This window comes from Kitasatospora sp. NPDC094015 (genome assembly GCF_040304075.1).
Taxonomy (GTDB): domain Bacteria; phylum Actinomycetota; class Actinomycetes; order Streptomycetales; family Streptomycetaceae; genus Kitasatospora.
On record NZ_JBEOUL010000036.1, the window covers coordinates 1 to 55567 of the forward strand.

Genomic DNA, 55567 nt, shown 5'->3' on the forward strand with positions numbered 1-55567 from the left:
GAACCCGGAAGCTAAGCCTCATAGCGCCGATGGTACTGCAGGGGGGACCCTGTGGGAGAGTAGGACGCCGCCGAACAATCTTTCAGAGAAGCCCCCCACCCGCCAGGGTGGGGGGCTTTCTTGTTGTATGGTCAATGCCGCACAAGTAGTCGTGAGCACCAGGAGGCCCCCCGGTGGAGGTCCAGGAGACGCAGGTCCAGACGGACCGCATCCTCACCATTCCCAACCTGCTCAGCATGGGCCGGCTGGTGGGAGTCCCGGTCTTCCTGTGGCTGATCCTCTGGCCGGTGTTCGGCGGTCCGAACAACGACGGCTGGGCGATCGCGCTGCTCATGGCGAGCGGGGTGAGCGACTACCTGGACGGGAAGCTGGCCCGTCGCTGGGGCCAGATCAGCCGGCTGGGGCAGATCCTCGACCCGGCCGCGGACCGGCTGTACGTGCTGTCCACGCTGATCGGGCTGACCTGGCGGGAGATCCTGCCCTGGTGGGTGACCGCGCTCCTGCTGGCGCGCGAGGTGTTCATCGGATCCCTGCTGCCGATCCTCTCCCGGCACGGGTACGGACCGCTGCAGGTGAGCTTCCTCGGCAAGGCGGCCACCTTCAACCTGATGTACGCCTTCCCGCTGCTGCTGCTCGGCGCCGGCTCGAGCTGGATCTCCACGGCGGCCGAGGTGGTCAGCTGGGCCTTCATCTGGTGGGGCACCGTGCTGTACTGGTGGGCGGGCATTCTCTACGCGGTGCAGGCCCGGCAGATCGTGAAGGCGGCGCGGGCGGCGGCCTGAGCGGGGCCCGGACGGGGGCGGCCGAGAGGTTTCACACGGTCGCCTCGGTGCGTCGGACGGTTTGATCCGGGTAGACAAGCTCTTGAACGGTTTGATGGATCCACAGGGTTCACCACCGAGAAGGAGGACGCACCCGCAATGAAAGCCGTTGTGATGGCAGGCGGAGAGGGCACCCGCCTCCGCCCGATGACTTCGAGCATGCCGAAGCCGCTGCTCCCGGTCGCCAATCGACCGATCATGGAGCACGTTCTACGGTTGCTCAGGAAGCACGGCCTCTCGGACACCGTCGTCACCGTCCAGTTCCTGGCCTCCCTGGTCAAGAACTACTTCGGTGACGGCGAAGACCTGGGTATGCACCTCACCTATGCCAACGAGGAAACCCCGCTCGGCACGGCGGGAAGCGTCAAGAACGCGGAGGACGCGCTCAAGGACGACTCCTTCCTGGTGATCTCAGGGGATGCGCTCACCGATTTTGATCTTTCCGAGTTGATCGCCTTTCACCGTGAGAAGGGCGCGATCGTCACCGTATGCCTGACGCGCGTGCCCAACCCCTTGGAATTCGGTATCACGATCACTGACGACGAGGGCCGGGTCGAGCGCTTCCTGGAGAAGCCGACCTGGGGCCAGGTGTTCTCGGACACCGTGAACACCGGTATCTATGTGATGGAGCCAGAGGTCTTCGACTACGTCGCGGCCGGCGAGTCGGTGGACTGGTCGAGCGACGTCTTCCCCCAGCTGCTCAAGGAGGGCAAGCCGGTCTTCGGTTATGTCGCCGAGGGCTACTGGGAGGACGTGGGCACCCACGAGAGCTATGTGAAGGCCCAGGCGGACGTGCTGGAGGGCAAGGTCCAGGTCGAGCTGGACGGCTTCGAGATCTCCCCCGGGGTGTGGATCGCCGAGGGCGCCGAGGTCGACCCGGAGGCCGTGCTCCGCGGCCCCCTCTACATCGGTGACTACGCCAAGGTGGAGGCCGGCGTCGAGCTGCGCGAGCACACGGTGCTCGGCAGCAACGTGGTCGTCAAGCGCGGTGCGTTCCTGCACAAGGCGGTGGTCCACGACAACGTCTACATCGGCCCGCAGTCCAACCTGCGCGGCTGTGTGGTCGGCAAGAACACCGATGTGATGCGGGCCGCGCGGATCGACGACGGGGCGGTGATCGGTGACGAGTGCCTGATCGGCGAAGAGTCGAACATCGCCGCCAACATCCGGGTCTACCCGTTCAAGACCATCGAGGCCGGCGCCTTCGTCAACACCTCGGTGATCTGGGAGTCGCGCGGCCAGGAGCACCTGTTCGGGGTGCGCGGCGTGTCCGGCGTGCTCAATGTCGAGATCACCCCGGAGCTGGCGGTCCGGCTGGCCGGGGCGTACGCGACCACGCTGAAGAAGGGTGCGACCGTCACCATCGCGCGTGACCACTCGCGTGGTGCGCGAGCGCTCAAGCGGGCGATGATCTCGGCCCTGCAGACCAGCGCCATCGACGTCCGCGACCTGGAGAACGTGCCGATGCCGGTGGCCCGGCAGCACACGGCGCGGGGCAGTGCGGGCGGCGTGTTCCTGCGGACCACCCCCGGCGTGGCGGACTCGCTGGACATCCTGTTCTTCGACGAGCGGGGCGCCGACCTGTCGCAGGCGGGGCAGCGCAAGCTCGACCGGGTGTACTCCCGGCAGGAGTTCCGGCGCGCGTTCCCCGGTGAGATCGGCGACCTGCTGCACCCGGCCAGCGTCTTCGACTCGTACGCCAGCAACCTGCTGCGGGCGGTCGACACCACCGGGGTCCGGGAGGCCGGGCTCAAGGTCGTGGTGGACGCGGCGCACGGCAGTGCCGGTCTGGTGCTGCCGAGCATCCTCGGCCGGCTCGGGGTCGAGGCCCTGACGGTGGCCGGCGGCCTCGACGAGTCCAGGCCCACCGAGGACCCCGAGGAGCGGCGGGCCGGGCTGGCCCGGCTGGGTGAGCTGGTGGCGTCCTCGCGGGCGGCCTTCGGCGTGCGCTTCGACCCGGTCGGCGAGCGGGTCTCCTTCGTGGACGAGCTCGGTCGGGTCATCGACGACGACCGGGCGCTGCTGGTCCTGCTGGACCTGGTGGCCGCGGAGCGGCGCAGTGGCCAGGTGGCCCTGCCGGTGACCACGACCCGGATCGCCGAGCAGGTCGCGGCGTACCACGGGACGCAGGTGATCTGGACCTCCACGTCGCCGGACGACCTGGCCAAGGCTGCCGCCGCCGAGGGCACGGTGTTCGGCGGTGACGGCCGCGGCGGGTTCGTGGTGCCGGAGTTCAGCGGGGTGCTGGACGGCGCCGCGGCCTTCGTCCGGCTGGTCGGCCTGGTGGCACGGACCCAGCTCACGCTGAGCCAGATCGACGCCCGGATCCCGCAGGCGCACATCCAGCGCCGGGACGTCGCGACGCCGTGGGCCGCCAAGGGCATGGTCATGCGCTCGGTGGTCGAGGCAGCCGGCAGCCGGCGGCTGGACACCACGGACGGCGTCCGGGTGGTCGAGCCGGACGGCCGCTGGACGCTGGTCCTGCCGGACCCGGCCGAGGCCGTGACCCACCTGTGGGCCGAGGGCCCCGACGACCAGGCCGCCCAGCAGCTGCTGGACGAGTGGGGTGCGGTGGTGGACTCCGCCGGGCGGTAGCGCCCGGCGGGCGGCGGGGTGGGACGGTCACCGTCCCACCCCGCCGTGCTGTCCGCATTGTCACGATCCGACCAGCAATGCGAGTCCGGTCCACGGGGGCAGGTCGTAGGCCGGGTGGGGGACATGGGACGATGTCCCGCATGCCAGCAACGCCGACGCCGAGTGACCGGGACGGACGCTTCGCGCGCCCGGACGCCTCGATGTCCCTGCTGACCACCGTGATGGACCACAGCCTGGACGACGGCTACGCCGAGGCGGCCCGGGCCCGGGGGATGGAGGGGCGCAGCCGCCTGCCCTCCTCGCTGCGCGGCCGGCTGACCCTGGCGCTGGGCCTGGCCCTCGCGGCGACCGTGGTCACGGTGGGCGCGGTCACCTCGCACGAGGCCGAGCCGACGCTCGCCAAGGAGCGGGACGCGCTGGTGCACCGGATCAAGGACGCGACCGGTTCGGCGGACCGGCTCCAGCGCCAGGTGGGGGACCTGCGGGACAAGGTCGCCACCACCCAGCAGGACGCCCTGCGGGCCGGTGGCGACGGCGGGGCGGCCGCGCTGGCGGCCGGGACGGGGGCGGGGGAGGTCCGCGGCCCGGGGGTGAAGCTGGTGATCGAGGACGCCGGCACCACCGGGAGCGGCGGCAACATCAGCAACCCGCGCGAGGCCGAGAGCTTCCGCAACTCGGGCCGGCTCAAGGACCACGACCTCCAGCTGGTGGTGAACGGTCTGTGGCTGAGCGGCGCGGAGGCGGTCTCGGTCAACGGGCAGCGGCTCACCGCCCTGTCCGCGATCAGGGCGGCGGGTGACGCGATCCTGGTCGACAACCGGCCGCTGGTGCCGCCGTACACCGTGCTGGCGGTCGGGGACGGCAAGCGGCTGGCGCAGTCCTTCCAGGACGGCGAGGCCGGGCGCTACCTGCGGATCATCCAGGACAGCTACGGGATCAAGTCGAGCCTGTCGGTGCAGAAGGAGCTCGAGCTGCCCGCGGCGGCGGGCATCACGCTGCGGTTCGCCCGGCCCGACACGCCCGAGACCGCCTCGCCGTCCGCGTCCGCCTCCCCGTCGGCCCCGGCCTCGCCGTCGCCCTCCGCCTCCCCGAGCCCGCCCCCGGCATCGGCCTCGCACTCCCCGTCGGCGGCGCGGTCGACCCGCGCCGCCAAGCCGTCCGGTTCCAAGAGCGCCACCGCATCGTCCACCGCAGGGACAGGAGTTCCAACACCGTGATTGCCGTACTGGGTCTCGTGATCGGCGTGGTCGTCGGCCTGTTCGTCCAGCCCGAGGTCCCCGACGCCGTGGTGCCCTACCTGCCGATCGCGGTGGTGGCGGCGCTCGACGCCGTGTTCGGCGGCGTGCGCGCGATGCTGGACGGGATCTTCAACGACAAGGTGTTCGTGGTCTCCTTCCTCTCGAACGTGGTGGTCGCGGCGCTGATCGTCTTCCTGGGCGACCAGCTCGGGGTCGGATCGCAGCTGTCCACCGGCGTGGTGGTGGTGCTCGGGATCCGGATCTTCTCCAACGCGGCGGCCATCCGCCGGCACGTGTTCAGGGCGTAGGGAGCGCAGGCGTGGACAACGACGACGACAAGCGCGACCTGCGGCAGCCCGAACCGCCGGACCGGCCCGAGGAGCGCGACCGGCCCGAGGAGCGGGCGGCCGACCTGGCGCAGCCCGTCCCGGAGCCGGCGGCCGGGCCGACCGCCGCCGAGAGCGGCCCGGAACCCGACCCCGATCCGGAACCGGCGCCCGCGTCCGTACCGGTGCCCGCACCCAAGGCCGCGGCCGTCGCGGAGCCCGCCGAGCGGGCGGCCGAGGAGCCGGCCGGGCCGGAGCAGCCGGAGGACGGGTCCCAGGAGCCGGTTGACGGCCGGCGCCGGCTGCGGGCCGCGATGTGGCCGCTGCGGATCTCCCGTGGCCAGCTGGTGGTGGCGGTGCTGCTGTTCTCGCTCGGGCTGGCGCTGGCGATCCAGGTCCGCTCGACCAACGACCACGACCAGCTGCGCGGCGCCCGGCAGGAGGATCTGGTCCGGATCCTCGACGAACTGGACAGCCGCCAGCAGCGTCTCCAGCAGGAGAAGACGCAGCTGGAGCAGTCGATGGCCCAGTTGGAGAACAGCTCCAACCAGGCCAAGGAGGCGCAGGAGCAGACCCGGAAGAAGAGCGCCGAGCTCGGTGTTCTGGCGGGTACGGTTCCGGCGACCGGGCCGGGGATCGTCCTGACCATCGATGATCCCCAAGGGCAGGTGAAGGCGGATATGCTGCTGGACACCCTGCAGGAACTCCGAGCGGCGGGGGCGGAGGCGATTCAGATCAACGATGTTCGAGTGGTGGCGGGTACCTACTTCACCGACGCGTCGTCCGGTGGCGTGCAGATCGACGGCAAGGACGTCGCGCAGCCGTTCCGGTTCACCGTGGTCGGCAACCCGCAGGACCTGACCCCTGCCCTGAACATCCCGGGTGGGGTGGTGCGGACGCTGGAGAACCACCAGGCGCGCGCGACCATCACCCAGCAGCAGAAGGTCGTCGTCGACGCGCTGGCGGCTCCCAAGCAGCTGCAGTACGGCAAGCCGGCGGCGAAGTGACGGAGCGGAATCCGGACGCGCCGTCAACTCCCGTCAGGACCCGGTGGCGGACGACCGTGGACGGTCGGTCACACTGGGACACAACACCTGCTCGGCACCAGCCCGACCCCGGGCGTACCGCGTGCCCGAGCCTCTCACCCTGCCCCGCGGGCGGGTCTGTCACACACAAGGGGATTCGCCCGTGAGTTTCTTCGCAAAGCTCTTCGGCCGCAGCAACCGTCGCGACGTGGCCGTCGAGGCGCCCACGGCGCGGCACCGCCGCGACGAGGAATCCGGCGTGCCGGGCATGAGGCCCGCGCCGGACGCGGACCAGTACGCCCAGCAGCAGCGTCCGCTGTACCGCGACGACAACGCGACCCAGGGCGCCGGCATCCCCACCGAAGGCTTCGGCGCGTCGTACGGCGCGTCGGTTGATTCCTCGGGCGCGCCGCGCATAGGTTTCCCGACAGGACCCTCAACCTCTGGTGGAGGGTTTGCCCCGGACCCCTACGCCGGGCACGTCCAGCCGGGTGTGCCGCGCCAGGAGGCTGTGAACATGGCCGGCTCCACCCCGTGTCCCCGTTGCGGCAACCAGAACCCGGTCACGGCCCGGTTCTGCTCCAACTGCGGCACGCCGCTGCGGGCCGGGGTGCACCAGGAGGGGGCGGCCGAGACCACCTCGACCATCACCATCTCCGGCCTGGAGTCCTACGACCCCAACGCGACCGGCACCGGCGCCACCCCGGCGCTGTCGCCCGAGGTGCTGGCCGCCATCGACGCGCTGCCGCCGGGCTCCGCGCTGCTGATCGTCCAGCGCGGCCCGAACTCGGGCAGCCGCTTCCTGCTGGACTCGGACGTCACCGAGGCCGGCCGTCACCCGCAGGGCGACATCTTCCTGGACGACGTGACGGTCTCGCGCCGGCACGTGGAGTTCCGCCGCCGCCAGGACGGTGGCTTCACGGTGGCCGACGTGGGCAGCCTGAACGGCACCTACGTCAACCGCGAGCGGATCGACGAGGTCGCGCTGAACAACGGCGACGAGGTCCAGATCGGCAAGTACCGGCTGGTGTTCTTCGCCAGCCACTACCGGGGGTACTGACCACGACATCGGCTGGAGCCCGAGTGACCGCTAACACTCCCACCTTCCTCGGGTCCTCGCCCGTGCCCGCCTCGCGGCGCGCGGGCGAGGCACGGCGGCGGGGCGACGAACTGCTGAGCATCGGCGCCGTGCTGGCCTTCCTCCGGGACGACTTCCCCGAGGTCACCATCTCCAAGATCCGCTTCCTGGAGGCGGAGGGGCTGGTGGAGCCGCAGCGGACCCCCTCGGGCTACCGGAAGTTCAGCCCGGCCGACGTCGAGCGGCTGGCGTACGTGCTGCGCATGCAGCGCGACCACTACCTGCCGCTGCGGGTGATCCGCGAGCACCTGGACGCGATCGAACGGGGTGAGCAGCCACCCGCGCTGCCCGCCCCCGAGCACCGGCCGGGGCCGATGGACGAGGCCGACCGCGAGCTGCTCGCGGCCGGTTCCCCGTCGCCCGGGGTCCGGCTCGGCCGGGCCGAGCTGCTGGCCGCCGCCGAGGCGGGCGAGGGCGAGCTGGCCGAGTGGGAGGCGTACGGGCTGGTGTCGGCGGGCCCGGACGGCGGTTTCGACGGCGACACGCTGCAGATCGCCCGGCTGGTGGCGGAGCTGGGCCGGTACGGGCTGCAGCCGCGGCACCTGCGCGCCGTGAAGGCGGCCGCCGACCGCGAGGTGGCCCTGGTCGACCAGGTGGTCGCCCCGCTGCGGCGGCACCGCAACCCGCAGACCCGGGCCCACGCCGAGGCCACCGCGCGCGAGCTGGCGACCCTCTCGGTGCGGCTGCACGCGGCGATGGTGCAGGCCGGACTGCGTCCGAAACCGTAGGGTCACGGGCCGCGGCGGGCGGTGATCGGCCGGGTGGCGGCCGGAATCGGGTGGGCCGGACCGGCTGCGCTTTCATATCGGCCGTGTGGGCCATAGGGTTGCCAGTGTGAATGAGCTCGACGTCGTGGGTGTCCGGGTGGAGATGCCGTCCAACCAGCCGATCGTGCTGCTGCGGGAGGTCGGGGGCGATCGGTATCTGCCGATCTGGATCGGTCCGGGCGAGGCGACCGCGATCGCCTTCGCCCAGCAGGGCATGACGCCGGTGCGGCCGCTGACGCACGACCTGTTCAAGGACGTGCTGGACGCGCTGGGCCACCAGCTCACCGAAGTGCGGATCAACGACCTCCGCGAGGGCGTCTTCTACGCCGAACTGGTCTTCGCCGGCGGGGTGGAGGTGAGCGCCCGGCCGTCCGACGCGATAGCGCTGGCGCTGCGCACCGGTACGCCGATCTACGGGAGCGAGGAGGTGCTGGCGGAGGCCGGCATCTCGATCCCGGACGAGCAGGAGGACGAGGTCGAGAAGTTCCGCGAGTTCCTGGACCAGGTCTCGCCGGAGGACTTCGGCGGTCAGCAGTAGTCCCGCGGCCCGGCCCGATAGTTGACGGGTTCTTTATCCCCGGTCGGTGGCGTCCGCAAGTCGCGATGGGCGAAGTGTCTCCATCTTCCCGCTCCTGGGCCGGTCAAAACCACTCGGTGGAGTGACATTGGCGGTGAGCCCCGGCGTGGCGATCGTTGACGCGTCACTGGCGACTGCTTACCGTCAGGGATGGCTCCGCTTGGTTGGGCCACCCGGGGCCCTCGGGCCCGCAGCAGCAGTGGACGGAGGTTGGCATGAGCGGCACCGGCGATGACCTGGCTGCCGGGGGCCTGTGCGCCGTGCACCTCCCGCGCAGCGGTCGCAGTCTGCTCGCGCCCCCGTGGGGTGCCGAGGCGGCGGTCGAGACCCTGGAGCCGGAGCTGCCCAGGGTCGGGCGGTTCCCGGCCGTGCAGGCCGGCCAGCCCGCGATCGAGCGGCTCGCGCCGACCTCCGCGTTGCTCGGCTACCGCGGCCCGACGGCGTGCGCGGCCGCCGGGATCACCTACCGGCAGCTGGACTACTGGGCGCGGACGGGGCTGCTGGAGCCGAGCGTGCGTTCCGCGTACCCGGCCGGTGCCCAGCGGCTGTACAGCTTCCGCGACATCCTGATGCTCAAGATCGTCAAGCGCTTGCTGGACGCCGGGGTGTCCTTGCAGAACATCCGGGTCGCGGTGAACCACCTGCGGTCCGCCGAGCCGGCCGACTTCGCCGGGCTGACGCTGATGTGCGACGGCGCCACGGTCTACGAGTGCACCTCCCCGCAGCAGGTGGTCGACCTGCTCGGCGGGGGGCAGGGCATGTTCGGCATCGCGGTCGGCGCGGTCGGCCGCGAGCTGGAGGCCACGCTCGGCCGGCTGCACGGGGAGCGCACCGACACCGGCGAGACCATGGTCGGCCACGACCCGGCCGACGAGCTGGCGCAGCGGCGCAACCGCGCGGGCTGACCCGCCGCCGAAGGACCGGGGCCCGGACGGGGAACCGTCCGGGCCCCGCGCTGCGTGGGGGCGAGTGGGTCGATCAAGGTCAGGGGGAGTGGCGATGGCACGCCGGACACGTCGGGGGCGCCGGATTCCGGGGCTGGGCAGCCGGCGCGGGCAGCGCCGCTGGTACCAGGCGGTGGTCCTGCTGACCTGCCTCGGGCTGGCCCCGAGCGGTTGGCTCTGGCTGGACGAGAGCGACCGGGTCGGCACGGTGGCGAGCGCGCCCGCCGCGCCGGTCGCCGTGGTCTTCGGCGCGGGCCTGTTCGACGGCGAGCCCTCGCCCTACCTGGCGCACCGGCTGGACGCGGCGCTGGCGCTCTATCAGCAGCACAAGGTGCAGGCGATCCTGGTGACCGGCGACAACAGCAGCGCCGGCTACGACGAGCCGGACGCGATGCGGCACTACCTGATCCAGCGCGGGGTGCCGGAGGTCCGGGTGGTGGGCGACTACGCGGGTTTCGACACCTGGGACTCCTGCGCGCGGGCCCGTCAGGTCTTCGGGGTCGACCGGGCGGTGCTGATCAGTCAGTCCTTCCACGTCCGCCGGGCCCTGGCGCTGTGCGAGGCGGCGGGGATCGACTCGTACGCCGTCGGGGTCGACGAGCCGCAGGACGTGACCTGGTACTACGGGGGGCTGCGGGAGATCCCGGGCGCGGGGAAGGCGCTGCTGAACGCCTGGTGGCGGCCCGACCCGCAGTTCCTCGGGCCGCACGAGGCCGGGGTCGGCCGGGCGCTGGCCGACGCGGCCGCGCACTGAGCGCGGGCACCGGACGCGCCCGGGCGCGGGGGCGGCCCCGCCGTTCGATCGGAATGTCAGAGCCCTGCGGGATGATCGGGTCGTGCGTACGGTGCCGAGCATCATCCATCTCGACATGGACGCCTTCTTCGCCGCGGTGGAGCAGGCGGCCAAGCCGAGCCTGCGCGGCAAGGCCGTGGTGGTGGGCGGGCTGGGCGGCCGGGGGGTGGTGTCCACCGCCTCGTACGAGGCGCGGAAGTTCGGCGTGCACTCGGCGATGCCGATGGCCCAGGCCCGCCGGCTCTGTCCGAACGCGGCGTTCCTGACCGGCCGGTTCGAGGCCTACCGGTGGGCCAGCGAGATCGTGATGGGCCTGCTGCGGGAGCGCTCGCCGCTGGTGGAGCCGCTCAGCCTGGACGAGGCCTTCGTGGACCTGGAGGCGGGGCCGTACGGGCCCGCGCTGGCGCAGGCCGGGCCGGTGGAGGGCGCGCGGCTGGTGCTGGCGCTGGCGGAGGACCTGCGGGCCGACATCCTGGAGCGGACCGGTCTGACCGCCTCGGTGGGGGCGGCCGGGTCCAAGCTGATGGCCAAGATCGCCTCCGAGCGGGCCAAGCCGGACGGCCTGGTGCTGGTGGAGATCGGGTCGGAGCAGGCGGTGCTCAGCCCGATGCCGGTGCGGGCGCTGCCCGGGATCGGGCCGGCGACCGAGCAGGCGCTGCGGCGGGTGGGGCTGACCACGGTGGCCGACCTGGCGGCCGCGGGGCAGGAGGAGCTGGTGCAGCTGCTCGGGCGGGCGCACGGCGCGGGGGTCCACCAGATGGCGATAGGCGTCGACGAGCGGGCGGTGGTGCCGGACCGGGACGCCAAGTCCGTCTCGGTCGAGGACACCTTCGAGGTCGACCTGGCCGACCGGGACCGGATCATGCACGAGATCGACGTGCTGGCGGCCCGCTGCGTGCGCCGGCTGCGGGCGGCGGGGCGCTCGGGCCGCACGGTGGTGCTCAAGGTCCGGCGCTTCGACTTCTCCACGCTGACCAGGTCGGAGACGCTGCGCGGACCGACCGACGACGAGGAGGTGATCGCCTCCACGGCCCGCCGGCTGGCCCTGCAGGTGGACACCACCGGCGGGGTGCGGCTGCTCGGGGTCGGCGTCTCGCAGCTGGCGGACTACACCCAGGAGGACCTCTTCGCGCAGGCCGTCCGGGAGGCCGCGGCGCACGAGGCGCACGAGGCGGCCGAGGCGGCGCAGGAGTCGGAGGGCTCGGCGGTGCCGCAGGAGGGGGAGCCCGCCCCGGAGCGGCCCACGCCGGCGTTCGAACCGGAGCAGGAGCCGGCGCCGCGGCGCTGGTGGCCGGGGCAGGACGTGACGCACGAGGAGTACGGGCCGGGCTGGGTGCAGGGCAGCGGGGTCGGGCGGGTGACGGTCCGCTTCGAGACGCCGGACAGCCCGCCGGGCCGGGTCCGCACCTTCGCGATCGAGGATCCGCTGTTGCAAGCCTCGGGCGCGCTGCCGCTGCGGTGACGGCTGCGGGTACGACGACGGCGGGTACGACAACGGCCCCGCACCCGTCCCAGGTGCGGAGCCGTCTGCCGGGCCGGGCCCGGGTGGTCGCGATGCCCTCGTCGACCCCCGTGCCCGATCTCCTCGCGTCCCGTCCCGGCCGCGAGGAAGGACGCCTCGTCAGGCGTCGGTCTTGGCCAGCTCGGGGCTGGTGGCGGCCGCCTCGACGGGCGTGGTGGCCGACTTGACGGTGCGGATCGCGAACGGCACGACGGCGGCGACCAGGCAGACCACGGCTGCCGTCCAGAAGGCGTGCTTGTAGGCGTCCAGGGTGGGCAGCAGCACCGGGATCGGCAGGCCCTTGATGGTGTCGCCGGTCAGGATGGCGCCCATCACGGCGGTGCCGACGGCGCCACCGACGGTGCGCAGCACCGCGTTCATGCCGTTGGCGATGCCGCTCTGCTCGACCGGGACGGCGCCGTTGATGTACGCCGGCATGGCCGCGTAGGCGAGGCCGACACCGAGGCCGAAGACGGCGGAGGCGGTGTAGATGTCGCCCTCGGCGCTGTGCCGCAGGGCCAGGTAGGCCATCGAGACCGCGCCGAGCACGCCACCGAGGACCAGCGGCAGCCGCGGGCCGCGGCGGGCGATCAGCAGCGCGCCGACCGGGGCGGCGACCATCGAGCCGACCGCGGAGGGGAGCAGCATGACGCCGGCGTGCAGCACGGTGGCGGTGAAGCCGTAGTGGGTGAGCTTCTCCGGGGTCTGGGCGAAGTTGCTGATGACCAGGAAGGAGCCGTACATCCCGAAGCCGATCAGCAGGCCGGAGATGTTGGTGAAGGCGACGGCCGGGCGGGACATCATCTTCATGTCGACCAGCGGGTGGCTGACCTTGGTCTCGATGATGATCCAGACCAGCGCGACCACGGCGGCGACGGCGAACAGGCCGAGGGTCTTGTTGGAGGTCCAGCCCCAGTTGTTGCCCTGGCTGACGGCGACCAGCAGCGCGGACAGCCAGCCGGCGAGGGTGAGTGCGCCCAGCGGGTCGGCGCCGCCCTCCTTGTCGGTCACCGGGTCCTTGGGCACCCGCAGGGCGACCAGGGCGACCGCGATCAGGCCGAAGATCAGGCCCATCCAGAAGATGGACTTGTAGCTCCAGTGCTCCAGCAGCAGGCCGGTGGCGACCAGGCCGAGGCCGCTGCCGACGCCCATCGAGGCGCTGATCATCGCGACGCCGCCGGTGACCTTCTCCCGGGGGAGTTCGTCGCGGACGATGCTGATGGCCAGCGGCAGCACGCCACCGCCGGCGCCCTGCAGGACGCGGGCGACGACCAGCCAGGTGAAGGAGTGGGTGCCGACCGCGAGGGCGGAGCCGGCCACCAGGCCGGCCAGCGAGACCAGCAGCATCGGCTTGCGGCCGCGCAGGTCGCCGAACCGGCCGAGCAGCGGGGTGAGGACGGCGGCCGAGAGCAGGTTGGCCGTCATCAGCCAGGTGATGTTCGAGCCGGAGACGTTCAGTTCCTTGGCCAGCGAGGGCAGGATCGGGACGACTGCGGTCTGCACCACGCTGAACGCCAGCATGGCCAGCACGAGGGCGGGGAGCACCCGGGCACTGGTCGGCTTGTCGGCCGTGATGGCGGGCTGTGATGCCTCACTCACGGTTCTTCCTCCGGTTCTGGCTTCCCGAAGCGCGCTGCTTCAGGCACGAGATAGTGAATCGAATGAAGTAACCATGCCGCTGAATAGTTCAGTGTGTCAAATATCGAGTGGTGAAGCTTCGGTAAAGCCGAAGTCCCGCCCCCGGCGGACGCGGGGACGGGACTTCGAACGGCCTGCGACGAGCGGACGGTGACGGTGGCTCAGGACGGCCGCAGCGGCTCGGGGCGGTGGGCGTCCGGCATCGAACCGGAGGCCGGCGCCGACCGCTGGGCCTGGCCGGTCGGCGGGGTGTCCGCGGCGGCCGGGGCGGTGCTGTCGTGGATCTCCACCTGCTCGCGGCGCAGCTCCTCGCGGACCACGGCCTCCTCGGTGTAGCGCTCCACCACCAGGCGCACCCGCTCGATCGGCGCCAGGTACTTGCGCACCACCGGACGCTCCTCCCGCAGGGTGACCTCCTCGACGCCCTCGGCGATCTCCTGCTCGGTCAGCGCGGCCCGCTCTGCATCGGTGACCGGCACCCGCTCCACCCGGACCCGCTCGCGGACCACCGGGACCTTGCGCTCCACCGGCTCGCTGGTCACGTACTTGCGCAGCCGCGCGGTGCCCAGGACGTGCCACTCGGTGGTGATGTCGAGGCGCTCCTCCCGGCAGGTGACCTCCACCGGGTCGCCCGGCGAGCTAGGCGCCGCGGTGGTCGGGCGCTCCTGCTCGGGCCGGCCCTGCTCGGGCCGCAGCTGCTCCGGCCGCTTCTGCTCGGGCTGCTTCTCCTCGGGCATCCGGGTGTCGGGCGCGGACCTCGGCGGCGCCGTGTGCAGTGCCGTGGCCATCGGGCTGCCGTGCACCGTGGGCGCCTCGGCCGGCGCCGACATCGGTACGGCCATCGGCACGGCGGTCGGCGGGCCCGAGCCGAAGGAGGGCGGGGCGCTCAGGTTCGAGGATGCCGAGGACGTCGAGGACGTCGAGGACGTCGAGGACTCCGGCGGGGCCATCGTGGCCGGACCGGAGGAGACCTTGCCGAAGTCCATGTCCTTGCTGCGGTCGCCCGCCGCCACCGTGGCCGCCGCGGCGGCCGAACCGTTGGAGGCGGAGACCGGCTGGGTCGGACCGCCGGCGTCCAGCCCGTAGTAGCGGTAGAGCTGGAGCTCCTGCGCGGGCGAGAGGTGCTGGCCCACCCCGAAGTCCGGGGACTCCTTGATCAGTGACTTGTCGTAGGGCACCCGGAGCTCGTCGCCGGCGAACTCGCTGGTGGTCAGGGGGACGAAGGCGTCCCGGCCGAAGATCCCGGTCCGCACCGCGGCCCACTCCGGCTCGCCGGTGGCGTCGTCGAGGTACACCTCGTCCACCGTGCCGATCTTGTCACCGTTCCGGTCGACCGCCTTGTGTCCGATCAGGTCGCGCGGATCGATATCGGTCTGCACGCTGTCCTCCGTCCAACTGCTCCTGCGAATGGCCGTCAAGGGGGCGGTCGAAGGAGCTGGCCGTCCGCCACTTCACACGAAAAGCCATCAATCGGACGTGGGCGACCCGGGCGCCGCCGTCCGGGGCACGGCGGCGCCCGGCCCGTCCGACCTGGCCCGTGATCCGCGGGAACCGCGCTGGTACCCTGGGCGGCGACCGCCGAGCCCGCTCGGGAGAGTCCCTGAGCCCGCCGAAGCCGGGCGTCAGGGCGCCGAAGGAGCAACTCCTCCCCGGAATCTCTCAGGCACCCGTACCGTGTGGGACAGGTCACTCTGGAAAGCAGGGCAGGATCGCCGGCGCGGGAGCCGGCGGCACCACCCTCACCGACGGTGCAAGCCGGCGGGCGGCCCCCGGGCCTCCCGTGCGGGCGAAGCTCTCAGGTCCCGATGACAGAGGGGGAGGCCTGTCGGGTTCGTGCGCTCATGGCCGCCGCTGCTGCGCAGCGGCGAACGCCGGTCGGCGTCCGCACCCCAGCCGGTCATCGACCAGGAGGCTTCGACCCCCATGAACGCCCAGCCGACCAACGGTCGCCGCAGCGACGCCACCCTCACCGAGCTCGAGCAGGCAAGCCCCTTCGAGAACCGCCACATCGGGCCCGACGACGCCGCCCGGGCGAAGATGCTGGCCCACGTGGGCTACGGCTCGCTGGACGAGCTGTCCGACGCCGCCGTCCCGGACGCCATCAAGAGCCTGACCGCGCTCGGCCTGCCGGCCGGCCGCAGCGAGGCCGAGGTGCTCGCCGAGCTGCGCGCCCTGGCCGCCCGCAACCAGGTGTTCACCTCGATGATCGGCCTGGGCTACTACGGCACCTTCACCCCGCCGGTGATCCTGCGCAACGTGCTGGAGAACCCGGCCTGGTACACCGCCTACACGCCGTACCAGCCGGAGATCTCGCAGGGCCGGCTGGAGGCGCTGCTCAACTTCCAGACCCTGGTCTCCGACCTGACCGGCCTGGACACCTCCGGCTCCTCGCTGCTCGACGAGGGCACCGCCGCCGCCGAGGCGATGGCGCTGGCCCGCCGGGTCACCAAGGTCAAGGGCGGGGTCTTCCTGATCGACGCCGACACCCTGCCGCAGACCACCGCGGTGATCGAGACCCGCGCCGTGCCGACCGGTGTCGAGGTGGTCGTCGCCGATCTGTCCGAGGGCATCCCGGCCGAGATCGCCGAGCGCGGCGTCTTCGGCGTGCTGCTCCAGTACCCGGGCGCCTCCGGCGCGGTCCGCGACCTGGCCCCGCTGATCGAGCAGGCGCACGGCCTCGGGGCGGTCGTCGCGGTCGCCGCCGACCTGCTGGCGCTGACCCTGCTGAAGTCGCCGGGCGAGCTCGGCGCCGACATCGCCTGCGGCACCTCGCAGCGGTTCGGCGTGCCGATGGGCTTCGGCGGCCCGCACGCCGGCTACCTGGCCGTGCGCGCCCAGTACGCCCGGAACCTGCCCGGCCGCCTGGTCGGCGTCTCGGTCGACGTGGACGGCAACCGGGCCTACCGCCTGGCGCTGCAGACCCGCGAGCAGCACATCCGCCGCGAGAAGGCCACCAGCAACATCTGCACCGCCCAGGTGCTGCTCGCCGTGATGGCCTCGATGTACGCGGTCTACCACGGCCCCGACGGCCTGGCCGACATCGCCCGCCGCACCCACCGCTACGCGGCCGCGCTCGCCGACGGCCTGCGGGCCGGCGGCGTCGAGCTCGCCCACGGCGCGTTCTTCGACACCGTGACCGCCCGCGTCCCCGGGCGCGCCGACGAGGTGGTGGCCGCCGCGGCCGAGGCCGGGATCAACCTGTTCCGGGTCGACGCCGACACCCTCTCGATCTCCTGCGACGAGACCACCACCCGCGAGCACCTGGCGGGCGTCTGGGCCGCCTTCGGCCTGAAGGACGTCCAGGTGGCCGAGGCCGCCGACACGCTGCCCGCCGGCCTGCTGCGCGAGGACGAGTACCTGACCCACCCGGTCTTCCACAGCCACCGCTCGGAGACCGCCATGCTGCGCTACCTGCGCCGCCTGTCGGACCGGGACTACGCGCTGGACCGCGGCATGATCCCGCTCGGCTCCTGCACCATGAAGCTCAACGCCACCACCGAGATGGAGCCGGTGACCTGGCCCGAGTTCGGCCAGCTGCACCCGTTCGCCCCGGTCGAGCAGGTCGGCGGCTTCCTTGCCCTGATCCGCGAGCTGGAGCAGCAGCTGGTCGAGGTGACCGGCTACGACGCCGTCTCGATCCAGCCGAACGCCGGCTCCCAGGGCGAGCTGGCCGGCCTGCTCGCCGTCCGCGCGTACCACCTGGCCAACGGCGACGCCCAGCGCGACGTCTGCCTGATCCCCTCCTCCGCGCACGGCACCAACGCCGCCTCGGCCGTGATGGCCGGCATGCGGGTGGTCGTGGTCAAGACCCTGGTCGACGGCGACGTGGACGTCGAGGACCTCAAGGCCAAGATCGAGCAGCACCGCGACCAGCTCTCGGTGCTGATGGTCACCTACCCGTCCACCCACGGCGTGTACGAGACCGAGATCACCCAGATCTGCGCCCTGGTGCACGAGGCCGGCGGCCAGGTGTACGTCGACGGCGCCAACCTCAACGCGCTGGTCGGCCTCGCCAAGCCGGGCAAGTTCGGCGCGGACGTCTCGCACCTGAACCTGCACAAGACCTTCTGCATCCCGCACGGCGGCGGCGGCCCCGGCGTCGGCCCGGTCGCGGTGCGCGCGCACCTCGCGCCGTACCTGCCCAACCACCCGTTGCAGAGCGAGGCCGGCCCGGCCACCGGTGTCGGCCCGATCTCGGCCGCCCCGTGGGGCTCGGCCGCGATCCTGCCGATCTCCTGGGCGTACGTCCGGCTGATGGGCGGCGAGGGCCTCAAGCGCGCCACCCAGGTCGCGGTGCTGAACGCCAACTACATCGCCAAGCGGCTGGCCCCGCACTTCCCGGTGCTCTACACCGGCCCCGGCGGCCTGGTCGCGCACGAGTGCATCATCGACCTGCGTCCGCTCACCAAGGAGACGGGGGTGAGCGTGGACGACATCGCCAAGCGTCTGATCGACTACGGCTTCCACGCCCCGACCATGTCCTTCCCGGTGGCCGGCACGCTGATGATCGAGCCCACCGAGTCCGAGGACCTGCACGAGATCGACCGGTTCTGCGCCGCGATGATCGAGATCCGGGCGGAGATCGAGAAGGTCGGCTCCGGCGTCTGGCCGGCCGAGGACAACCCGCTGCGCAACGCCCCGCACACCGCCGCCACCATGGCGGGCGAGTGGGAGCACGCCTACAGCCGTCAGGAGGCCGTCTTCCCGGCCGGCGTCAACCCGGCCGACAAGTACTGGCCGCCGGTGAGCCGGATCGACGGGGCCTACGGCGACCGCAACCTGGTCTGCTCCTGCCCGCCGCTGGACGACTACGGCGTCTGAGCCCGGTGAACCGAGGGCCCCGGAGGAGCGATCCTCCGGGGCCCTCGGCGTGGTCGGTCCGGTCGGGACCGGGCGGGGTCAGCGCGCGGCGAGCGCCAGCGGGCGGTGCGGCGCGATCACCCGGCCGTCCGGCAGCAGCTCGCCGGTGTCCTCGAACTGCAGGACGCCGTTGCACAGCAGGCTCCACCCCTGGTCCGGGTGGAGCGCCACGGGGACGGCCGCCTCGCGGTCGGGGGAGTCGGCGGTAGGACACTCAGGTCGGTGCTGGCACATCGTTGTACCCTCGCTTCGCTCGCGATCCACACCCGCCGCACGGCCACCCCCCTGGGCGCCGCCCTGCCGGCGGATCCTGCCGGCCGGCTCAGGTGTGAACCGGCTCCGCACCGGGTAGGACAGCTGGTCCTCCGTGCTGGTTCCCAGTGTCGGCATCCGACCGCCCTCGCGCAGCCTTTTCGTGACTCACGCCACACGTCGGGGCCGGAGACCACCCTACCGGCCCTCCCGCGACGTCCTGGAACGCCGGACGGGCCATCCGTGACTGACTCGAATCGGTCAGCCGGCGATGGCCCGTCCGGGTGGTGCCGGGTCGCTGCCCGGCGAAGCGGTCAGGAACCGCCCAGCAGCGCGGGCGCGGGCGCGGCGACGGGGGAGTGGTCGAGGGCCGCCAGCAGCTCGGCCGCCGGGTAGACCCGGTGCGCGGTGACGCCGACCGGGGCCGGGGCGAGCGGGATGATCAGATCCTCGGAGGCGGTCGGGCCGTGCAGCCACAGCGCGGTCGCGTAGTGCCCCGGCATCGAGAGCAGCCTCGGCTGCTGCCGGGAGTGCGCCGCCTGGGCCAGCTGCCAGGCCTGTCGCAGGGCCCGCAGCGTGGAGTCCAGGTACGGCCCCGCGGTGAAGTGCGAGAAGGCGTGCCCGGCAGGGGTTTCGACCACCTCGGCCGAGGCCGCGAACTCGCCGGCCCCGTTCTTGATCAGGAACCGCCACCCGGTGCGCCTGGCCTCGGTGGGACTGGCGCCGGGGCGCTCCAGCACGTACACCGCGAGGGGGTGCGCGGGCTGCAGCGGGCCGGGGCCGTGCCGCAGGACGGAGGCCGCCGGTTGGCGGAGTCCGGCCTCCGAGTCGAGCGCGGCCAGCACCGCGCGCAGTGCGCCGGGCGGGGGCTGAGGGGTCTGCATGGTCATGGTGAGTCGCCTCTCCGTGCGAGATCGGCGTGCGAGTGCGGCATACCGGCATGGCGTCGATGTGGCGGGGCCTGGCCATGTCCGGTTGGGCATGATCGCGGTGCGTGCGCGGGCCCGCCGTCGACCAGCCGGTGTCGGCTGAGGGGTCGAGTGGCGGGCGACCGGGCCGGGGCGCAGTGCGAATTCTACTCGAACAGGTGCGCAGGGTGACCTTCTTATCACGTTCGGTGGTGCCGTGCAAGTCGAGGTGTCTCTGAAAGAGGGTCAGAAATCTTGTCCCGGTGAGGTGTTCGAATCGACGGGCTATCGATCTTCCGGATGGGCATATTGCTTGCACCGTCGACCGAGGGGTAGGGGAGAGCACCCATGGGCGAGAAGGTCGTGGCGACCCGCGCGGAGCTGTCCGACCGGCAGCTCTACCGCCGGAAGCTGCAGTCCTGTCTGGACGTGCTGGAACGGATGCTGCGGGAGCAGCGGTTCGACCGCCCCAGGGCGATGATGGGCCTGGAGATCGAGCTCAACCTGGTGGACGAGCAGGGCCTGCCGGTGCTCGGGAACACCCGGGTGCTGCAGTCGATCGCCTCCGCCGACTTCCAGACCGAGCTCGGCCAGTTCAACGTCGAGGTGAACATCGCGCCCCGGCGGCTGGGCGGCCACGTGCTGGAGGACCTGCGCGAGGAGGTCGACACCGGCCTGCGCTACGCCGACCGCAAGGCGGCCGAGGTCGGTGCCCGGATCGCCATGGTGGGCATCCTGCCGACCCTCGACCTGGACCACACCGGGCTGGAGGCGATGTCGCACAACGACCGGTACACCCTGCTCAGCGACCAGATCCTGGCCGCCCGCGGGGAGGACATCGCGCTGGACATCGAGGGCGTCGAGCACCTGGCCGTGGAGTCGGTCTCGATGGTGGCCGAGGCCGCCGCCACCTCGCTCCAGCTGCACCTCCAGGTCACCCCGGAGCGGTTCGCCTCGGTCTGGAACGCGGCGCAGGCGATCTCCTCGGTGCAGCTGGCGCTGGGCGCCAACTCGCCGTTCCTGTTCGGGCGGGAGCTCTGGCGCGAAACGCGCCCCGTGCTGTTCCAGCAGGCCTGTGACACCCGTTCGGCCGAGCTCAAGGCGCAGGGCGTGCGCCCCATAACCTGGTTCGGCGAGCGCTGGGTGTCCTCGGTGCTCGACCTGTTCGCCGAGAACCTGCGCTACTTCCCGGCCCTGCTGCCGATCTGCGACGACGAGGACCCGGTCAAGGTGCTCGCCTCCGGCGGCGTGCCCAAGCTGGCCGAGATGCGGCTGCACAACGGCACCATCTACCGCTGGAACCGGCCGGTGTACGACATCGCGGACGGGGTGGCGCACCTGCGGGTGGAGAACCGCTGCCTGCCCGCCGGGCCGACGGTCGCCGACACCCTGGCCAACGCCGCGTTCTACTACGGGCTGGTCCGGGTGCTGGCCGAGCAGCCCCGGCCGGTCTGGACCAGGCTGCCGTTCGCCCAGGCCGACGAGAACTTCCACACCGCCGCCCGGTACGGCATCGACGCCGTGCTGCACTGGCCGGGCCGGGGCCGCTCCGGCCGGGGCCCGGCCCCGGTGGCCGCCACCGACCTGGTGCTCAACGAGCTGCTCCCGCTGGCGTACCAGGGGCTCGACGAGTGGGGCATCGAGCCGGCCGACCGGGACCGTTACCTCGGCATCATCGAGCAGCGCTGCCTGCGCCGCACCAACGGAGCGGCCTGGCAGGCCGCCACCGTGCACCGGCTGCGCGAGCAGTTCGGGATGGACCCGCAGGCGGCGATCGCCACCATGACCCGGCGCTACCTGGAACACATGCGGGCCGGGGAGCCGGTGCACACCTGGCCGGTGGGGTGAGCGGGTGCACCTGGCCGGTGGGGTGAGCCGGGCGGTCTCCGCGCCACCGGCGCCACCCCCACCGGCGCCACCCGCACCGGCTTCTCATCCGGCTGTGGAAGGATGACCGGCCCGGAGGCCGCCACGGCCGCCGGGCCCCCGGAGCAACGGCCGCGGGGCAGGGCACCGCGCGCTGGAGACCAGGTGACGTCCGCTTCGACCGAGTCCGACCCGGCGGGAGCGCCGGCGATCGGCTCCCGCCGCCTGCTGGCCGTGGAACTGCTGATCGTCCTCGGCCTCTCGCTCGGCGCGAGCGGCCTGTCGGCCGCGATCAGCTTCGTCGGCTCGCTCACCGAGGCGGGGGCGCTCGGCCAGCAGGTCGCGGTGCTGAACGGGTCGCGGGCCCCCGGCCGGCCCTGGCTCGACCTGGCCTGGCAGCTCTACTACATCGCCCGCGGTTTGATGCCGGTGGTGCTGGTCGGCTACCTGCTGGTCCGCGAGGGCACCTCGCTGCGGGTGCTCGGCTTCGACCTCACCCGCAAACTCTCCGACCTGCGCCGCGGCGCGGCGGTGGCGGCCGTGATCGGCGGCACCGGCCTGGCCCTGTACCTGGCGGCGCAGGCGGCGGACGTCAACCTCACGGTGGCGCCCTCCGGCCTGCCGGACGTCTGGTGGCGGATCCCGGTGCTGGTCGCCTCCGCCTGGCAGAACGCGATCCTGGAGGAGGTGGTCGTCCTCGGCTACCTGCTGCGCCGCCTGCGACAGCTCGGCTGGGGCTGGCCCGCGGCGGTGCTCGCCAGCTCGCTTCTGCGCGGCTCGTACCACCTCTACCAGGGGATCGGCGGGCTGGTCGGCAACATGGTGATGGGCGCGGTGTTCTGCCTGCTGTACCGCCGTTGGGGCCGGGTGATGCCGTTCGTGGTGGCGCACGCGCTGATCGACACGGTCGCCTTCGTGGGCTACGCCCTGCTGGCCGGGCACGTCGGCTGGCTGCCCACCGGCTGAGCCGGCCGGGCACGGCCGGGCCGGGCCGCCCGGCTCAGCCGGCGGGCAGCGCCCGCAGCGTGCCGTCCAGCACGGTGACGGCGCGCCCGGCCAGCAGCACCCGGTCGCCGGTCACCTCGCAGCGGACCAGACCGCCGCGCGGCGAGGCCTGGTAGCCCGTCACCTTGGTGCGGCCGAGCCGCTGCGCCCAGTACGGCGCGAGCGCGGTGTGCGCGCTGCCGGTGACCGGGTCCTCGGCGATCCCGGCGGCCGGGGCGAAGTAGCGCGAGACGAAGTCGTAGCCCGCGGCCGGGTCGTCGGCCGGTGCGGTGACCAGGATGCCGCGGACCGGGAGCCGGGCCAGCGCGCCGAGGTCGGGGCAGAGCGCCCGGACGGCGTGCTCGCTGGGCAGCAGGAGCAGGCTGTCGCCCAGCGCGCCGGTGCCGTACGCGGCCAGCACCGGCCGGCCGAGCGCCTGCTCGACGCCGGGGGCCGGCTCCTGCGGCAGGTGCGGGTTGGCGGGGAAGTCCAGCGTGATGGTGCCGTCCGCCTCGCACAGCGCGCGCAGCAGCCCGCCCCGGGTGTCGAACCGGACCCAGCCCTCCCCGAGCAGGCCGTCGGCGTGCAGGGCGTGCACGGTCGCCAGGGTGCCGTGCCCGCACAGGTTGACCTCCTCGACGGGGGTGAACCAGCGCAGCGCCCAGTCGGCATCGCCGCCGGGCAGCGGCAGGGCGAAGGCGGTCTCCGAGAGGTTCATCTCGGCGGCGATCCGGCGCATCTGCTCGGCTCCGGGCCACTCGGGCCCGTCCAGCAGGCAGACCGCGGCGGGATTGCCGCTGTACGCGCGGTCGGTGAAGGCGTCGATGATCCGGATTCGCATGCGGTGAATCTATCCCCGATCGGGTGTTTCCCGACAATGCCAACCGGTGACCGGTGGCCTGGTCGCTCACCGGGCGGGCGGGAGCCCCCGGACCGGCGGGAGTCTCCGGGCGGGCGGGAGCCACCGCGCCGGGGGCCGGGTCAGCAGCCGGTCCACGTGCCGGCGTTGCAGCCCGTGCTCGGGATCGATCCGCAGCAGCAGCCGGTCGCGGCGCAGGACGGCGCGGCGCCGCAGGCTGCCGGGGATGATGTCGTCCAGCCAGGCGAACGGCCGGCCCTGGGCGTGGCGGACGATCGGGGCCCACTTGCGCCCGGAGAACAGGTCCAGCAACGGCACCTTGGGGTCGTCCGGCCGGGGCACGTACCCGGTCAGGCGGACCACCGGCAGCGGCGGCAGGCCGAGCAGCGGGGCGATCCGCGCGTTGGCCTCCTCCTCCCAGGTGGTGGCCCACACCAGGTCGTAGCGGACGGCCAGTTCGCGCAGCCAGTCGCCGTGCGCGGGGGCGAGCAGCACGGTGTAGCCGAGCAGTTCGTGGCTGTCGAAGCCGGCGTCGGGGTGCGGGCGCAGCGGGTTGAGCACGCCGTCGACGTCGAGGTACAGCAGCGGACGGGGCACGGGCATCCCCCAGGGAGCGGCGGGTGGTGGTTGCCCGCAGGGACGCCCCGGCCACCCCGGGCGGTTGCCCCCGGGGTGGCCGGGCGGCCTCAGCCCAGGTGGCCCCAGAGGAAGCTGAGGGTGCGCTGCCAGGCGATCCGGGCCTGCAGCGGGTCGTAGGCGCCGCCGGGGTTCTCGTCGTTCATGAAGGCGTGGCCCGCCGGGTAGAAGTGGATCTCCGGCCGCCGGTCGGTGGCCTCGCCGATCCGGATCGCGGCCTCGTCGACGGCGGCCGGCGGGTAGGACCGGTCCAGTTCGGCGTAGTGGCCGAGCACGTGCGCGGTGAGGCCGCGGTAGTCGAAGTCGGGGTCGTCGGGCAGCCCGTAGAAGGGCACCACGGCGGCCACCCGGTCGCCCTCCTGGGCGGCCAGCACCAGCGCCAGGCCGCCGCCGAAGCAGAAGCCGGCGACCCCGACCGCGTCGCCCACCACGCCGGGGTGACCGAGCAGCAGGTCGACGGCGCCGCGCAGGTCCTCGGCGGCCTGCGCGGCCGGGAGTTCGGCCCGCATCCGGGCCGCCTCCTCGCGGTCGTGCGCGACCTCGCCGCCGTACAGGTCGGGCGCCAGGGCGACGAAGCCTGCGGCGGCGAAGCGGTCCACCAGCTCGGCGATGTGGCTGGTCAGTCCCCACCACTCCTGGACCACCAGCACGCCGGGGCCGACCCCCTGGGGCGGGAGCGCCAGATACCCGTGCGCGGTGTGCCCGTTGCTGGGGAAGGTGACGTTCTGCCGGGAACTGCCCATGGCCTCTCCGTCGGGTGGGCCGCATGGCGCGGCGGACGGCGGGCTGCGGCTACCGCCCGCGGGGAGCATGCTACGTGCGGGGCGGCGCCGCTGTCCGGCGTCCGCGCGAGGAGGTGACCGGGCGTCAGCCCATCTCCTCCAGCGCCTTGCCCTTGGTCTCCTTGATGCAGAACACCACGAACGGGATGGACAGCAGTGCGAAGCAGGCGTAGATCACGTAGGTCGCCGACAGGTTCCAGTCGGCCAGGTCCGGGAAGCTGACGGTGATCGCCCAGTTGGCGATCCACTGCGCCGAGGCGGCCACCGAGAGGGCGAGCGCGCGGATCTTGTTGGGGAACATCTCGCCGAGCAGCACCCAGACCACCACGCCCCAGGAGAAGGCGAAGCAGAACACGAACACGTGCGCCGCCACCAGCGCCACCGTCGCGTAGGTGTCGTCCAGCGTGGCGGTGTCACCGGTGCCCACCCGGTAGGAGAAGGCCCACGCCGCGGTGCCGAGCGAGAGCGCCATGCCGATGGAGCCGGCCAGCGCCAGCGGCTTGCGGCCGATCCGGTCGACCAGGGTCATCGCGAGGACCGTGCCGACCACGTTGACGATCGAGGTGGAGAGGCTGATCAGCAGCGAGTTGCTCTCGTCGATGCCGACCGACTGCCACAGGAAGGACGAGTAGTAGAAGATCACGTTGATGCCGACGAACTGCTGGAACACCGAGGCGCCGATGCCGATCCAGACGATCGGCAGCAGCCCGAACTTCCCGCCCAGCAGGTCCTTCGGGCCCGGCTTGTGCTCGCTGCGCAGCACCGACTCGATCTCGGTCACCCGGGCGTCCAGGTCGACGTCCGGGCCCTCCACCTCGCGCAGCACCTCGCGGGCCTGCTGCTCGCGCCGGTTGGCGAGCAGGAAGCGCGGGGACTCGGGGATCGCCAGCGCCATCCCGCCGTACACCAGGGCCGGGATGGTCTCCACGCCGAGCATCCACTGCCAGGCCTGGATGCCGCCGAGGTGGTTGGTGGAGTCGCCGCCGGCCGCCTGGTTCAGGGCGTAGTTGGCGAGCTGCGAGACGGTGATGCCGAGCACGATCGCCATCTGCTGGAAGGAGGCCAGCCGGCCGCGGTAGGCGGTGGGGGAGACCTCGGCGATGTAGGTCGGCGCGATCACCGAGGCGATGCCGATCGCGATGCCGCCGACCACCCGCCAGACCGCCAGCACCTGGATGCTCGGCGGGAACATCGAGCCGACGCCGCTGATCGCGAACAGCACCGCGGCCAGCAGCATCGTCCGGACCCGGCCGAACTGGTCGGCGAGCCGGCCCGCCACCACCGCGCCGGCGGCCGAGCCGAGCAGCGCGATGGCGACCACGAAAGCGGTCTCGCCGTTGCCGACACCGAAGTGCTTCTGGATGCCGGTCACCGCGCCGTTGATCACGGCGCTGTCGTAGCCGAACAGGAAGCCGCCCATCGCGGCCGCCGCCGAGATGAAGACCACGTGCCCGAGGTGGGCCTGGCCGGCCTGCTGGGGAGGCGAAGAGGAGGACAGGGCGAGCTCCCGGGATCCGACGGCCCGTCTGCACGGCCGGGTGAACAGGAATCCAGCCCATTCCACCAGTCCGCCGCCGCTCGCGCGCGCCGAGCCGCTGACGGAGCGCCAGCGGACCTCCACTGTCACCCGGTCGGCGGCCAGAACCTCGCCCGCCGACCCGGTGTCAGCCGCCCGTACGGTCCTGCGTGCGCAGCGCGTTGCGGCGCAGCAGCTGCGCCCGGGCGCCGTGGTCCAGGCCCTGCCCGCGGTCGGCGAGCCGGTCGGCCAGCGCGGCCTGCTCGGCGGGCGGCCTCTTGTCGTCGTACTTGAACTTGGCCCGCACCTCGTCGATCGTCAGCCGCAGCCCGCGCAGGCCGGACAGCAGCGGGCCGAACGGCTGCTCGCCGGCCGCCACCCGGACCTGCGGGGTCTCGGGCTGGAAGTGCGCCAGCTGGCGGTTGAGGACGGCGGCCTTGGCCGCCGGGTCCTCGACGATCTCGGCGGTGCAGGAGAACTGGACCGAGGCGTAGTAACTGGTCGGCGTGCCGGGCTCGCCGCGCCAGTGGCCGGGCGCGAAGGCGTAGTCGTCGGTGACCGACAGGGTGACCCGCGGGTCGGCCCGCACCGCGGCGAGCAGCGGGTTGGGCGCGGCCAGGTGGAGCAGGATCTCCCGCTGCTCGGCGTCGAGCAGGAAGTGGGTGGGGACCAGCACCGGGCCGCGGCCGGCCGGCCCGTTGGCGGCCAGCAGGCCGAAGTCGCGGCCCGCGGCGAGCCAGGCGCGCCACTCGGCCTCGTCGCCGCGGTCCCAGGGGCGGATCAGCATGCGTCCGCGCTCCCGGCCGCGAAGGCGCGCAGGTGCGGGGGGAGCGGGACGGTGCTGGCCGGGTGCGGCTCCGGGGCGCCGTGCACGGTGCGTACGGGGATCACACCGGACCAGTACGGCAGGTCGGCGTCGGCCTCGTCGTCGTCGGCGCCGTCGGCCCGGGTCTTGGCCGAGACCTCGTCCAGGTCGAGCCGGACCACGGCGGTGGCGGCGAGCTCCTTGGCGTTGGCCGGGCGGACCTCGGCGGACCGGCCGGGCACCGCGTGGTCGACCAGCGCGTCCAGCGCGACGGCCAGCTCCTCGGGGTCGGTGACCTGGTACGCGGTGCCGTGCGCCACCACCGAACGGAAGTTGACGGAGTGGTTGAACGCGGACTTGGTGAGCACCAGGGCGTCCACCAGCGTCACGGTCAGGCAGACCGGCAGGCCCTGGTCGGCCCCGGCGGCGCGCAGCGGCCGGCTGCCGGTCGAGCCGTGCACGTAGAGGTGGTCGCCGACCCGGGCGTAGATGGTCGGCAGCACCACCGGACGGCCGTCGGGCGCGACGAAGCCGAGGTGGCAGACCCAGGCGCTGTCCAGCACCTGCTGGACGGCCTCCTTCTCCCAGGTGGCGCGGTCCTTGTAGCGGGTGGGGGTGGTGCGGGGCGTCCGGGCGTAGGCGGTGTCCGACATGACAACCTCTATGTACTAGTGCATACTTGTGTTTGTGCTAGGAGAGTATCGGATCAAGGGTAGGCGTGCCACCGAGATCGCCGCCGACGTCGAGCGGGCCGTGGGCGACGGGGCGCTGGCGCCCGGAGCGCCGCTGCCCGCGCTGCGGGACCTGGCGGGCGAGCTGGGGGTCAACCCCAACACCGTCGCCGCCGCCTACCGGCTGCTGCGCGACCGGGGGGTGATCGAGACCGCCGGACGCAAGGGCAGCCGGGTCCGGCCCCGGCCGGTGAGCGCTCCCCGCGACCAGGCGGGCATCCCCGTTCCGCCGGGCGCCCGCGACCTGTCCACCGGCAACCCCGATCCGGCCCTGCTGCCCGACCTCGGCCCGGCCCTGGCCGCCGCCGCGGCCGCCGCCGCCCGGCAGCCCGTGCTGTACGGGCATCCGATGGCCGACGCCGGACTGCTGGAGCTGGCCGGCGCCGCCTACCGGGCCGACGGGGCGCCCGAGGGCGCGCTCGCGGTCTGCTCCGGCTCGCTGGACGCGATCGGACGGGTGCTGGCCGCCCGGCTGCGCCCCGGCGACCTGGTCGCCGTCGAGGACCCGGGCTGGGGCAGCCTGCTCGACCTGCTGCCCGCGCTCGGCCTGCGCACGGCGCCGGTCGGCCTGGACGACGAGGGGCCGCTGCCCGGCCGGGTGGCCGAGGCGCTCGCGGCCGGCGCCCGCGCGCTGATCGTGACCAGCCGCGCGCAGAACCCGACCGGGGCCGCGGTCACCACCGAGCGCGCCGCCGCCCTGCGCGCCGTGCTGGCCGCCCACCCGGACGTGCTGCTGATCGAGGACGACCACGGCCACGGCATGGTCCACCAGCCCTACCGGTCGCTGGCCGCCGACCCGGGCGGCGCGCCGACGGTCGGCCACTGGGCGCTGGTCCGCTCCGCCGCCAAGGCGCTCTCGCCCGACCTGCGGGTGTCGGTGCTGATCGGGGACCGGGAGACGGTGGACCGGGTGCTCGGCCGCCAGCGGTTGGACACCGGCTGGGTCAGCCTGCTGCTCCAGCGCACCGTGGCCGAGCTGTGGCGGACCGGGGCCGCCCCGCCGGCCGAGGTCGCCGCGGCCTACCGGGCCCGGCGCGAGGGACTGCGCGGCGCGCTCGCCGAGCGCGGGATCGCGGCGTACGGGGAGAGCGGGCTGAACGTCTGGGTGCCGGTCGCGGACGAGGCCGCGGTGGCGGCGGCCCTGGTGCAGCGCGGCTGGGTGGCCTCGCCCGGGGCCCGGTACCGGCTGCAGTCCCCGCCCGGGATCCGGCTGACCGTCTCCACCCTCGCACCCGCCGAGGTCACCGCGCTGGCGGACGATCTCGCGGCAGTGCTGGGCGCCCGCGCCGGGGGTTCGCGACTCATCTGAACCGACCGGTGACTCAGCGAAATTCCCGTGTCGGATACCTAGCGGTAACAAGCGCGCTCATGTCACATTCATCGCGCCACCGGCCGGCGGCTCACCCTCACCCGTGCCTCGCCACCCCACCATCGCGAGGCCGTTCGCAGGAGTTTCGCCGTGCCCAAGAGCCGACGCACAACCCCCCGCACCCCGCGCATCCCGCGCACCCGAGCGCTGCTCGCCGCAGCGGCGCTCGTCCTGCCCGTGCTGACCGCCCTGGCCGCTCCGGCCGGAGCGGCCGACACGGCCGCCGTCGCCACCGCCAGCGTGTCGATGGGCGACAGCTACATCTCCGGCGAGGCCGGCCGCTGGCAGGGCAACAGCCTCACCACCAGTGGGAGCCGCAGCGGCACCGACCGCGCCTACACCGGCAGCGGCTACGACCCCGCCCGGGTCTACGGCAGCACCTACGCGAGCGGGTGCGACCGCTCCGACGTGGCCGAGATCCGCAGCGCCGGCACCATCAGCCAGAACCAGATCAACCTGGCCTGCTCCGGCGCCGTCAGCCAGAACGTCTTCCGGGCCGCCAACGGCGGCCAGGCCTACAAGGGGGAGGCCCCGCAGGCCGACCAACTGGCCGGGGTCGCCCGGCAGTACAACGTCAAGCTGATCACCCTGTCGATCGGCGGCAACGACCTCGGCTTCGCCGACGTGATCTCCAGCTGCGTGCAGGACTACCTGGTCTGGTACTCGTACTGCCACGACGACCAGCAGGACGCGGTCGACGGGAAGATGACGGCCGCGATGGCCGGGGTCGGCAAGTCGATCGACGAGATCCGGGCCGTGATGTCGGCCGCCGGCTACGCGGCCGTCAGCTACCGGATCGTGCTGCAGTCCTACCCGTCGCCGATCCCGCGCAGCGCCGAGATGCGCTACCCCGAGAGCGGGTGGACCCGCGCCAACACCGGCGGCTGCCCGTTCTGGAACCAGGACGCCGACTGGGCCCGGGACAGCCTGGTGCCGCAGATCTCCACCCGCCTGGCCGGGGTGGCCGCCGCCAAGGGCGTCCAGTTCCTCGACCTGCGCGACCTGCTGCAGGGCCGCGAGGTCTGCTCCAAGGCGACCAAGCTGGCCTCCTCCTCCAGCGCGCCCTCGGCGACCAGCAGCGAGTGGGCCCGCTGGCTGGACCTGGGCACCAGCACCCAGGGCACCGTGCAGGAGTCGTTCCACCCGAACTACTACGCCCAGCTCGCCCTCGGCCGCTGCCTGACGCTGCTGAACGCGCAGGCGTCCGGCAACTGGTCCTGCCGCAACACCGCGGGCAAGGACACCTCGGGCGTCTTCCTGGCGGCCCGCAGCTGACCCCCCGGGCCGGCGGTGCGTGAGCCGGCCCGGACGCGACGGTGCTGCCGCCCCCCGGTGGGGGACGGCAGCGCCGGTCGGGTCTCAGCCCTCGGGTTCAGCCCTTGGCCAGCAGCGCCTGGGCGTGCTCGCGCACCTGCTCCTTGGTCAGGTAGGCGTCGGTGTACTCGAAGTCGCGCAGCCGGGCGGGCTGGCGGGCCAGGAAGCCGGTGCGCACGAAGTCGTCGCCGGCGGTCGCGTTCAGCAGCCAGTTTGCGCCGACCCGGAACTTGGCGGCGTTGGTCCGCATCGCCATCAGGTGGTAGCCGCGGGCCACCAACTGGGCGGGCAGGCCGTGCAGTTCGATGCCGACGGGCTTGGAGACCGCATCCCTGCCGCCGAGGTCCACGACCAGGCCGAGGTCCTTGTGGTAGTACGGCTCCAGCGGCTGGTTGCGCAGCGCGGCCACCAGGTTGTCGGCGCAGGCCTTGCCCTGGCGCGCGCCGTGCTGGGCGGTGGGCGGGCAGACCGCGCCGTCGCCCTTGGCGAGGTCCGGGACGGCCGCCGCGTCGCCGAGCGCGAAGACGCCGTCGAACTGCGGCACCCGCATCTCGGCCGTGACCGCGATCCGCCCGCGCACGGTCTCCGCGTCCAGGGTGCCGATCAGCGGGCTGGCGGCGACGCCGGCGGTCCAGATCAGGGTCCGGCAGGGCAGCACCCGCCCGTCGGTGAACTTGACCGTCTCCGCGCCCACCTCGGCCACCGACACGCCCAGCGAGACCTCGATGCCGCGCTCGCGCAGGATCTGCAGCGCCGTGACGCCGAGCTTGTCGCCCAGTTCGGGCATCAGCTTCGGGGCGATGTCGATCAGGTGCCACTTGATCAGGCGCGGGTCCAGCCGGGGGTAGCGGCGGCTGGCCGCGGTGGTCAGGCGCTGGAGGCAGGCGGCGGTCTCGGTGCCCGCGTAGCCGCCGCCGACCACCACGAACTGCAGCCGGGACTCGCGCTCGCGCTCGTCGCGGCTGGCGGAGGCCAGGTCGAGCTGGGCGATCACGTGGTCGCGCACGTAGGTGGCCTCGGCCAGGGTCTTCATCCCGCGCGCGTAGTCCGGCAGGCCCGGGATGTCGAAGGTCCGGGTGACGCTGCCGGGGGCCAGCACCAGGTAGTCGTACTTCTCGGCGGTCACCTCGTCCGTGATCTTGCGGACCACGCAGACCTTGGACCGCGGGTCCACGCCGATCGCCCCGCCCGGGACGATGTGGGTGCGGTGCAGCGAGCGGCGCAGCGAGACCGCCACCGACTGCGGGGTCAGCACGCCGGCCGCGACGTGCGGCAGCAGGGGCAGGTAGAGCTGGTAGCTGAACGGCGCGACCAGCGAGATCTCGGCCTCGGTGGGCGCGAGCTTGCGTTCCAGGCGGCGTGCGCACTCCAGGCCGGCGAAGCCGCCGCCGACGATCAGGATCCGAGGTCGCTCCATCGTCCATCCCTTGTGTGCTGTTTTGTGCCGAACCAGGACAGTTGTCCGCCACCCTCGCACGGACCCACGGCCCTTGCCACCGCAGGCACGCGCGGAGGCCAGGTGACGATCGGTAGGCTGATCGGATGCTCCCCGAGGTGACGGCGGTCCGCTATGCGACGCCACTGCGTGAAGGCGGCTCGATGCCGGGCCTCGTCGAGGCCGACGACCGGCGGCTCTACGTCCTCAAGTGGGCCGGGGCGGCGCAGGGGCGCAAGGCGCTGGTGGCCGAGGTGCTGGCCGGGGAGCTGGGCCGCCGGCTCGGCCTGCCGGTGCCGGAACTGGTCCGGGTCGACCTCGACCCGGTGCTGGCCCGGAGCGAGCCCGAGCAGCAGATCCAGGAGCAGATCCGGGCCAGCGGCGGTCTCAACCTCGGGATGGCCTTCGTCAGCGGCGCGCTCAACTTCGACCCGCTGTGCTTCGAGGTCGACCCCGAACTCGCCGGACGGGTGCTCTGGTTCGACGCGCTGATCGGCAACGTCGACCGCTCCTGGCGCAACCCCAACCTGCTGGTGGCCGCCGGCGGCCTGCGGCTGATCGACCACGGGGCCAGCCTGATCTTCCACCACCACTGGGCGGGCGCCGGCGGCTGGATCCGCAAGCCGTACGACGCCTCCGACCACGCCCTGCTCGCCGCCCGGCCCGACCTGAAGGCGGCCGACGCGGACCTCGCGCCGCTGGCCGAGCAGGCGCTCGCCGAAGCGGTGGCGAGCATCCCGCAGGAGTGGCTGACCGACGAACCGGGCTTCGAGGACCCGCGGGCCGTGCGCGCCGCCTACCTCGCCCAGCTGACGGCCCGGCTGGCGGGCCCCCGCGACTGGCTGCCGGAGGTGGCGTACTGATGGAGGCGTTGACGGGGTCCGCCGCAGCCGAACCGACCGAGCAGGGGTCGACCGAGTCGGCTGAGCCCGTGCGGCACGACTACGAGTACGCGGTGCTGCGCGCCGTGCCCAGGATCGAGCGCGGCGAGTTCGTCAACGTCGGGGTGCTGCTGTACTGCCGGCGCACCGAGTTCCTGGGCGCCCGCACCCACCTCGACCAGGGCCGGCTGCTCGCCCTCGACCCGGTCGCCGACGTGGCCGGCGTACGGCGCGCGCTGCGCGGGGTGGAGGCGGTCAGCGCAGGCGGCGCGCAGGCGGGGCCGGCGGCCGGGGACAGTGCCGGGCGGCGGTTCCGCTGGCTGACGGCCCCGCGCAGCGCGCTGCTGCAGCCCGGGCCCGTGCACACCGGGCTGACCGCGGACCCCGAGGACGAGCTGCGCCACCTGTTCGACCTGCTGGTGCTCTGACCGGCCGCCGCGGTGCCCCGCCCCGGCGTTGTGACGCAGGCAATTGCCTCGGTCAAAGCTGGAGCAGCTGAACCTTTTCGGCGTAACCTGGCCGTCATGGGCACCACAGCGACCACCCCGGCACCTACCACCGTCGACCTGATGGAGGCGGTGGCAGCCGTCGGCACCGCCTACTTCCAGGACTTCGCGCTGGCCGCGGGGCGGCACGGGCTGAACCCCTCCCAGGCCAAGGCGCTCAAGGCCGTCCAGGAGCCGGTGCCGATGCGCGCGCTGGCCGGCCGGCTGGGCTGCGACGCCTCCAACGTCACCGGCATCGTGGACCGCCTGGAGTCGCTCGGCCTCGCCCACCGCGAGACGGCGGCCGGCGACCGCCGCGTCAAGATCGTCGCGATCACCCCGGCCGGCCGCACCATCCTGGACCGGATCCGGGACGACATGACCCGCGCCCACGACGCCTTCGCCAGCCTCGACGAGGACCAGCGCACGGCGCTCGACCAGCTCTGCCGCCAGGTCCTCCCGCTGCTCACCGCCCGCTGAGCCGACCGTCGCGATGAGCGGTTGGACGGTCACCGGCCTGTCCTGGCGCGACGGCACCCCGCGGCTCACCGCGACCGACCGGCAGCGCGAGCACGCCCGCGAGCTCACTCCCGGGATGCGGATCGGCTGGACGGTGGCCGGCCCGCGCCGGTGCACCGGGGTACGCGGCACCACGGCGCCCCGCGGCTGCCCGTACCGGGAGCTGGTCGCGCCCGCCGGGCGCAGCAGCCAGTGCGAGACCTGCCAGCGGGCCGACCCCGGGCTGGCCCTGGCCCGCGACCGGATCCTCGACGACGGCCGCAGCTACCGGCTCTACCTGGCCTGGTTCGGCCCCGGCCTGCTCAAGGTCGGCCTGACCGGGGAGCACCGCGGTCCCGCCCGGTTGCTCGACCAGGCGGCCCCCGTCTTCACCTTCGTCGGCCGCGGCCGGCTGCCCGCCGTGCGCCGGGCCGAGCTCACGGTGGCCCAGGCCGGGCTGGCCCGCGAACGGGTCCCCGGCACGGTCAAGGCCGCCGCCTGGTGGGGCCTGCCCGAGGTCGCCGACCGGCGGGGCGAGCTGCTGCGGCTGCGCGCCGAGGTGGTCCGGCTGCTCGCCGACCACGGGATCGAGCTGTTCCCGGACGGACCGCTGGTCGACCACGTCGGGCTGCTCGGCCTGGCCGACGGGCCGCCGCCCGCGTACCGGCGGATCACCGCGCTCACCCCCGGCGCCACCCTGGCCGGGACGCTGCGCCCGGCGATCGGCAGCCACCTGTTCATCGACCCCGCCGAGGGCGAACCGCTGCTGCTGGACACCAGGCTGCTGGCGGGCTGGGGGCTGGCCGGCGGGGAGGTCGCCGGGTGCGCCGGGCTGGAACTGCTGCCCTGCGCCCGCCCGGCCGGGCCGGGGACCACCCAGGACGCGCTGTTCTGACCATGGCCGGGCGGACGCCCCGGACGCCGCCGTCGGCCCGGATGACCTCGACTGTTAGGCTTGCGAAGCGTGAGCGCGAAGCCCCAGATCCCCAATGTCCTGGCCTCCCGGTACGCCTCGGCGACCCTGGCCCAGCTGTGGTCCCCCGAGCACAAGGTGGTCCTCGAGCGCCACCTGTGGCTCGCCGTCCTGAAGGCCCAGCAGGATCTCGGCATCGAGGTCCCGGCCACCGCCGTCGCGGACTACGAGCGCGTCGTCGACCAGGTCGACCTGGAGTCGATCGCCGCCCGCGAGCGGATCACCCGGCACGACGTGAAGGCCCGGATCGAGGAGTTCAGCGAGCTCGCCGGCCACGAGCAGATCCACAAGGGGATGACCTCCCGGGATCTCACCGAGAACGTCGAGCAGCTCCAGATCCGGCAGTCGCTGGAGCACGTGCGCGACCGCACGGTCGCCGTGCTGGTCCGCCTCGGCCGGCTCTCCGCCGACCACGCCGAACTGGTGATGGCCGGCCGCTCGCACAACGTGGCCGCCCAGGCCACCACCCTCGGCAAGCGCTTCGCCACCGTCGCGGACGAGCTGCTGGTCGCCTTCCACCGGCTCGAGGAGCTGATCGCCCGCTACCCGCTGCGCGGGATCAAGGGCCCGGTCGGCACCGCCCAGGACATGCTCGACCTGCTCGGCGGCGACGACGAGAAGCTCGCCGAGCTGGAGCGCCGGGTCGCCGGCCACCTCGGCTTCGCCGAGGTGCTCACCAGCGTCGGCCAGGTCTACCCGCGCTCGCTGGACTTCGAGGTGCTCACCGCCCTCGTCCAGCTCGCCGCCGCGCCGTCCAGCCTGGCCAAGACGGTCCGCCTGATGGCCGGCCACGAGCTGGTCACCGAGGGCTTCAAGGCCGGCCAGGTCGGTTCCTCGGCCATGCCGCACAAGATGAACACCCGCTCCTGCGAGCGCGTCAACGGACTCGCCGTCATCCTGCGCGGCTACGCCTCGATGACCGCCGAGCTCAGCGGCGACCAGTGGAACGAGGGCGACGTCTCCTGCTCGGTGGTGCGCCGGGTCGCCCTGCCGGACGCCTTCTTCGCCTTCGACGGCCTGCTGGAGACCTTCCTGACGGTGCTGGACGAGTTCGGCGCCTTCCCGGCCGTGATCGAGGCCGAGCTGGACCGCTACCTGCCGTTCCTCGCCACCACCAAGGTGCTGATGGGCGCGGTGCGTGCCGGCGTCGGCCGGGAGACCGCGCACGAGGTCATCAAGGAGCACGCGGTCGCCTCCGCGCTCGCCATGCGTGAGGGCGCCAGGGAGAACGCGCTGCTCGACAAGCTGGCCGCGGACGAGCGGATCCCGCTGGACCGCGCCGCGCTGGACGCCCTGCTGGCCGACCGGCTCTCCTTCACCGGGGCGGCCGGCGCGCAGGTGGCCGAGGTGGTGCGCCGGGTGCAGACCGTCGCCGACCGCTACCCCGAGGCCGCCAAGTACGCGCCGGGCGACATCCTCTGAGACGCTCGCTCCCGGCCGGCCCCGCTCACCCTCGGGCGGGGCCGTCCGGTGCGTTCGGCGGGTCCGGCGGGGACGGGCGGTCCGGGCCGTCCGGGCCGGTCAGGGTGGTGGCCGCCCGGCGGCCGGGGCTGCTCGGCGGCGCCGTGGTGCCGCAGTACCAGTCGCAGTCCGGCTCGGCCACCGGCCGGTCGGGCGCGAGCGCGTCGGTGCGCACCGTGGCCAGCGCCAGCAGTCCGCCGGTGGCCAGCAGCCCGGCGCAGATCATCATCGCGGTGCGGAAGGCCGAGTCGACCTCCGCCGGCACCTGGTAGGCATCCCCGCTCAGCCCCGCCAGTGCGGGCAGCGCCGCCACCGCGATCAGCCCGGCGGCGCGGGCGGCCGCGTTGTTCACCCCGCTGGCGATCCCCGCCCGCTGCACGTCCACCGCCGCCAGCACGGTCGCCGTCAGCGGCGCCACCAGCAGCGTCATGCCCGCGCCGAGCACCGTCACGGCCGGCAGCACGTCCGCCCAGTACGAGGCGCCGGGCCCGATCCGCAGCATCAGCAGCACCCCGACCGCGCAGATCATCGGCCCGAGGAAGAGCGGCAGCCGGGGCCCGATCGCCTTGCTCAGCCGGCCCGCCCGGCTGGACAGCGTCAGCATCAGCAGCGTGGTCGGCACCAGCGCCACCCCGGCGGTCAGCGGGCTGAACCCGGCGACCGTCTGCAACTGCACGGTGAGCAGCAGGAAGATGCCGCTGAACGCCGCGTACACGCACACCGTCACCAGGTTGACCGAGGTGAACTGGCGGGACCTGAACAGCTCCAGCGGCAGCATCGGATGCGCCGTTCGGCGCTCCGCGAGCACGAACACCACGCCGAGCAGCACGCCCGCCACGCCGGCGAGCGCCGAGTACCCCTTCAACCCCTCGGTGAGCGCGTACGTCACGCCGCCGAGCGAGAGCGCGGCCAGCACCGCGCCGCGCACGTCGAAGCGGCCCGGGTCCTGCGGGTCCCTGGTCTCGGGGACGTGCCGGGCGGCGACGGCGACCACCACAGCGGCCAGCGGCACGTTCAGCAGGAAGATCCACCGCCAGCCCGGGCCGTCCACCAGCCAGCCGCCCAGGAACGGCCCGACCGCCGCGGACACCCCGCCCAGGCCCGACCAGGCGCCCACCGCGGCGGCCCGGTCGTCCGGGTGGAACACCGCCTGGAGCATGGCGAGCGAGCCCGGGGTGAGCAGTGCACCGCCGACCCCCTGCAGGGCGCGGGCCAGGATCAGCACCTCGATGGTGGGGGCCGCCGCACAGATCGCCGAGGCGGCGGCGAACCAGCAGACGCCGATCATGAAGACCTTCCGGCGCCCGTAGCGGTCGCCGAGCGAGCCGCCGAGCAGGATCAGCGCGGCCAGCGTCAGCAGGTACGCGTTGACCGTCCACTGCAGGGCCGCCAGCGAGGCGTTCAGATCGGCGCCGATCCGCGGCAGCGCGACGTTGACCACCGTGCCGTCGAGCATCGCCATGCCGGAGCCGAGCGCGGTGGTCAGGACCACCCAGCGCCCGCGCGCGGTGCCGAGCCGGATGCCGCCGGCTGCGCCCTGAGTGTCCACCTCCCGATCCTCCGCCACCGGCCCGGCGCCCGCACCCCGGATCACGGGATCCGCTTCCCCGGTCCTGCGCCGGCCCGCGGTCAGCCGCCGTAGGAGGTGGCGGGCCGGACGGCGGCCAGGTGGCGGGCCGCCTCCTGCGGGGCGAGCACCTCCTCCAGCACCAGTTCGGCGCGCATCGCGGGGAACATCGCACCGGCCGCCCAGGTGCGCGGGTACGACGGCGGGTCGAGCACCAGCAGGCGGATGCCGTCCACCACCGGGATGTCGCGCGGGGTGCCCTCGTTCCAGATCCACGAGCCGTCGGCGGCGACCAGGTTGAAGCTGCCGGTGACGGCCGGGCGCCGGTCGCTGCGGCCGGTGCCCAGGTAGGCGGCGACGGCGTCGGGCGACGGCGCCGTGCCGGGCAGGTGGCCGCCGCCGATCAGGACGCCGGCGAGCAGGGTGTGCAGCTGGAAGTTGTCGGCGATGCCGCTCATCCGCAGCCGGAAGCCGGCGCCGCCGACCCGGTCCAGCACCAGCAGGGGTTCGTCGTCGAGCAGCGACAACGCGGCGGTCAGGCAGGTTGTTTCGCCGAGGAACCCGGCCAGCCGAGCGGTCAGGCCGGGCAGTTCGTCGCGGTCGGTGAGGCTCCGGCGCACCTCGGGGTGGATCAGCACGGCCGTGGCGGCCTGCTCCCAGCCCGGCAGCGAGGCCCAGGAGGCGGCCCGCAGGAACGGTTCGGGGCCGTCGCCGAGCAGGGCCAGGACCTCATCGGGGATCTCCTCGCCGGGCGCCTGCAGGTCCTCCTCGGCGTCCTGCGGCCAGTGCTCGGCGAAGGCGACGGCGTGCGTCAGCGCCGCCCGCAGGCCGGCCAGGACGGGGCCCGCGCAGGCGAGGGGGTCGGCGCCGCCCTCCACGCAGGCGCCCACCAGCACCGCCAGTGCCGCCCCCGGCTCGGGGGACAGCCGGTCGATCAGGGCGGCCAGCCGCGGGCCGGCGGCGGCGCGCTCCTTGGCTCCGGCCCGGGCCAGCGCCCGGCCCAGGTCGTCGAAGGCCTGCCCGGCCCGACCCGGCTCGCGCGCGTCCAGGGCCTGCTCGAATGCGTCGACGGCCCGGGTGGCCGAAGGTCTGCGGAAGATCATGTGCGGACCCTAGGACACCGCGGCGACGAGCCCGCGGCCGGGGTGTTCGATCCGCCGGGGCGGGGTAGTCGGGCCGGTGGCCAGGGGCGTGCGGCGCGGTGGGCGGCGTGACGGGACGGGTGCCCCTAGCCTCTGAGCGACAGGGAGGTGCTGGGATGACGTCACCCGCGACCGGGCCCGAGTGGGCGGTGCTCGCGCCGCACTGGGATCCGGGGGAGCGCAGCGAGCAGGAGGACCGGGCCGCCGAGGAGGAGTTGACCGATCTCGGGCGGACGGCGGGACGGGTGGCCGGCGGCGGGATCCGGGCGGCCGTGCTCGGGGTCAACGACGGGCTGGTGACCAACCTCTGCATGATCCTCGGGGTGGCCGGGGCCTCGGTGGACGCCGGCACCGTCCGGCTGTCCGGGCTGGCCAGCCTGGTCGCGGGCGCGCTGTCGATGGCGGCCGGCGAGTGGGTCTCGGTGCGCAGTCAGGTGGAGGTGGCCCGCGGCATGGAGGACGCGCTGCACCGGGCCTGGCGGCGCTCCCCGCCGGTGGTGATGGCGCACCTGACCGGCAGCCTGCGGGCCCGCGGCCTGGACCGCGAGACCGCGGCCCGGGCCAGCCGCAGCGTGGTGTCGGCGGGCCGCGGCTCGCGCGCCACCAGCCTGCGGATCCTGTACGGGGTCAGTGCCCAGGACGCGGGTTCGCCGCTGGTGGCGGCGGGCAGTTCGCTGCTGCTGTTCGCGCTCGGTGCGCTGATGCCGCTGCTGCCCTGGTTCTTCACCGAGGGCGGGACGGCCGTGGCGGCCTCCGCCGTGCTGACCGCGCTGGCCTCGCTGCTGGTCGGCGGGGCGCTGGGCTACGGATCGGGGCGCGGGGCCGGCTGGACGGCGCTGCGCCAGCTGCTGATCGTGGCGGCGGCCTCCGCGATCACCTTCGGCCTCGGACGGCTGGCGGGCTCGGCCGTGCTGTAGCGCCCGCCGACCCGCCCGCCCGCCGACCCGCCCGTCCGCCCGGCCGCCCGCCGGCCGGGCCCGGTGCTCCGGGCGCGGCGGCCGCCGGCTCAGCGCGGCGCGATCAGGGCGGCGCGGCGCCACATCCGTTCCACGCTGCGGTCGATGATGCCGAGTTCGGTGAAGTAGGCGACGGCCTTGCGGGCCCACTCCACGCGGGTGTCGCGCCAGTGCGGGTTGAGGTGGGCCGCGCGCTGCGCCGCCACCGGGTCGAGGCCCGCGCGGGCGTACACCCGGGGGTGGATCAGCTCCGCCACGGCCTGCTGGGCGAGCACCGCGAGCGCCCGCCGGAACAGTGCCCGGCGCGGTGCGCTCATCGCGGCCCAGCGGCGGGCCAGCTCCGGTTTGGCGTAGCCGATGTGCCGGGCCTCCTCGATCACGTGGATCCGGGCCACCGACCGGGCCAGCGGCTGCAGGCTCTCGTCGCGGATCATCTCCCGCTGCATGGCGTCGGTGAACTCCTCGACGAATATCGCCCCGGCGAAGGTCATCGCGGTGTCGTTGGCCAGGAAGTGCAGCTGGCCGAGCCGCTGGGCGCGCTTGCTGGGCCGGGCGGAGGGGTACCCGGTGGCGCTGATGTAGCGGGCGAACATGGTGGAGTGCCGGCACTCGTCGGCGACCTCGGTCAGCGCGTACTGGGCGTGCCGGGTGGTCAGGTCGCTCTCGTACACGTGCCGCACCAGGCCCTCCATCAGGACCAGTTCGAACCAGATGCCGGCCGCGGTGGTGCTGGCGAACTGGTCGACGCTGAGCCGGGCCTGCCGGTGCGGGTCGAGCGAGTGCCACAGCGGGGTGCCGTACAGCGAGACCCGGTGCGGGGGGAGGGCGAGGTGGGCCGGGTCGAGCGGGGCGTCCCAGTCGATCTCGGTGAGCGGGTCGTAGGAGTGCCGGGCGGAGGCGCGCAGCAGCCGTTCGGCGTTCTGCTCGCGGTCCTGGGTGCGGGGGGAGGTGGCGGTCTCGCGCATCGGGGCTCCCGGGTGGGCGGGGGGCAGGGGCTGGCCGACGGTCCCGCGTACGGCCCAGGGGGAAGGATCGCAGTTATACACGATGTCAACAAGGCCTCCGGGTCGGATCCCTCGCCGAGCGGTGGCCGGTGACGGCGGGCCAGACTGGCGGTATGGACCCGGTCACCGCACTCGAACGGATCGCCTTCCTGCTGGAACGGCAGCTGGCCTCGCCGTACCGGGTGAAGGCCTTCCGCACCGCGGCCGAGGCCGCCACCGCGCTGCCCCCGGGCCCGCTGGACGCCGCGCAGGCCGCCCGGCTGCCCGGCATCGGGCCGGTGACCGCCCAGGTGATCGCCGAGGCCACGGCCGGCCGCACCCCCGAGTACCTGGTCGAACTGGAACAGCGACCCGCCCCGCAGGCCGAGGAGGGCGCCGACCTGCTCGCCGCCCAGCGCGGCGACTGCCACCTGCACTCCGACTGGTCGGACGGCGGCAGCCCGATCGAGCTGATGGCCCGCACCGCCCGCGACCTGGGGCACGAGTGGGCGGTGCTCACCGACCACTCGCCCCGGCTCAAGGTGGCCCGCGGCCTCAGCCCCGAACGGCTGCGCCACCAGCTGGAGGTGGTCGCCGAGGTCGGGGCCGCGCTGGCCCCGTTCCGCCTGCTGAGCGGCATCGAGTGCGACATCCTGGACGACGGCGGCCTCGACCAGGAGGACGGGCTGCTCGCCGAACTGGACGTGGTGGTCGCCTCCGTGCACTCCAAGCTCCGGATGGACCGGGCGCCGATGACCCGCCGTCTGCTGGCCGCCGTCCGCAACCCGCGGGTGAACGTCCTGGGCCACTGCACCGGCCGGCTGATCGCGGACAAGCCGCGCCCGGAGTCCGTCTTCGACGCCGAGGCGGTCTTCGCGGCCTGCGCCGAGGCCGGCACCGCCGTCGAGATCAACTGCCGCCCGGAGCGCCGCGATCCGCCCGGCCGGCTGATCCGGCTGGCCGCCGACGCCGGCTGCCTGTTCTCGATCGACACCGACGCGCACGCACCCGGTCAGCTGGACTGGCAGGCGTACGGCTGTGCCAGAGCCGCCGCGGCGGGGCTGGACCCGGAGCGGATCGTCACCACCTGGCCGGTGGACCGGCTGCTGGCCTGGGCCGCCGGGGGCTGACCGGCGTCCGTACGGCGCCTCCCGCCGGGGCGGGCGGCAGGGGGCGCGGGCCCTCCGGTGGGTGCGCCGGTCGGGTGCGCCGTGCGCCTCGTTGCCCTACCGCGCGCCAGCGGGCAGTGTGTGTCGCGGTCGAGGACCCCGTACGGCGAGGAAGGGCGGAATCCCAGGCATGACAGCCAAGATCCTGATCGTGACCGGCGACGCGGCGGAGTCGCTGGAGGTCTTCTACCCCTACCAGCGGCTGCGCGAGGAGGGGTACGAGGTCGACATCGCGGCGCCGAGCCGCAAGCGGCTGCAGTTCGTGGTGCACGACTTCGTGGACGGGTTCGACACCTACACCGAGAAGCCCGGCTACACCTGGGCGGCCGACCTCGCCGTCGCGGAGGTCGATCCGGCCGACTACGTCGCGCTGGTGCTGCCCGGCGGGCGGGCGCCCGAGTACCTGCGCAACGACCCCGAGGTGCAGCGGGTGGTGCGGCACTTCTTCGAGCTGGACAAGCCCGTAGCGCAGCTCTGCCACGGCCCGCTGATCCCGCTGGTCGGCGGCACCCTGGCGGGCCGCCGGACCGCCGCCTACCCGGCGCTGGAGCCGGACGTGGCGGCCGGCGGGGCCGCCTACGTGGACGGTGAGGCGGTGGTCGACGGGGTGCTGGTCTCCGGCCGGGCCTGGCCGGACCACCCGCGCTGGATGAAGGCCTTCGTCGAGGTGCTGCGGGACAAGGCGCCGGTCGACTGAGCCACGGGCGCCGGCCCCGTCTCCGGTGGCGGGGCCGGTGCCCGTGCGGGACGGCGGGTGCCCGGCTCAGCCGTCCAGCAGGTTCGCCCGCGGCGGGTTGGCGCCGGGCACCGAGCAGGTCAGGGCGGCCACCCGGGCGGCGAACCGGGCCGCCTCGGCGGCCTGGTCGAGCCCGAGGGCGTCCAGCCGCCCGCCGAGCAGGCCCTGCCCGTCGAGGTGGTGCAGCAGCCCGGCCGTGAAGGCGTCGCCGGCCCCGACGGTGTCGGCCACCGTGACCGGTTCGGCGGCCACCGTGACCCGCTGCCCGTCCAGCGAGACGAGCGCACCGGCCGCGCCCAGGGTGATCACCACCAGTCGCACGCCGGCGGCGTGCCAGCGGTCGCAGGCCTGCTCCGGGGTGGCCCCGGGCAGCAGGTGCGCCAGGTCGTCGTCGCTGAGCCGCAGCAGGTCGGCCAGCTCGCACCAGCGCTCCAGCCGCTCCCGGTAGGCGGCCGGCGGCACCAGCAGCGGCCGGACGTTGGGGTCGATCGAGACCGTCGCGCGGGCGGCGCTGCGGGCCAGGAACTCCTCGACCACCGACCCGCCCGGGGCCCGGACCAGGGCGAGCGAGCCGCTGTGGACGCAGGCCGGGGAGCCCGCCGGCTCGGCCGCCAGCTCGCCGGCGGTCCACTGCCAGTCCGCCGCCCCCTCGGCGTGGAACGAGTAGCCGGCCCGGCCCTGCTCGTCCAGGTCGGCGACGGCCAGCGTGCTGGGCTCGGCCGCCGATACGCAGCCGTCCAGGTCCACGCCGGACTCGGCGAGGTGGGCACGGAACAGCCGGCCGAACACGTCGCCCGACAGCCGGCCCAGGAAGCGGGTGGGGGTGCCCAGCCGGGCCAGCGCGACCGCCGTGTTGGCCGGCCCGCCGCCCGGGTGCACCCGCAGCGCGAGCTCGCCGTGGGTGCCGCGCCGGCTGTCGGTGAAGGCGTCGGCCACGCACTCGCCGAGCACGGTGATCGGGGGACGGGACATGGCGGCTCCTCGGGACGCGGCGGCCGGACGGGCTCCGGGCGTCTCACATCATCCACCGCCGCCCGCACGGGGTGCCGGGGCGGGGCATCGGGGGCACTGTGTGGGTATGGCATGCCAACACGAGCGTCACGCGCACCGCGAGGTGCTGGACCGCTACGACGAGGCCGTGGGGGAGTTCGGCCGGCTGGTCGGCATGGTCCTGCGCCGCCAGTGGGACCTGCCCACCCCGTGCGCCGACTGGACGGTGCGCGACCTGGTCAACCACCTGACGGTGGAGCAGCTGTGGGTGCCCGAGATGCTGGCGGGCGCGACGGTGGCGCAGGTCGGGTCGTTCTTCGACGGCGACGCGCTGGCCGACGACCCGCTCGCGGTGTGGACCGACGCGGCCGCGGCGGCCGCCGCCGGCTTCCACGCGCCGGGCGCGCTGGACCGGACCGTCCACCTCTCGTACGCCGACCGGGACGCGCTCGGCTACTGCCGGGAGATGACGGTGGACGCCGTGGTGCACGGCTGGGACCTGGCCCGGTCGCTCGGCGGGGCGGGCCGGATGTCGCCGGCCGGCGCGGCCTTCGCGCTCGGCGAGATCGAGGCGTACGGGGACCTCTCCGCCACCGGCATGTTCGCGCGCGCGGTGCCGACCGGGCCGGACGCCGACCCGCAGACCAGGCTGCTCGGTCTGGCCGGGCGGGATCCGGGCTGGGCGCCCCCGGGCTGAACCCGGGGGCGCCGGCGGCGGGTTCAGCAGTCCCGGAACTCCGGGGACTGGTTGAGCAGCTGCGCCCGGACCGAGGTGAACCGGCGGTAGGTCTCGCCCTGCTCCGCGCCCGGGTGGAAGACCGCCACCCGGTGGCAGTTCTGGAAGGCGAGCCGCACCCCGAAGTGCCGCTCCAGGCTGCCCCGGATCGCGTCGCTGGCCAGCGCGCGCAGCAGCTGGCCGCGCTCCGGTTCCGAGGGGGCCTCCGTGTTGTCGGCGAACTCGGCCGAGGAGCCGCGCAGTTCGGCGGCGAGTCCGGCGATCAGCCGGTAGGCGTAGGGGAGGGAGGTGCGGACGGTGTCGACGAACGCGGACTCGTCGACCTCGTCGCGCTCGGCCTGGGCCAGCAGGGTGGGGGAGACGTCGAGGGACATGGCGCCAACTCCTTCTTAGAAGTGAAAGTCATTTCCAAGTTTGGGATCCTGCTGCTCCGCTGACGCCCTGTCAAGCCGTGCTGCGCCGTCCGGGTGATGCGTGCCCGCGCGCCGCGGGCCGTGCTGCGGTCGCGTCGGGCCGGGGCCGTTCCTAGGCTGGTGGCGAGAGTGAGGAGGCGCCGCATGACACAGCAACCGGACCCGGGTGCCGGGGCGGATCAGCGGATCCTGGAGCGGATCGGCGAGATGGTCGCCGCCGAGCGCAACCTGCGGGAGCTCCTCGCCGACGGCCGGATCGACCCCGAGACCGAGCACCAGCGGCTGCGCGACATCGAGCAGCAGCTCGACCAGTGCTGGGACCTGCTGCGGCAGCGGCGGGCCCGCAAGGACGCGGGGGAGGACCCGAACCTGGCGAGCGTGCGCAGCATCGAGGAGGTCGAGCAGTACGAGTCCTGAGGGGAGCGGCCCTCGGGGCGGGGGCGGTCAGGCGCCGGTGAGCGTGGCCCCGTCCGCCACGGCCGCGTCGAGCGCGGTGGTGACGCGCTCCAGCAGGGCTCGCAGCTCGGTGATGTCGGCGACGTCCAGGCCGGTGGCCCGGCTGATCCGGCGGGGCACCTCGAGCGCGCGCCCGCGCAGGGCGGTGCCGGCCTCGGTGAGGCGCACGGTGACCGAGCGCTCGTCCTCGGCGCTGCGCTCGCGCCGGACCAGGCCCGCCATCTCCAACCGCTTGAGCAACGGGGAGAGGGTGCCGGAGTCGAGCCGCAGCCGCTCGCCGATCTGCTTGACCGGCTGGTCGCCGTCCTCCCAGAGCACGAGCATCGCCAGGTACTGCGGGTAGGTCAGGTCGAGGTCCCGGAGCGCCAGCCGGTAGACGCCGTTGAAGGCGCGGGCGGCGGCGTGCAGCGAGAAGCAGATCTGGTGGTCGAGGCGGAGCAGCTGCTCGTCCGGCAGCTCGGAGAGCGTGGTCATGTCTCCAGGGTACCGATCCCCGCTCGCACCATTCAGTTGTGCGCAATTCAGTTGTGTGCTTCACTTGTGCCCATGAGGCGGCCCCGAGGTCCGGGAGGGTCGCCGAGGCGAGAAGGGAACGGTGTGATGGACGCGCTGTACACGGCTGTGGCCACGGCGAACGGTCGCGAAGGCCGCACGGTCAGCTCCGACGGTCAGCTGGACCTCGCGCTGGCGATGCCGCCCGCGCTGGGCGGCAACGGCCAGGGCACCAACCCCGAGCAGCTGTTCGCGGCGGGGTACGCGGCCTGCTTCGCCAGCGCCCTGGGCCTGGTGGGCCGCCAGCAGCGGGTCGACACCAGCGAGGTCTCCGTGACGGCCGAGGTCTCCATCGGCCAGGACGAGACCGGCTTCGGCCTGGCCGTCACGCTGCGCGTCGAGCTGCCGGAGGCGCTGGCCGGCGAGACCGGCGAGCTGCTGGTCAAGCAGGCCCACCAGGTCTGCCCCTACTCCAAGGCCACCCGCGGCAACATCGAGGTCGAGCTCGTCGTCGAGTAGCCGACCCCGCCCGTGGCCCCGCACGCCACGACGCCCGAGGGCCCGACCACCAGGTGGTCGGGCCCTCGGGCGTTTCGGGTGGCCGGGCGTTTCGCGCAGCCCGGCCTTTCAGGTGGCCGGCCGGCGCGGCCGCGCGGTCACAGCGGCAGCAGGTCCGGGCGCTTCGCCTCGACGTTGTCGCCGGAGGACTCGCCGCGCAGCCGGCGGCCCACCCACGGGATCAGGAAGCTGCGCGCCCACTGGAGGTTCTCCCGGCGCAGCTCGGCGGGGGTCGGCACGGCGACGGTCGGCCACGGCGCCTCCGGGTCGCCGGCGCCGGACAGCCTGAGCGCGCGGGCGGCCAGCAGGGCCACCCGCTGGTGGCCCTCGGGGGACAGGTGCAGCCGGTCGTCGCTCCAGGCCCGGCGGTCGTGCACCGAGCGCAGCGACCACAGGTCGGCCACCACGCAGTCGTTGCGGTCGGCGATCGCCCGCAGGTGCGCGTTGTACGTGGCGATCTTGCCGCGCAGGTGCCGCAGCACCGGCACGTCCCGGGTGTCGAAGCCGGTGCAGACCAGCACCGTGCCCGCGCTGCGCCCGAGTTCGACGACCGCGCGCTCGAACCGCTCGGCGACCTCGTCCGGGTCGCTGCCGGGGCGCAGGATGTCGTTGCCGCCGGCGCAGAAGGTCACCAGGTCGGGCCGGATCCGGTGGACCTGCGGCACCTGCTCGGCGACGATCTGGTCCAGCAGCCGGCCGCGGACGGCCAGGTTGGCGTACCGGAACCCGCCGCCGGGCTGCCGGTCGGCGAGCATCCCGGCCAGTCGGTCGGCCCAGCCCGCGAAGTGGCCGTCGGGGCCCGGGTCGTTCAGGCCTTCGGTGAAGGAGTCGCCGAGGGCGACGTACGAGTGGAGGTCAGGGGTCTCCTGAAGATCGGCCATGAAGTGAATAGTTCACCTCATCAAGTGACCTACGCCACCGTAGGTGACCCGAAGCGGAGGGTGATCTCCGCCACGGTGCCCGGGGCGGCCGTCGCGGCGGGGTCGGCGGACCCGGGATGGTGCGACCGCACAGGCGGCCCCGGTGGTTCGTGCCCGGGGTGTGGAGGATCGCCCGTTGTGTCCGGATCCGCGCCGAACGGAGCATGAACGGATGGTGCGGCCCGGCCGCCCTGCCCAGCCGGCGGCACTCCCCGCACCGCCGCACGGAACACCTGGAAGACGATGCCGCAGCCCCACGCCCCGTCCCCCGCCACCGGCCACGCCCTGATCGAGCAGCACGGCGTGGACACCATCCCGGAGGCCGAGCGGACCAGCACCCCGCGCGACGTGCTCAGCATCCTGGTCGGCTCCAACCTCGCGTTCGGCGTGGTGGTCTTCGGCTGGCTCCCGGTCTCCTTCGGGCTCTCCTTCTGGGCCGCCACCACCTCGGTCGTGCTCGGCACCGTGCTCGGCATCGCGCTGACCGCGCCGCTCGCGCTGGTGTCGCTGCGCACCGCCACCAACCTGTCCACCAGCTCCGGCGCCGTCTTCGGGGTGCGCGGGCGGCTGATCGGCTCGGTGGTCGGCCTGCTGCTCTCGCTCGGCTACACCGCGCTGTCGCTCTGGGTCGGCGGCGACGTCGTGGTCGGCGCGCTCAACCGGCTCCTCGGGCTGCCCGCGCACGGCCCCGCGTACGTGGCCACCTACACCGTGCTCGCCGCGCTCAGCGCCACCGCCGCGGTCTTCGGCTACCGGCTGCTGCTGCGGCTGGAGAAGGTGCTGATGTGGGCGATGGGCGGGCTGCTGCTGGCCGGGCTGGTCGCCTTCGCGCCGCACTTCGACGCCTCCGCGCACGGCGCGTACCTGCTCGGCGGGTTCTGGCCGACCTGGCTGCTGTCGGTGGTCGCGGCCGGGATCAGCGGCCCGATCGCGTTCATCACGCTGCTCGGCGACTACACCCGGTACGTCTCGCCCACCCGGCACTCCGGGCGCACGGTGCTCCGCTCGACCGTGCTCGGCCTGTTCGTCGGCCTGCTGATCCCGCAGCTGTTCGGCACCTTCACCGCCGTGGCCACCGGCGCAGGCCAGGACTACGTGGGCGGGCTGATCGCCGCCGCCCCGGTCTGGTTCCTGGCACCGCTGCTGCTCAACGGCCTGCTCGGCAGCGCGGGCAACACCGGGTTGATGCTCTACAGCATGGGCCTGGACCTGGACGCCATCCTGCCCCGCGCCACCCGCCGGCAGGCCACCTACGTGGTGGCCGGCCTGGGCGCGGTGCTGGTCTTCCTCGGGCACTTCGTGTGGAACGCGCAGTCCGCCGTGACCTCGTTCGTGCTGGTGCTCACGGCGATCGGCGCGCCCTGGGCGGTGATCACCCTGATCGGCCACGTGCGCTGCCGCGGCGACTACGACCGGCAGTCCCTCCAGGTCTACAACCGGGGCACCCGCGGCGGCGTCTACTGGTACCGCGCGGGCTGGAACGTCCCCGCCACGGTGGCCTGGGCGGCCGGCAGCGCGGTCGGGCTGTGCGCGGTCGACACGCCGGTCTACCGGGGTCCGGTGCTGTCGCTCACCGGCGGGGTGGACGTCAGCTTCCTGCTCTCCGGCGCGGTGGCGGCGCTGCTGTACCTGCTGCTCTCCCGCCGGCAGCGCGGGTTGGCCGGCCCCGACCGGGTCCGGGCCGAGGGCGCCGTCGAGCTGCCGGCCGGGGCGCCGGGGGCCTGACCGGGCACCTGACCCGGGGGCGCCGGCCGGGGTCCTGGTCCGGGGCACGGCCCGCGCCGCTCAGAGCGGGGTGGCCGCCTTCAGCAGCAGGAGCAGGGCGACCGCGGCGTTCAGCGAGGACATCGCGGAGGCCGCGGTGCCGGCCGCCGCGACCACCGTGGCCAGCCCCGTCCGGCTGTGCACCGGTGGCCAGCCACTGGTGTACGGACCGGGGGTGAGCAGGGCGGCCACCCGGCGGGGCACCGGCCCGGGTGCGGCGAAGGCGGCCAGCCCGGCGCCGTGCGGGCCGGCGCCCGGCGCCGCGGAGATCAGCGCCGCCCGGGCGACCGCGCGGGCGGTGAGCCGCCGGTCGCCGACCCGCTGCGCGGCCTCCTCGTCGGCCCAGCGCTCGGTGCTGTACGCGACGGCCTGGCGCAGCGGGCGCAGGCACGGGTTGACGCAGGCGGCCAGCTGGGTGGCCAGCAGGTACCGGTGGTGGCGGTGGGTCAGGTGGGCCCGTTCGTGCGCCAGCAGGACGCGCTGCTCCTCCGGCGTGAGGCCCGCCAGCATGCCGGTGGAGACCACCACCCGGCCGGGCGCGCCGGGCAGCGCGTAGGCGTACGGGCGTTCGTCCGGCAGGACGGCGACCGCCTCCCCGGCCGGCAGCCCGCGCAGCGCCTCGCGGCTGTGCGCCCGCACCCGCAGGTGGCGGCGGACGGTCCGGGCGCAGGCGACGAGCACCGCCAGCAGGGCGACGATCGCGGCGCTGCCGACCGTGCGGTGGTACGGGACGGCGTCCCGGACCTCGGGGTCGGACCAGGTGTCCGGCAGCGGGTTGCCGGCCAGGTGCGCGGTGCCGACCACGAACAGCAGGCACAGGCTGATCGCGCAGCTGGCCGCCATCACGGCGGCGATCGCGGTGAGCAGGCGGGCGGCGGTCCGGGGGTGCAGGTGCTGCTCGGCGAGGCGGGCGACGGGCAGGGCGGTGAGCGGCAGGACGAGCGGGAGGAAGACGAACACGCCCACGGCTCAGGCCTCGGATCCGTCCGTCGCGCTGTCGAGCAGGGCCCGCAGGAGCTCCTCGTCCTGCGGGAGCAGGGCGCTGACGAAGCTGGCCAGCACCGCGTCCCGGTCGGCCTGGGTGTCGAGCACCCGGCGCATCCGCAGGGCGGCCAGCCCGGCCGCGTCGGAGGCGGCCAGCCAGTGGTAGGAGCGGCCCGTCCGGCTGCGGGAGACCGCCTTCTTGGCGTGCAGCCGGGACAGGATGGTCATCACGGTGGTGTAGGCGAGGCCGCCCTCCAGCTGCTGCTGCACCCAGCCGGCGGTGACCGGGCCGGAGGCCGTCCGCAGCACCGCGAGCACCTGGGCCTCCAGCTCGCCCTGGCCGCGCCGGCGCACCCGTGGGAAGGCCACGGCCGTGGCCGGTCCCTGGTCTGTGCCGGTGTCGTGCACGGCGTCTGCTCCCTCCGGTCCCGCGGCTCCGGGCTGCCGGGGCGCTTCGTCATCCTACTGAGGGCCCGTGAGGTGCGGTGCCGGGCGCTGCCGCCACGGTGGCCGGGCGGGGTCACGGCGGGGAGAGATGTCTGAGTTGACCGGGTATGCTCCCAAATGGTCTCGGCCCGGCCCGTCCGGCCCGTCCGGCCCGTCCGGCCCGTCCGGCCCGGCCGGCGCGGTTCGTCTCGTGTGCTCGTCTCGACCGCTCGTCTCGGTGTGCTCGGCACTGCTCGGCTCGGCTCGGCGTGGTTCGGTGAAGGGGTGGGCGGATGGTGGGGCGGGGCAGCCGTCGCAAGCTGGTGCTCTGGGCCGTGGCCGGCGCGCTCACGCTGGTGCTGCTGGCCGGCGTGCTGGTCTACCACCGGCTCAACGGGAACCTGCGGATCTTCGACAGCGGCGCGCTGAGCAGCGACCGGCCGGCCCCGACCGCGCCGGACGCGCAGGGCCGGGTCCCGGTCAACGTACTGCTGATCGGCTCGGACTCCCGGCTGGGCGCCAATCGGGAGCTCGGCGGCGGCGAGGAGGGCGGCGCCCGCTCGGACACCACGATCCTGCTGCACGTGTACGCCGACCACCGGCACGCCGTGGGGGTGTCCGTCCCGCGCGACTCGCTGGTCGACATCCCGCCCTGCCGGCTGCCGGACGGCACCTGGACCAAGCTGCGGACGGGGGCGACCTTCAACAGCGCCTTCGAGGTCGGCGGGGGCGACAACGGCGACCCGGCCTGCACCCAGAACACCGTGGAGCGGCTGACCGGCCTGCGGATCGACCACACCGTCGTGGTCAACTTCGCCGGGTTCGCCGCGATGACGAAGGCGGTCGGCGGGGTCGAGGTCTGCCTGCCCAACGCCGTCCACGAGGGCGACCTCAACCCGAACCTCGGCCAGCCCGGGCGGCTGCTCTTCCCGAAGGGCAAACAGCGGGTGCAGGGGCAGTCCGCCCTGGACTACGTCCGGCTGCGGCACGGCATCGGCGACGGCTCGGACATCGGCCGCACCAAGCGGCAACAGGCCTTCCTGGGCGCGCTGTTGAGGGAGGTCAAGGGCGCCGGGATGAACCCGGCGGCGCTGCTGCCGCTGGCCGACGCCGCCACCGGCGCGCTGGTGGTGGACCCGGGTCTGGGCTCCGCCGCCAAGCTGCTCTCCTTCGCGCTGTCGCTGCGCGAGATCGGGCTCGCCGACGCCCGGTTCCTCACCGTGCCCTGGCGCTACCAGGGTTCACGGGTGGCGCTGGTCCAGCCGGACGCCGGACTGCTCTGGGCGGCGCTGCGTGCGGACCGCCCGCTGGACGGGCCGGACGGTGCGCTCGGCCCCTCCGCGAGCGCCTCGCCGACCCCGCGCGGGATCGCGGTCGAGGTCCGCGACGGCCTCGGCGGCGCCCCTGTCGGCGGCCTGGGCGGCTCGGCCGGGGCGCTGGTGGCACGGGCGGTCGACGCGCTGGCCGCGCAGGGGTACAGCGTCTCGCGGCCGGTGGCGGGCGCCGCCCCGGAGGCGGCCAGAACGGCCACCGCCGTCCGGTACGGCCCCGGGCAGGCGGCGGCCGCCCGGTCGGTGGCGGCGCTCTTCCCGGGGGCCGTCCTGGAGGCCGCGCCGCAGCCGGGCGTGGTGCTGGTGCTGGGACGGGACGCGGTGACCGTCACCCCGCTCGGCGGCGCGCCGTCCGCCTCGCCCGGACTGCTCGGCCGGCCGGGCGGCGGCACGCTGGGCACCATCCGGTCCGCCGCCGACGACTCGTGCACGGACCTCTCGTACGGCTGAGCGCGGACGCCCGGCCGGCCGGAGGGGGCCTGACGGCACACCAGCGGCCCGGCCGGTCAGGTCGATTCACGCACGATCTACAGTGCTGTAGATTCAGCACTGCGCGAGATCGAGGGTGCCGGGCGTGCGCTGCCCGGCACGAGGAAGCAGGAGGACACCATGGGAGTCACGCTCGCCAAGGGCGGCAACGTCTCGCTGACCAAGGAGGCCCCCGGGCTGACCGCGGTCGTCGTCGGCCTCGGCTGGGACGTCCGGGGCACGACGGGCGCCGACTTCGACCTCGACGCCAGCGCGCTGCTGTGCAACGAGAGCGGCCGGGTGCTCGGCGACCAGCACTTCGTCTTCTACAACAACCTGCGCAGCCCGGACGGTTCGGTCGAGCACAGCGGTGACAACCTCACCGGTGGCGGCGACGGCGACGACGAGCAGATCAAGGTCGACCTGGCGGCGGTCCCGCCCGGCGTGGTCAAGGTGGTCTTCCCGGTGTCGATCTACGACGCCGAGGCCCGCCGGCAGAGCTTCGGCCAGGTGCGCAACGCCTTCATCCGGGTGGTCAACCAGGCCGACGGCAGCGAGGTCGCCCGCTACGACCTCACCGAGGACGCCTCCACCGAGACCGCCATGGTGTTCGGCGAGCTCTACCGGTACGGCAACGAGTGGAAGTTCCGCGCCATCGGCCAGGGTTACGCCTCCGGCCTGCGTGGCATCGCGCTCGACTACGGCGTCAACGTCTGACCGCTGCGGGCATCCGGGCCGCGGCCCCGGAGCGAGCGACCGGCACCCGCCGGCCCGCCGCTCCGGGGCCGCCGTCCTACCCGGCCGGTGCCCTCTGGTAGACCTGACTCGACCAGGTCGGCAGCGGTGGAGGGGGATCACAATGACGACCGAACGGATCGGGCCGCCCCTGACCGGCGGTGAGCGGGAGACGCTGCGCGCCTTCCTCGACTACCACCGCGCCACGCTGGCGATGAAGTGCGACGGCCTCGACGACGAGCAGCTGCGCCGACAGGCCAGCCCGCCGTCCACGCTCTCGCTGCTCGGCCTGGTGCGGCACATGGCCGAGGTGGAGCGCACCTGGTTCCGGCGGGTGATCAACGGTGAGTCGATCCCGCTGGTCCACTCCGACCAGGACGACTACCAGGTCGCCTACGACGCGAGCACGGCCACCCGCGCCGAGGCGTTCGCCGCCTGGCAGGCCGAGGTGGAGCACTCCCGCCGGATCGAGCGGGAGGCCGCGTCGCTGGACGTGCTCGGCCACCAGGCCCGGTGGGGCGAGGACGTGTCGCTGCGCCTGGTGATGCTGCACCTGATCCACGAGTACGCCCGGCACAACGGCCACGCCGACCTGCTGCGCGAGGCCGTCGACGGCACCACCGGCGCCTGATCCCGCCGCCGCCGTCCAGGGCGGCGGGGGGAATCAGGGCCGCGCGGCCAGGTGCCGCCCGAGCCGGTCGGCGGCGGCCGCGAGCAGCAGGTCCAGGGCGAGCGGGTAGCCGCTGCGGCGCATGTCGGTGACCAGCAGCCGGGCGGTGGCCGCGATGTGGGGATGGGTCTCGGGGGACAGCCGGGCGTAGTGCCGGCGCCAGACGTCGAGGTCGGCCGCGCGGGCGGCGTCCGGCAGGGCGGCGGCGGCCGCGTCCTGGGCGGCGAAGGCCAGGCCCTGGTCGACGAAGGCGTGGTAGATCGCCACCGCCTCCTGGTCCGGGAAGCCCGCGCCGCGCAGGATGCCGAGGATGGTCTCCACCGCCCGGGTCTCGTTCGCCCGGCCCGTCGTGCGGTACGCGGCGAGCAGCGCGGCCTGCGGGTGCGCCTGGTAGGCGGCGTGCAGGCACAGGCCGATCCCGCGCAGGTCGGACTGCCAGTCGCCGGTGGCCCGCCAGTCGCGCTGGGCGTGGCCGATCAGCTCGTCCGCGATCGCCAGCAGCAGGTCGTCGGTGCTGTGGAAGTACCGGTAGATCGCGCTCGGGTCGGCGCCCAGCGCGGCCCCGAGCCGGCGCACGGTGAGCGCCTCCGAGCCGTGCTGGTGCAGCAGCCGCAGCGCGGTGGAGACGATCACCTCGGCGGAGAGCACCGTGCCCTGCTTGGTGGGGCGGCGCCGGCGGCGCTCGGGTTCCGGGACGACTCGGTCGTTCATCGCGCTGCGCTCCTGGGGTCGGTGCGGCTGCCTGGGCACTTCCGGTCGCGTCACCTTATGACAACGCCATTGACCGGAAAAGGCCCCCAGGAGTTTCATGGCCAGCCACCGGGGCCCGACGCGGCCCCCACGGTCAAGGCGGTGGTCCGTTGGCAGCAGTGGCGAAGGACGAGGCGAGAGCCGGCGCGGGACAGGGCGCCGGGCAGGGCGGCGACGTGCGGCACACCACGATGCGCAAGTCGCTCGGCGTCATGGACGGGGTGGCGATCGCCGCCTCGAGCACGGCCGCCACCTCCAGCATCGGGATCGGCCTGGGGCTGACCGCGGCGGTGGTCGGGCTGCACCTGCCGGCCATCATGCTGCTGGCCTTCCTCCCGGTGCTCGGCATCGCGGGGGCGTACGGCCGGCTCAACCTGGTCGAGCCCAACGCGGGCAACTCGTACACCTGGGTCGGCCGCACGCTCAGCCCCTGGCTGGGCTTCCTCACCGGCTGGGTGAACACCGTGGGCACCATCGTGTTCATGGCCTACACCACGGCCGTCACCGGCTCCGCGCTGATCCAGCTGGCCGGCGAGGCCGGCCTGCACAGCCTCTTCGGCCTGGCGCTGGACCCGGACTCCAACCTGCAGACCACCCTGATCGGCCTGGTGGTGCTGGCGGTCGTCACCGCCGTCGCGATCCGGGGCCTCGGCCTCGCCGCCCGGCTCCAGAAGTACCTGCTGGTCTTCGAGTACCTGGTCCTGCTCGGCTTCTGCGGCTACGGCCTGTTCGCCGGCGACCAGCCCTTCTCCTGGTCCTGGTACAACCCGTTCGACATCCCCTCGATGGGCGCGCTGGCCCAGGGCATGGTGCTCGCGGTGTTCTGCTACTGGGGCTTCGAGTCGGTGTTCAGCGTCGGCGAGGAGGTGCGCGAACCGAAGGACGCCTCCCGCGGCGGCATGATCGCCCTGGTCACCATGCTGCTGCTGTTCCTGCTCGCCGGCACCGCCTTCCAGCGCGTGCTGCCGCTGGACGAGCTGGCCGACAACGGCGCCCAGGGGCTCACCTACTTCGGCAACAAGCTGGCCCACCAGCCGCTCGCCGCCCTGCCGCTGATCGCGCTGACCTTCTCCGCGGTCGCCTCGCTGCAGGCCAACGTCATCCCGACCGCCCGCGGCACCTACGCGATGGGCCGCGACGGCACCCTCGGCGCGGTCTGGACCAGGATCCACCCGCGCTACGCCACCCCCGTCACCGGCACCGTGCTGATCACCGCGATCGCCTCCGTCGTCGCGGTGGCCTCGCTGGTCATCCCGACCGTCACCGACCTGATCAACGCCGCCGTCAACGCCATCGGCATCGTGGTCGCGCTGTACTACGCGCTCACCGCCGTCGCCGCCGCC

At 73.9% G+C, this 55567-nt stretch carries 53 protein-coding genes, 1 rRNA gene, 1 pseudogene and 1 riboswitch (1 of these 56 cut by a window edge); of the genes and pseudogenes, 33 read left to right on the forward strand and 22 right to left on the reverse strand.

The annotated features are described in order from the left end of the window. From rrf to ABT014_RS29800, 12 genes are all read left to right on the forward strand, one after another. Positions 1-76: ribosomal RNA gene (rrf, locus tag ABT014_RS29745) — 5S ribosomal RNA — on the forward strand; the annotation flags it as partial. Between the two features lie 97 nt (positions 77-173). Further along, positions 174-782 (forward strand): cardiolipin synthase ClsA, encoded by a 609-nt coding sequence (gene clsA / locus ABT014_RS29750; RefSeq protein ID WP_350642327.1) that lies wholly within the window; start codon positions 174-176, stop codon positions 780-782. A gap of 138 nt (positions 783-920) precedes the next feature. Then, on the forward strand, positions 921-3416 hold the full coding sequence (locus ABT014_RS29755) for a sugar phosphate nucleotidyltransferase (protein WP_350642328.1): 2496 nt from the start codon (positions 921-923) through the stop codon (positions 3414-3416). Positions 3417-3556: 140 nt separating this feature from the next. After that, positions 3557-4633 (forward strand): DUF881 domain-containing protein, encoded by a 1077-nt coding sequence (locus ABT014_RS29760; RefSeq protein WP_350642329.1) that lies wholly within the window; start codon positions 3557-3559, stop codon positions 4631-4633. Further along, positions 4630-4962, forward strand: coding sequence for a small basic family protein (locus ABT014_RS29765; RefSeq protein ID WP_033825430.1), 333 nt, complete (start codon positions 4630-4632; stop codon positions 4960-4962). Before ABT014_RS29760 ends, ABT014_RS29765 begins: the two co-directional genes overlap by 4 nt. A gap of 11 nt (positions 4963-4973) precedes the next feature. Further along, positions 4974-5987, forward strand: a complete 1014-nt coding sequence (locus ABT014_RS29770) for a DUF881 domain-containing protein (protein WP_350642330.1) — start codon at positions 4974-4976, stop codon at positions 5985-5987. 181 nt (positions 5988-6168) lie between these two features. After that, complete coding sequence (locus ABT014_RS29775) at positions 6169-7065, forward strand: double zinc ribbon and FHA domain-containing protein (RefSeq protein ID WP_350642331.1); 897 nt, start codon at positions 6169-6171, stop codon at positions 7063-7065. A 62-nt stretch (positions 7066-7127) separates the two neighbouring features. After that, on the forward strand, positions 7128-7871 hold the full coding sequence (gene ftsR / locus ABT014_RS29780) for a transcriptional regulator FtsR (protein WP_350642384.1): 744 nt from the start codon (positions 7128-7130) through the stop codon (positions 7869-7871). A gap of 106 nt (positions 7872-7977) precedes the next feature. After that, complete coding sequence (locus tag ABT014_RS29785; protein ID WP_033825432.1) at positions 7978-8448, forward strand: bifunctional nuclease family protein; 471 nt, start codon at positions 7978-7980, stop codon at positions 8446-8448. Positions 8449-8702: 254 nt separating this feature from the next. Further along, on the forward strand, positions 8703-9392 hold the full coding sequence (locus tag ABT014_RS29790) for a MerR family transcriptional regulator (RefSeq protein ID WP_350642332.1): 690 nt from the start codon (positions 8703-8705) through the stop codon (positions 9390-9392). Between the two features lie 94 nt (positions 9393-9486). Then, positions 9487-10185, forward strand: coding sequence for a SanA/YdcF family protein (locus ABT014_RS29795; protein ID WP_350642333.1), 699 nt, complete (start codon positions 9487-9489; stop codon positions 10183-10185). Between the two features lie 82 nt (positions 10186-10267). Next, on the forward strand, positions 10268-11686 hold the full coding sequence (locus ABT014_RS29800) for a DNA polymerase IV (protein WP_350642334.1): 1419 nt from the start codon (positions 10268-10270) through the stop codon (positions 11684-11686). Between the two features lie 159 nt (positions 11687-11845). Here ABT014_RS29800 and ABT014_RS29805 read toward each other — a convergent pair whose 3' ends face one another. The 3 genes and pseudogenes from ABT014_RS29805 to ABT014_RS29815 form a co-directional block, all read right to left on the reverse strand. Next, positions 11846-13324, reverse strand: a complete 1479-nt coding sequence (locus tag ABT014_RS29805) for an MFS transporter (RefSeq protein WP_350642335.1) — start codon at positions 13322-13324, stop codon at positions 11846-11848. Positions 13325-13524: 200 nt separating this feature from the next. After that, positions 13525-14349 carry a YsnF/AvaK domain-containing protein gene (locus ABT014_RS29810; RefSeq protein WP_350642385.1) on the reverse strand — a complete coding sequence of 275 codons (825 nt, stop codon included), beginning with the start codon at positions 14347-14349 and terminating at the stop codon, positions 13525-13527. 66 nt (positions 14350-14415) lie between these two features. Then, positions 14416-14742, reverse strand: a pseudogene (locus ABT014_RS29815) (PRC-barrel domain-containing protein); the annotation flags it as partial. Positions 14743-14942: 200 nt separating this feature from the next. Then, positions 14943-15048, forward strand: a riboswitch (glycine riboswitch). Between the two features lie 238 nt (positions 15049-15286). On the opposite strand from ABT014_RS29815, the gene gcvP reads away from it, so the two are divergent. Continuing rightward, positions 15287-18184 (forward strand): aminomethyl-transferring glycine dehydrogenase, encoded by a 2898-nt coding sequence (gene gcvP, locus ABT014_RS29820; protein WP_350642336.1) that lies wholly within the window; start codon positions 15287-15289, stop codon positions 18182-18184. A 78-nt stretch (positions 18185-18262) separates the two neighbouring features. On the opposite strand, the gene ABT014_RS29825 is transcribed toward gcvP, so the two are convergent. Both ABT014_RS29825 and ABT014_RS29830 read right to left on the reverse strand, forming a co-directional pair. After that, positions 18263-18457 carry a DUF5999 family protein gene (locus ABT014_RS29825; protein WP_350642337.1) on the reverse strand — a complete coding sequence of 65 codons (195 nt, stop codon included), beginning with the start codon at positions 18455-18457 and terminating at the stop codon, positions 18263-18265. A 332-nt stretch (positions 18458-18789) separates the two neighbouring features. Next, positions 18790-19365, reverse strand: coding sequence for a hypothetical protein (locus ABT014_RS29830; RefSeq protein WP_350642338.1), 576 nt, complete (start codon positions 19363-19365; stop codon positions 18790-18792). Positions 19366-19731: 366 nt separating this feature from the next. On the opposite strand from ABT014_RS29830, the gene ABT014_RS29835 reads away from it, so the two are divergent. Next, complete coding sequence (locus ABT014_RS29835) at positions 19732-21231, forward strand: glutamate-cysteine ligase family protein (protein ID WP_350642339.1); 1500 nt, start codon at positions 19732-19734, stop codon at positions 21229-21231. 183 nt (positions 21232-21414) lie between these two features. Then, on the forward strand, positions 21415-22215 hold the full coding sequence (locus tag ABT014_RS29840) for a CPBP family intramembrane glutamic endopeptidase (RefSeq protein ID WP_350642340.1): 801 nt from the start codon (positions 21415-21417) through the stop codon (positions 22213-22215). Between the two features lie 34 nt (positions 22216-22249). On the opposite strand, the gene ABT014_RS29845 is transcribed toward ABT014_RS29840, so the two are convergent. The 6 genes from ABT014_RS29845 to ABT014_RS29870 all read right to left on the reverse strand — a co-directional run bounded on the left by ABT014_RS29845 (position 22250) and on the right by ABT014_RS29870 (position 27484). Then, on the reverse strand, positions 22250-23074 hold the full coding sequence (locus ABT014_RS29845) for a PhzF family phenazine biosynthesis protein (RefSeq protein ID WP_350642341.1): 825 nt from the start codon (positions 23072-23074) through the stop codon (positions 22250-22252). 66 nt (positions 23075-23140) lie between these two features. Beyond that, the gene (locus ABT014_RS29850; RefSeq protein WP_350642342.1) at positions 23141-23695 is read right to left on the reverse strand and encodes an HAD domain-containing protein; all 555 of its coding nucleotides are present in this window, start codon (positions 23693-23695) and stop codon (positions 23141-23143) included. A gap of 83 nt (positions 23696-23778) precedes the next feature. Then, positions 23779-24471, reverse strand: a complete 693-nt coding sequence (locus ABT014_RS29855) for a dienelactone hydrolase family protein (RefSeq protein ID WP_350642343.1) — start codon at positions 24469-24471, stop codon at positions 23779-23781. A 124-nt stretch (positions 24472-24595) separates the two neighbouring features. Next, positions 24596-26008 (reverse strand): sugar porter family MFS transporter, encoded by a 1413-nt coding sequence (locus ABT014_RS29860; protein ID WP_350642386.1) that lies wholly within the window; start codon positions 26006-26008, stop codon positions 24596-24598. A gap of 166 nt (positions 26009-26174) precedes the next feature. Further along, a complete protein-coding gene (locus ABT014_RS29865) occupies positions 26175-26813 on the reverse strand; it encodes an FMN-binding negative transcriptional regulator (protein ID WP_350642344.1) in 639 nt (212 codons plus the stop codon). After that, entirely contained in the window at positions 26807-27484 is a 678-nt protein-coding gene (locus ABT014_RS29870) for a pyridoxamine 5'-phosphate oxidase family protein (RefSeq protein ID WP_350642345.1), read from the reverse strand. Before ABT014_RS29870 ends, ABT014_RS29865 begins: the two co-directional genes overlap by 7 nt. A gap of 34 nt (positions 27485-27518) precedes the next feature. On the opposite strand from ABT014_RS29870, the gene ABT014_RS29875 reads away from it, so the two are divergent. Further along, positions 27519-28871, forward strand: coding sequence for an aminotransferase class I/II-fold pyridoxal phosphate-dependent enzyme (locus tag ABT014_RS29875; protein ID WP_350642346.1), 1353 nt, complete (start codon positions 27519-27521; stop codon positions 28869-28871). A 150-nt stretch (positions 28872-29021) separates the two neighbouring features. Then, positions 29022-30206: a GDSL-type esterase/lipase family protein gene (locus ABT014_RS29880; protein WP_350642347.1), complete on the forward strand. Its 1185-nt coding sequence runs from the start codon at positions 29022-29024 to the stop codon at positions 30204-30206. Between the two features lie 97 nt (positions 30207-30303). Here ABT014_RS29880 and ABT014_RS29885 read toward each other — a convergent pair whose 3' ends face one another. After that, positions 30304-31662, reverse strand: coding sequence for an NAD(P)/FAD-dependent oxidoreductase (locus tag ABT014_RS29885; protein ID WP_350642348.1), 1359 nt, complete (start codon positions 31660-31662; stop codon positions 30304-30306). A 125-nt stretch (positions 31663-31787) separates the two neighbouring features. Between ABT014_RS29885 and ABT014_RS29890 the strand changes: the two genes are divergently transcribed. The 5 genes from ABT014_RS29890 (at position 31788) to purB (ending at position 35939) form a co-directional block, all read left to right on the forward strand. Next, positions 31788-32543: a HipA family kinase gene (locus tag ABT014_RS29890; protein ID WP_350642349.1), complete on the forward strand. Its 756-nt coding sequence runs from the start codon at positions 31788-31790 to the stop codon at positions 32541-32543. Then, entirely contained in the window at positions 32543-32989 is a 447-nt protein-coding gene (locus ABT014_RS29895) for a DUF3037 domain-containing protein (protein ID WP_350642350.1), read from the forward strand. Before ABT014_RS29890 ends, ABT014_RS29895 begins: the two co-directional genes overlap by 1 nt. 96 nt (positions 32990-33085) lie before the next feature. Next, complete coding sequence (locus tag ABT014_RS29900; protein ID WP_350642351.1) at positions 33086-33526, forward strand: MarR family winged helix-turn-helix transcriptional regulator; 441 nt, start codon at positions 33086-33088, stop codon at positions 33524-33526. Positions 33527-33539: 13 nt separating this feature from the next. Continuing rightward, on the forward strand, positions 33540-34439 hold the full coding sequence (locus tag ABT014_RS29905) for a DUF2797 domain-containing protein (RefSeq protein ID WP_350642352.1): 900 nt from the start codon (positions 33540-33542) through the stop codon (positions 34437-34439). A 69-nt stretch (positions 34440-34508) separates the two neighbouring features. Continuing rightward, positions 34509-35939: an adenylosuccinate lyase gene (purB, locus tag ABT014_RS29910; protein WP_350642353.1), complete on the forward strand. Its 1431-nt coding sequence runs from the start codon at positions 34509-34511 to the stop codon at positions 35937-35939. A gap of 25 nt (positions 35940-35964) precedes the next feature. Here purB and ABT014_RS29915 read toward each other — a convergent pair whose 3' ends face one another. Then, positions 35965-37527 (reverse strand): MFS transporter, encoded by a 1563-nt coding sequence (locus tag ABT014_RS29915; RefSeq protein WP_350642354.1) that lies wholly within the window; start codon positions 37525-37527, stop codon positions 35965-35967. Between the two features lie 80 nt (positions 37528-37607). After that, complete coding sequence (locus ABT014_RS29920; protein WP_350642355.1) at positions 37608-38648, reverse strand: hypothetical protein; 1041 nt, start codon at positions 38646-38648, stop codon at positions 37608-37610. 155 nt (positions 38649-38803) lie between these two features. On the opposite strand from ABT014_RS29920, the gene ABT014_RS29925 reads away from it, so the two are divergent. Beyond that, entirely contained in the window at positions 38804-39604 is an 801-nt protein-coding gene (locus ABT014_RS29925; RefSeq protein ID WP_350642357.1) for a VIT1/CCC1 transporter family protein, read from the forward strand. 89 nt (positions 39605-39693) lie between these two features. On the opposite strand, the gene ABT014_RS29930 is transcribed toward ABT014_RS29925, so the two are convergent. Further along, positions 39694-40608 (reverse strand): AurF N-oxygenase family protein, encoded by a 915-nt coding sequence (locus tag ABT014_RS29930; protein ID WP_350642358.1) that lies wholly within the window; start codon positions 40606-40608, stop codon positions 39694-39696. 152 nt (positions 40609-40760) lie between these two features. Between ABT014_RS29930 and ABT014_RS29935 the strand changes: the two genes are divergently transcribed. Further along, positions 40761-41756 (forward strand): PHP domain-containing protein, encoded by a 996-nt coding sequence (locus tag ABT014_RS29935; protein WP_350642359.1) that lies wholly within the window; start codon positions 40761-40763, stop codon positions 41754-41756. A 169-nt stretch (positions 41757-41925) separates the two neighbouring features. Next, positions 41926-42492 carry a DJ-1/PfpI family protein gene (locus tag ABT014_RS29940; RefSeq protein ID WP_350642360.1) on the forward strand — a complete coding sequence of 189 codons (567 nt, stop codon included), beginning with the start codon at positions 41926-41928 and terminating at the stop codon, positions 42490-42492. Positions 42493-42558: 66 nt separating this feature from the next. Here the strand turns inward: ABT014_RS29940 and ABT014_RS29945 are convergent, their stop codons facing one another. Continuing rightward, positions 42559-43503: a carbohydrate kinase family protein gene (locus ABT014_RS29945; protein WP_350642361.1), complete on the reverse strand. Its 945-nt coding sequence runs from the start codon at positions 43501-43503 to the stop codon at positions 42559-42561. A 106-nt stretch (positions 43504-43609) separates the two neighbouring features. Between ABT014_RS29945 and ABT014_RS29950 the strand changes: the two genes are divergently transcribed. Then, positions 43610-44218 carry a TIGR03086 family metal-binding protein gene (locus ABT014_RS29950; RefSeq protein WP_350642362.1) on the forward strand — a complete coding sequence of 203 codons (609 nt, stop codon included), beginning with the start codon at positions 43610-43612 and terminating at the stop codon, positions 44216-44218. Positions 44219-44241: 23 nt separating this feature from the next. On the opposite strand, the gene ABT014_RS29955 is transcribed toward ABT014_RS29950, so the two are convergent. Then, on the reverse strand, positions 44242-44631 hold the full coding sequence (locus tag ABT014_RS29955; RefSeq protein ID WP_350642363.1) for an SCO5389 family protein: 390 nt from the start codon (positions 44629-44631) through the stop codon (positions 44242-44244). 183 nt (positions 44632-44814) lie between these two features. Here ABT014_RS29955 and ABT014_RS29960 point away from each other — a divergent pair, with 183 nt between their 5' ends. Then, positions 44815-45087: a DUF2630 family protein gene (locus ABT014_RS29960; protein WP_350642364.1), complete on the forward strand. Its 273-nt coding sequence runs from the start codon at positions 44815-44817 to the stop codon at positions 45085-45087. 27 nt (positions 45088-45114) lie between these two features. On the opposite strand, the gene ABT014_RS29965 is transcribed toward ABT014_RS29960, so the two are convergent. Further along, a complete protein-coding gene (locus ABT014_RS29965) occupies positions 45115-45600 on the reverse strand; it encodes a MarR family winged helix-turn-helix transcriptional regulator (RefSeq protein ID WP_350642365.1) in 486 nt (161 codons plus the stop codon). 126 nt (positions 45601-45726) lie between these two features. On the opposite strand from ABT014_RS29965, the gene ABT014_RS29970 reads away from it, so the two are divergent. Continuing rightward, positions 45727-46137 (forward strand): organic hydroperoxide resistance protein, encoded by a 411-nt coding sequence (locus ABT014_RS29970; protein WP_350642366.1) that lies wholly within the window; start codon positions 45727-45729, stop codon positions 46135-46137. A 137-nt stretch (positions 46138-46274) separates the two neighbouring features. Here the strand turns inward: ABT014_RS29970 and ABT014_RS29975 are convergent, their stop codons facing one another. Continuing rightward, positions 46275-47057, reverse strand: a complete 783-nt coding sequence (locus ABT014_RS29975; protein WP_350642367.1) for an SGNH/GDSL hydrolase family protein — start codon at positions 47055-47057, stop codon at positions 46275-46277. Between the two features lie 282 nt (positions 47058-47339). Here ABT014_RS29975 and ABT014_RS29980 point away from each other — a divergent pair, with 282 nt between their 5' ends. Further along, complete coding sequence (locus ABT014_RS29980) at positions 47340-48821, forward strand: cytosine permease (RefSeq protein ID WP_350642368.1); 1482 nt, start codon at positions 47340-47342, stop codon at positions 48819-48821. A gap of 60 nt (positions 48822-48881) precedes the next feature. Here the strand turns inward: ABT014_RS29980 and ABT014_RS29985 are convergent, their stop codons facing one another. Next, positions 48882-49826: a M56 family metallopeptidase gene (locus ABT014_RS29985; protein WP_350642369.1), complete on the reverse strand. Its 945-nt coding sequence runs from the start codon at positions 49824-49826 to the stop codon at positions 48882-48884. 3 nt (positions 49827-49829) lie between these two features. Then, positions 49830-50213: a BlaI/MecI/CopY family transcriptional regulator gene (locus ABT014_RS29990; protein ID WP_502895127.1), complete on the reverse strand. Its 384-nt coding sequence runs from the start codon at positions 50211-50213 to the stop codon at positions 49830-49832. A 350-nt stretch (positions 50214-50563) separates the two neighbouring features. On the opposite strand from ABT014_RS29990, the gene ABT014_RS29995 reads away from it, so the two are divergent. The 3 genes from ABT014_RS29995 (at position 50564) to ABT014_RS30005 (ending at position 53435) form a co-directional block, all read left to right on the forward strand. Continuing rightward, positions 50564-52051 (forward strand): LCP family protein, encoded by a 1488-nt coding sequence (locus ABT014_RS29995; protein ID WP_350642371.1) that lies wholly within the window; start codon positions 50564-50566, stop codon positions 52049-52051. Between the two features lie 159 nt (positions 52052-52210). Beyond that, positions 52211-52786 (forward strand): TerD family protein, encoded by a 576-nt coding sequence (locus ABT014_RS30000; protein ID WP_350642372.1) that lies wholly within the window; start codon positions 52211-52213, stop codon positions 52784-52786. A 142-nt stretch (positions 52787-52928) separates the two neighbouring features. After that, positions 52929-53435, forward strand: coding sequence for a DinB family protein (locus ABT014_RS30005; RefSeq protein ID WP_350642373.1), 507 nt, complete (start codon positions 52929-52931; stop codon positions 53433-53435). A gap of 33 nt (positions 53436-53468) precedes the next feature. Here ABT014_RS30005 and ABT014_RS30010 read toward each other — a convergent pair whose 3' ends face one another. Next, positions 53469-54185 carry a TetR/AcrR family transcriptional regulator gene (locus ABT014_RS30010; RefSeq protein WP_350642374.1) on the reverse strand — a complete coding sequence of 239 codons (717 nt, stop codon included), beginning with the start codon at positions 54183-54185 and terminating at the stop codon, positions 53469-53471. A gap of 158 nt (positions 54186-54343) precedes the next feature. Between ABT014_RS30010 and ABT014_RS30015 the strand changes: the two genes are divergently transcribed. Then, a protein-coding gene (locus tag ABT014_RS30015; protein ID WP_502895128.1) for an APC family permease crosses the window boundary here: on the forward strand, positions 54344-55567 show its 5' portion. 297 nt of this gene lie beyond the right edge of the window; only the first 1224 of its 1521 coding nucleotides appear in the window; the start codon lies at positions 54344-54346; its stop codon lies off the right edge, out of view.

Bases quoted from the DNA above. Each gene is read 5' to 3' on its own strand.
- ABT014_RS29920 (WP_350642355.1), bottom strand. From the start codon at position 38,648: ATGATCTTCCGCAGACCTTCGGCCACCCGGGCCGTCGACGCATTCGAG.
- ABT014_RS30005 (WP_350642373.1), top strand. From the start codon at position 52,929: ATGACGACCGAACGGATCGGGCCGCCCCTGACCGGCGGTGAGCGGGAG.
- ABT014_RS29945 (WP_350642361.1), bottom strand. From the start codon at position 43,503: ATGTCCCGTCCCCCGATCACCGTGCTCGGCGAGTGCGTGGCCGACGCC.
- ABT014_RS29925 (WP_350642357.1), top strand. From the start codon at position 38,804: ATGACGTCACCCGCGACCGGGCCCGAGTGGGCGGTGCTCGCGCCGCAC.
- ABT014_RS29980 (WP_350642368.1), top strand. From the start codon at position 47,340: ATGCCGCAGCCCCACGCCCCGTCCCCCGCCACCGGCCACGCCCTGATC.
- gcvP (WP_350642336.1), top strand. From the start codon at position 15,287: ATGAACGCCCAGCCGACCAACGGTCGCCGCAGCGACGCCACCCTCACC.
- ABT014_RS30000 (WP_350642372.1), top strand. From the start codon at position 52,211: ATGGGAGTCACGCTCGCCAAGGGCGGCAACGTCTCGCTGACCAAGGAG.
- ABT014_RS29790 (WP_350642332.1), top strand. From the start codon at position 8,703: ATGAGCGGCACCGGCGATGACCTGGCTGCCGGGGGCCTGTGCGCCGTG.
- ABT014_RS29935 (WP_350642359.1), top strand. From the start codon at position 40,761: ATGGACCCGGTCACCGCACTCGAACGGATCGCCTTCCTGCTGGAACGG.
- ABT014_RS29850 (WP_350642342.1), bottom strand. From the start codon at position 23,695: ATGCCCGTGCCCCGTCCGCTGCTGTACCTCGACGTCGACGGCGTGCTC.
- ABT014_RS29905 (WP_350642352.1), top strand. From the start codon at position 33,540: ATGAGCGGTTGGACGGTCACCGGCCTGTCCTGGCGCGACGGCACCCCG.
- ABT014_RS30010 (WP_350642374.1), bottom strand. From the start codon at position 54,185: ATGAACGACCGAGTCGTCCCGGAACCCGAGCGCCGCCGGCGCCGCCCC.
- ABT014_RS29810 (WP_350642385.1), bottom strand. From the start codon at position 14,349: ATGGACTTCGGCAAGGTCTCCTCCGGTCCGGCCACGATGGCCCCGCCG.
- ABT014_RS29890 (WP_350642349.1), top strand. From the start codon at position 31,788: ATGCTCCCCGAGGTGACGGCGGTCCGCTATGCGACGCCACTGCGTGAA.
- ABT014_RS29855 (WP_350642343.1), bottom strand. From the start codon at position 24,471: ATGGGCAGTTCCCGGCAGAACGTCACCTTCCCCAGCAACGGGCACACC.
- ABT014_RS29895 (WP_350642350.1), top strand. From the start codon at position 32,543: ATGGAGGCGTTGACGGGGTCCGCCGCAGCCGAACCGACCGAGCAGGGG.
- ABT014_RS29975 (WP_350642367.1), bottom strand. From the start codon at position 47,057: ATGGCCGATCTTCAGGAGACCCCTGACCTCCACTCGTACGTCGCCCTC.
- ABT014_RS29965 (WP_350642365.1), bottom strand. From the start codon at position 45,600: ATGACCACGCTCTCCGAGCTGCCGGACGAGCAGCTGCTCCGCCTCGAC.
- ABT014_RS29795 (WP_350642333.1), top strand. From the start codon at position 9,487: ATGGCACGCCGGACACGTCGGGGGCGCCGGATTCCGGGGCTGGGCAGC.
- ABT014_RS29970 (WP_350642366.1), top strand. From the start codon at position 45,727: ATGGACGCGCTGTACACGGCTGTGGCCACGGCGAACGGTCGCGAAGGC.
- ABT014_RS29760 (WP_350642329.1), top strand. From the start codon at position 3,557: ATGCCAGCAACGCCGACGCCGAGTGACCGGGACGGACGCTTCGCGCGC.
- ABT014_RS29955 (WP_350642363.1), bottom strand. From the start codon at position 44,631: ATGTCCCTCGACGTCTCCCCCACCCTGCTGGCCCAGGCCGAGCGCGAC.
- ABT014_RS29845 (WP_350642341.1), bottom strand. From the start codon at position 23,074: ATGCGAATCCGGATCATCGACGCCTTCACCGACCGCGCGTACAGCGGC.
- ABT014_RS29870 (WP_350642345.1), bottom strand. From the start codon at position 27,484: ATGTCGGACACCGCCTACGCCCGGACGCCCCGCACCACCCCCACCCGC.
- ABT014_RS29940 (WP_350642360.1), top strand. From the start codon at position 41,926: ATGACAGCCAAGATCCTGATCGTGACCGGCGACGCGGCGGAGTCGCTG.
- ABT014_RS29865 (WP_350642344.1), bottom strand. From the start codon at position 26,813: ATGCTGATCCGCCCCTGGGACCGCGGCGACGAGGCCGAGTGGCGCGCC.
- ABT014_RS29960 (WP_350642364.1), top strand. From the start codon at position 44,815: ATGACACAGCAACCGGACCCGGGTGCCGGGGCGGATCAGCGGATCCTG.
- ABT014_RS29930 (WP_350642358.1), bottom strand. From the start codon at position 40,608: ATGCGCGAGACCGCCACCTCCCCCCGCACCCAGGACCGCGAGCAGAAC.
- ABT014_RS29830 (WP_350642338.1), bottom strand. From the start codon at position 19,365: ATGACCATGCAGACCCCTCAGCCCCCGCCCGGCGCACTGCGCGCGGTG.
- ABT014_RS29835 (WP_350642339.1), top strand. From the start codon at position 19,732: ATGGGCGAGAAGGTCGTGGCGACCCGCGCGGAGCTGTCCGACCGGCAG.
- ABT014_RS29885 (WP_350642348.1), bottom strand. From the start codon at position 31,662: ATGGAGCGACCTCGGATCCTGATCGTCGGCGGCGGCTTCGCCGGCCTG.
- ABT014_RS29950 (WP_350642362.1), top strand. From the start codon at position 43,610: ATGGCATGCCAACACGAGCGTCACGCGCACCGCGAGGTGCTGGACCGC.
- ABT014_RS29995 (WP_350642371.1), top strand. From the start codon at position 50,564: ATGGTGGGGCGGGGCAGCCGTCGCAAGCTGGTGCTCTGGGCCGTGGCC.
- ABT014_RS29900 (WP_350642351.1), top strand. From the start codon at position 33,086: ATGGGCACCACAGCGACCACCCCGGCACCTACCACCGTCGACCTGATG.
- ABT014_RS29825 (WP_350642337.1), bottom strand. From the start codon at position 18,457: ATGTGCCAGCACCGACCTGAGTGTCCTACCGCCGACTCCCCCGACCGC.
- ABT014_RS29755 (WP_350642328.1), top strand. From the start codon at position 921: ATGAAAGCCGTTGTGATGGCAGGCGGAGAGGGCACCCGCCTCCGCCCG.